Below are 55731 nucleotides of genomic sequence, written 5' to 3' on the forward strand. Positions count from 1 at the left end.
CGCTGTCGGAGCTCGCGCTCGAGACGTTCTTTCCCGCCGATGAGCTCACCGCCGGCAGGCTGAAGGAGATGGTTACCCCGCCGTGACTCCCGCTTGTCCTGGCCGCGTATGGCCTTATCTTGGGCGGACCGCACGCCAAACTCGGAGCGAGGCATGAGCACCTTGAAGCCACTGATCATCGACGTCGTGTCCGACGTCGTCTGTCCCTGGTGCTACATCGGCAAGCGCCGGATCGAGGAGGCGCTGGAGCTCGTGCCGGACGTTCCGGTCGCGCTGAACTACCGGCCGTTCTTCCTCAATCCCTGGGTGCCGCGCGAGGGCATCAGCCGCGAGCAGTATCTCACGACCAAGTTCGGTTCTGTCGAGGCCTACAAGGGCATCGCGGGCCGCGTGGTCGCGGCCGCCGAGCAGGAGGGGCTGAGCTACCGGCCGGATCTGGTCGCGCGCCAGCCCAACACGATCGATTGCCACCGGTTGATCCGCTGGGCCGGCGAGATCGGCAAGGCGCCGGAGATGAAGCAGCGGCTGATGGAATTGTACTTCCGCGACGGCGGCGATCTCACCGACACCGAGGTGCTGGTGCAGGCGGCCGCGGATATCGGGCTCAATCCTGATGTCGTCCGCAAGATGCTGGGGACCGACGAGGACGTCGAACTTGTGTCGGCCCAGGCCCAGGAGGCGGCGGAGAAGGGCATCTCCGGCGTGCCGACCTACGTCTTCGCGCAGAAATACGCGGTGTCCGGCGCGCAGGACCCGCAGATGCTGGCGCGCGCCATCCGGCAGGTGTCGGCCGAGGTCAATGCCGAGGCGGCCGAGTAGCGGCCCGGCCTTTTCGCAGGGCGCGGAGCAGATGGACGCTGCGACGCGCCAGCGCCAATCCTTCGCGGCGCGCGGCCAGCGCGGCGTGAACGAGTTCGACGGCGGCATCGCGCTGGTGGAGCGGGATCAGCACGTCACCGATCGCCAGGCGGCCGCGCCAGATCGGATTGATCATCGGATGATCGGGGCCGGCGGTGGAATCCGCCGAACGGATCGCGGGATCGCTGCAGAGATGGCGCGTCAGATCCAGCGTCAGCTGGACGCCCGGCGAGTATTTCGCGAAGCGCTCATCGACGCCGAGCTTGAAGAAGAACGCGCGGCTGCGATGGCGCAGCACGACGCCCGCGGCCACGGCGATGTCGCCAGCGTGCAGACGGATGATCTCGCAGGCACCCTCCTGCGCGAGCGCCGGCACCGCGCGGCGGATGAACGCCGCGTCGCCGTCGTGCTGGATCAGCGCCGTGCCGCGCTGTCCCTTCCAGCCGCCGGCCTCCAGCGCGAGAAATGTCTCGAGCGCAGCAGCGGCTTCATCGGGCGCGCGCGCGACCTCGAACCTGATCTCGCCATGCTCGGCCAGCCGATGACGCTGCCTGCGCAGCTCCTTCATCTTCTTGGCCCCCAGCGCCTCCTGCAGCACCGTCTCCCCATCTCCCGTCGCATCGAGCAACGCCCGCTCGTAGGATTGCAGGACTCGCGGGCGCAGGCCGTCGCGGCGCAGTACGGCGTCGAAGGCCTGCATGACCGGGCCGGCGATGGACATGTCGCGCAGCAGGAGGGCACGTGCGCCGGTGCGCCGGGCCGCGGCGAGCAGGTGCGCTGCCGCCACCTCCGCGCTGTCGGCGTCAAGCAGCGGCGTGCACAGGGTGCCATAGGGATGGCCGCTGGCGAGAGCGGGCAGCGGCAGCCGGTAGGCGCGCCACAACGAGGTGACCGGCATCAGGCCGATCAGGCGCGACGGCTCGTCCGTGTCGAAGGCGCACAGCGCCGAGGTGCCGGTGCGGCCGCGGGCCGAGGCATTCACCGCGCGTTCCCAGCCCGGCAGATAGTAGCCGTTGGGTTCGAGCGCGCGGTCGGCCAGATCGCGCCAGGCCTGCTCGGAGGCACTTTCGAGCGGCACCAGGCCGCGCACGAGCGGCTCCGTGTGCCGCTCCCTGATGTTGGTCGAAGCAGGCCCAATTGCGCGATCGATGATGTCTGCCACGTCCCGAAGTCCCCTGGCGGCGCGCGATTGCGCGCGCGGCGTGCGGCAGAGACTAGCGCAAAGCCCACAAGAGACGCTTGTCGCCGCCCGACAATTCGAGCCGTTGCGTTAACGGCCCGTTCAGCACGTCGGCATTCAGCGGATGAGCGCTACCTCGCGGAAGGCGCCGATCAACGGCTTTTCGAGCTTGCCCTCCATGCTCTGGAGAATCTCGTAGGCCTTCTCGCGCGCCATCACCGGCTTGTAGCTGCGATACTCGATCAGCGCCGAGAAGATGTCGGAGATGGTGAGGATGCGCGTCAGGTCGGGAATGTTGTTGGCCATCAACCCGTCCGGATAACCGCTGCCATCGAGAAATTCGTGATGATGGCGCACCGCCTTCAGCACTTCCTCGGTGATCGCGGTGTTGTCCTTCAGCGCTTCGTAGCCGGCCGCCGGATGGGTTTCGACGAGCGCGCGTTCCTTGCCATCGAGCTTGCCCGGCTTGTCGAGGACGGCGAGCGGAATCCTGGCCTTGCCGATGTCGTGAAACATCGCGGCCATGTAGAGCCGCTCGAGATCGGTGCTGTTGACACCGAGGCTCAGGCCGAAATCGACCGTGACGCCGGTGACCAGCAGGCAATGCTGATAGGTGCCTTCATGATGGCGGCGCACGGTGGCCAGCCAGTCGGACAGGCCGTTTTCCGCGATGCAATCGGCGATCCGCTTGCCGGCGCGGCGCGTCTCCTCGATGTCGATCTCCGCACCGCCCAGGACCGCCGCAAACATCGACGCGATGCAGCCCGCACCCGTAAACGCGGCCTGGCGGTCGTCCACGACGACGCTTTTGGCAGCCGGGCCCGGCCGCGCATCGAGCAGCTTGCCCAGCAACTGATTGCGACTCGGTGTGCTCGACAGCACGCTCGTGGCGCCGAGCGCATAGGCCTGTACGGTCGACAGGCGCGATTTGTTGTTGGTCAGGAAAATTCGACGCGGGATGCGCGACAGCCGGTCGGAGATTTCCTTCAATGCGGTGATGTTGTCGACGTCGCGCAAATCCGCGGCAACGACGATGGCATCGATATTGCCGCCTTTGAGATCGGCATCCGAGATCAACTCGGTTGTAAGCGAGCAGCGTTCAGCCAGCATGCCTCGCAGCAGCGCGAGCTTGGCCGAGTCATCGCCGACGAGATGAACGTTCATGAAAGAACCAAGTCCCAGGGCAATATGCACGTAGTCGGATAGATGATCCCCAGGAAACGTTAAATTTGACCCATTCGTTCGCTAGCCGGTTCCGTGTTTGCGTTAGCTAAGAACTAACAATGTCCACGTTGAAGGTACCAGGGTCCCTTAGTTCAAAGAGCCTGACGGGCGTGCGGTAAAATGCGACGGCGGTGCTCATTCCCCCGACGAAATGCGCGGCCATCGGCTGCCGTCCCGCTTGTTGTCAAGTGACGAACATCACATCCAGATTGGCGCATCTATCGGACAAGAGAGGTCCGATGGCCACCTCGTGACGCGGAGAGTTCGGACGAGGGCGTTGTTCGGCGGATCAGGCCGGGAACTCGCCCGGTTTCGTTTGCGCCGCTCGATGCTGGCCACGGGATGAGTGAACCGCGCCGTTGATCGTCTCGACCAATGGGCAATAGCATGAGCAGATTGGAGATCCCATGTTTCGGCACGCTCTCAGGGCCGCATTGCTGGCCGGCGGCCTGTTGGCCGGCTTCGCTTCAGCAGCATCCGCCGAAACCAGCAGATTGGCGCTGGTGATCGGCCAGTCGTCCTATCGCGCGGTGACGCCGCTGCCGAACCCTGCCAACGACGCCAAGGCCATGGCGAAACTGCTCGGCGATTCCGGTTTCGAGGTGACGACGGCCGCCGACCTGTCGCAGCGAGATCTGAATCGGGAGGTGGGGGATTTCGCCGCCAAGATCGCCGCCAAGGGACCGGACACGGTGGCGCTGGTCTTTTATGCCGGTCATGGCCTGCAGATCGACGGCGAGAACTATCTCGTGCCTGTCGATGTCGATCCGCGCCGGGAGGCCGACATCCCCCTGCAGGCCGTTCGCCTCAACGATGTCCTGAACACGCTGAATTCGGTGCCGAGCCGGATGCGCATCCTGATGCTCGATGCGTGCCGCAACAATCCGTTCCCGTCCATCAATCAGAACGCGGGCAGGGGCCTTGCGCTGGTCGACACCAAGACGGGCGCGCCGGGCACCTTCCTGTCCTACTCGACGTCGCCCGGCGCCGAGGCCGAGGACGGCAACGGCGCCAACAGCCCCTACACGACCGCGCTGCTGCAGGCAGCGCGCGAGCCGGGCGTGCCGATCGAACAGGCGTTCAAACGGGTCCGCGTGGCCGTCAACAAGGCGACCGAGGGCCGCCAGACGCCATGGGATTCGTCGTCGCTGACGGAAGATTTCCGTTTCGTGGTGTCGACGGATGCGAGCGCCGCCAATGCCGGGCCGCGCCCCACGGTCGCCAAGCTCAGCGTCGACGAGTGGAAGCGCAGCCTCCAGGGCAAGCCGATCGAGTCCGCCAACGAGATCATCGTCGGCGACGGCAGCGTCGAAGCCTATGAGGCTTTCGTGGCGCTCTACACCGCTCCGCCCTACGGCCCGCAGGCGCGGGAGTGGCTCGACCTTCACAACAGGATGGCGGCCTGGAACGAGGCCGTGCTGATCAACACGGTGGCGGCCTATCAGGGCTTTCTCGACCGCTATCCGAACAGCGATCTGACGCCGACCGCGCGCAAGCTGATCGAGCGGCTGCGCAATCGCCCGGTCGTGACGCCCGTGGTGGCCGCGGCTCCCGCGACCCCGCCGGTGGTGCCGGCCAACCTCGCGGCAGGGCCGACCTGTCCGTGCTCGCAGACTCCGCCGCCCCGGAAGACGGAAACCCCGAAGCGCGTCGAGGAGAAGCCGGCCCGCAAGCGCGAGGAAGATCCGCCGAAGCGTGCCAGCCGTCCAACCCGCCGTGATCCCGGCGACGACGTCGTGGTCTATGCGCCGCCGCCCCCGCCGCGGACCTACTATGCACCACCTCCGGTCCGGGTGGTGCCGCCGGTGAACCTCGGCGTCAGTGTTGGTGGTGGTTACGGTGGCGGTGGCTATGGCCGGGGGCCGTCGAACTACCCGCCGCGACGCGGCTACGGCTACTGACTGCTTCCATCGACCGGAGTTCCCGCAGCGGCCGCCCTGAGGGCGGCCGCCTTGCTTGGCGGTCGCGGCCTTTGGGCTCGTCTCCCCTGATCCGCCGGTCGTCATTGCGCCCGGCCGCTCGTCCCACCGGGCCCGCCGTCCATCCCATCCGCCTGGATCGGCTTGGGAACGCTGCGTTTCATGCCTTCGGTGCGTCGCTTGGGACGCGAACAGCCGAGGGGGAAAGAGGTCATGCCGCTGCTACCAAAACGGGTCCGGATCGCGGTCATCTGCAGCCAGCTCATGGTGGCGCCGGCCCAGTCCTGGCAGCATTGGGGTGGCGACGCCGGAGGGACACGGTTCGCTCCCTTGTCGGAGATCACGCCGGCCAATGTCGACCGGCTGCTGCGCGCCTGGGACTATCGCACGGGAGATCTCGAGAGCCGGACGCCGGCAGCTGCGTTCCGCACCAAGTTCGAGGCGACGCCGATCCTGGTTGAAGACAGCCTGGTGTTCTGCACGCCGTTCAACGAGGTGGTGGCGCTCGATCCCGGCACGGGGGCGCAGCGCTGGCGTTTCGATCCCAAGGTCAGCGACGGGCGGCGTCCGGCCAATCGTTATGCCTGCCGTGGCGTGACCTCCTGGGTCGACCGGACAGCGCCGGCCGATGCCGCCTGCCGCAGCAGGCTTTTCATGGGCACGGTCGATGCCCGGCTGATCGCGCTGGATGCGCGGACCGGACGTCCCTGTGCCGGCTTCGGCGACGGGGGCGAGGTCCGGATCGACATCGCCAAGGACTTGCTGTGGCCGGGCGAATTCCAGATCACCTCGGCACCGGTGGTCGGCCGCGACGTCGTGGTGGTCGGCTCGTCGATCGCCGACAATCAAAGGCTCGATGCACCGAAGGGGACGGTCCGCGGCTTCGACGCACGCACCGGCGTGCTGCGCTGGAGTTTCGATCCGCTGATCCATGATGGGATCCAGGCGGGGCACGCCAACGTATGGGCGCCGATGTCGGTCGACGACGAGCGCGGCCTGGTCTTCCTCCCGACGTCTTCGCCGAGCCCCGATTTCTTCGGCGGCGCGCGTCCCGGAGACAACAAGCATGCCGATTCCGTCGTCGCCCTTCGCGTCGACAGCGGGACCTTGGCGTGGTCGTTCCAGATTACCCATCACGACGTCTGGGACTACGACCTTCCCGCGCAGCCGACGTTGGCGCGGATCGAGACCGGGCAGGGCGCGCGCGACGTGGTGATGCAGCCGACCAAGCAGGGCTTCGTGTTCGTGCTCGACCGCGACACCGGACAGCCGGTCTGGCCGGTGGAAGAGCGCGCCGTGCCGCAGGGCGCCGCGGAGGGCGAAGCGTTGTCGCCGACGCAGCCGTTTCCGACCCACGTGCCGCCGCTGCTGGACCAGCGCTTCGCGCTCGACGAGATTTTCAGGGCCGTTCCGCGCGCGATCGATTCCTCCTGCGACGATCAGCTCGCGCCGTTGCGGAATGACGGCCTGTACACGCCGCCGAGCACCCAGGGCACGCTGTTCTTTCCGATGACCGGCGGCGGCGTGAACTGGGGCGGGGCGGCTTTCGATCCCGTGCACCAGATCCTCTACGCCAATGTCAGCCGCGCGCTTCAGATCGTCAGGCTGATCCCGCGGGCCCAGGCCGAGCGGATGACGCCGCATCGCGGCGTGGATCTCGGACTGCAGCGCGGCGCGCCGTTCGCCGTGACGCGGTCGGTAGCCATGTCGAAGCTCGGTCTGTTGTGCAACCGGCCGCCGTGGGGCGAGATGGTCGCCGTCGATCTCAAGGCCGGCAGGATCCTGTGGCGATCGACGGTCGGCACCACCGAGGATCGTGCGCCGCTCGGGCTGGCCTTCAAATGGGGCACGCCGCTCGTCAACGGTGTCGTCGTCACCGCCGGCGGTGTCGTCTTCACCGGAGCGATGGATGCCTATCTGCGGGCGTTCGATGCGGCCTCGGGACGGGAGCTATGGCAGGGCCGCCTGCCGGCGCCTGGCGTCGCGAATCCCATGACCTACCAATGGAAGGGTGAGCAATATGTCGTGATCGCCGCCGGCGGCCATTCCGAGGCGGGCACCTCATTGGGCGATGCGGTCGTGGCGTTCCGCCTGGCGCGGGACGGCGAAGCGCCCTCGCTGTGGTCGCGGACGATCGATCGTCCCGGCGGAAGGTTTGCGGGCGGTGCGCTCAGCGCAGGTTTCGTCGTCCTGGTGGCGTTGCTGCTGGCATGGTTGCGCTGGCGCCGGCGCCGCCAGGCCTAGTCGGCGCGTCCATCAATCGAAGGCGACGCCGATCCGCTTGTCGTGGCTCCAGACCGCGTGACACCGCCGCGTGAACTTGTCGGCGGGAATGACCAGGGTGAAGGCTCCGGGCAAGCCCACCGGATTGACCACCTCGACACGCGCACCGGTGTCCGACATGTTGCGGACCATGCAGTCCACGGCGCCGCCACCGTCGAAAGCCAGTCTGCCCTGCTTGAGCACACGATGCCTGGGGGCGATGCGTTTGTTGTCTGTCTCGATCATGGCCTGTAACCCGGTGCTGAATGCCGTCACCTTTCACGTCAAAAGCAGATAAAATAAATCAGGCCCGCGTTTCGTTGGAATGAATGCGATCTGTGAGACCAGAGCTGCCATCTTCACGCTCTGTTAACCCCCGCATTCACCGAAGCCCGCTCAGAGCATCGCGAAGGCGCTTGACACCATCGCGACAGGCTTGCCGTCGCCGGCGCTGGTCAGCGTCACCCGGCCGAAGCTCATGGTGCGGCCCATGCGGACGACGCGCGCATCCGCCAGCACGTCGGAGGACGCCGCTGCGCGCATGAAATGCGTGGTCTGATCGACGGTGGTCATCGGCCGGTAGCCGCCGCTCGCCGTCACCATCGCAATCACCATCGCGGTGTCGGCGAAGGCCATCAGTGCCTGGCCGCACACGACGCCGTTGTCGCGGCAGAGCCGTGGCGAAAACGGCAGGCGCAGGATGGCCCCGGCCTCGCCCTGAGCAGAAGGCGCAATGTCTTCGACGCGAAGGTCGAGATCCTTGATCCAGGGGGCGAACACGTCATCGAGGATGCGGCGCGCCGCATCGATGGTGAAGGTCGGGGTATCGCTCGGCACGGGCAGGCTCCTCCATCTTTTGATTCATGTTCTGGCCGGCCTGCTGTTCGCGCAGCGGCGCGGGTCATCGTGCGACAGGCCGGCGGCTTGAAAAGGCCGGAGTTGCGAACCTATGATGAATGCGCGCCGGGGGACAGGCGGCGCATGCGCGAGGTCAGGCGGCACGCCGATCGTGCGACATGGCGCCCGACCCGGCGGGAGTGGCCCGCCCTTGGCTCGCCGTGGAGCGATGGTATAAGGCGGCCCGATACCGGGGAGTAATCAATGAAGAAGCTGATCGTGACGATGACGGTCGCCTTGCTGACCGGCTGGGCCGTTCCCGCAGTGGCGCAGATGCCCAATATCAATCTGCTGGCCGACGCCCCCTCCAAGACCCCCGAGGAAAAGGAGGCCGAAGCGGCGCGCGACAAGGCCTACAGGGAGACGATGCGCAAGATTCCGGACGCCAAGTCCGCCGCGGATCCTTGGGGCAATGTCCGCACCGCGGAACCGCCGAAGGCGCCGCCGGTGAAGACCACGGCAGCCAAGAAGCCAAAGACCGGCGCCACCACCAACTAGGCCAGGAGCCTAGCACTTCGAATCGGGACCATCGGACTCGGATTCCGTGCCGCCTCGTCTATATTGACGGGGTGGCAACGCCGAGGAGTTCGTCGATGGGGTTGCGCCCGCGGGACCTTGCCAGCCGGATGGCAGCCCGGCGCCAAAGAGGCGACGGCTATGTGCGCGACACCTTCACGCTGCCGCGGGAAGAGGCGCGCGCCAAGGCGCGCGACTATCTGACCCGGTACCCGAAGGCGGGGTACATGAGCGCCGTCGAAAGCTGGCGCGAGCTTCCCGATGGGGCGATCGAGTTCACCATGCGGCGGCTGCCGAGCGCCGACTGAACCGCCAAGGCTCAGCGCGTCATTCCTTTTCGCCGAGCAGCTTGCGGGTATCGCGATTGATGAAGTGAAGCCGCGTACAGGCCTTGCAGACCACAGTCTCATACGCGCTCGTGGGATCGCCCGGCCTCGGCTCTTCCAGCCAATGCTGCACGTTCATCCCGGTCCGTGGACATTTGAAGATCAGATTACCCATACAGATTCAAGCTTCTGCCAGGACCGGGGCAGGCAATTTGATCTGAATCAAGACCACGCGGGAAATCACAGCCCGCCGCGAGGCGCGGCGCAATCCTCAATTGCGCTGCTCCGGAGGAGCTCTTCCAAGGTGTCACGCCCGGCGCAAAAGCCTCCCGCCGAACGACCTAATCGAGCGACTCGGCGACGATCCGGATCCGAAACACCGGCTGTCGCGTCTCATCGAGCAGTTCCATCTGCCACTCGGAGTTTTCGGCGAGCTTGCGCGAGATGCTGCTGGCCATATCGGCGCAGACCGTGGTCATCTCTTTCCAGGCTGCATTGCGATCGGCGCATTCTGTCCCATACTCGGACGCGCCGGAGAAGTGGCCATTGCGGATACGAAAGAAATAGAGCGGCATTGCCAAAACCGGTGAGCCCTGACCGCCCCAGGCCGCTGGGTTTGATGTACGCACCGCAAGTTCAAGCGCAAAACCCTCCTGGATCAATTCCGGTAGAATACGGTGGACGGCCGGCCGAGGCCCGGCCGCAACCCGGACGGGCAGCGAGGCTGTACAGTCGGGCCACCTGCCGCCAGCGGCAGCCGAAGGCGAGCAAAGAGCCTCGGACCGCCGCGGTCCGAGGCTCGGCGTCAACGTCGTAGCTTCCCGGCGAGGGCAGTTAGGCAATGACAGCTCATCTTAGCGCGCGACCTGGTTGCCCGCCTTGCGGCAAATCAAGGGTTGTATCGCCGCTCGCTCAGCGTCGTGTGCTCGTCGCATCGACATGCGCGCGCCGCAGTCGCTGCGGACAAGATGTTCTTGGGACACAGAGCATCACGTCAAAAGCCCCGGACATCGTCCGGGGCTTTCTTTCAGCGCTGATGGTTTCAGGGCCTGCGCCTACGGTGACGGCGCCTGCAAAGGAATGATGTTGCAGGCGGCAGGTCCGCAGCACATCGCCGATGGATGTGCTCCGACCATTATCGAAACGAACAAACAAATTCGGGGCTGGTGAAAATTTGCTCCGACGATCCGACAACCTGAACGCTATAACGCAACCCCAAGTTTATGACAATGGTGGTTGCTTGAATATCTCGGGAGCACCAAGGGATCAGTGAGGTCGATCACCTACATAAGACGAGCGCCGCATGCGGCATCTTCGGGAACGTGCGAGCGGCGGACGTCCTCGCCGTCTTGATGTCGCAGGCCCGCGGAGTTGCAGCGGCGACGATGGGAACTCATCGCACATAAGCGCTTCGGCCGCCGTGCACGCCGTCAATTGCATTCTGGACGTGCGTTTGCCTGCGAGATGAGCCGAACAAAAGCAGAAGAGGCGATGGAACTTCGTTCCCCTCAGGAGAACCACGGATGTGCGATCTGCGCACGCGTGTAGGAAGTTGATAGTTTCAGGGAAATGTTCTGACGAGCGTGATGGCGCCGACGATGGCTGCGTTGAAGTCATCGAGCTCCTCGCTCGGAATCCAATACTCGAGATGATCGCGTCCACCGGCCTGCTGCACCGGATAGCGATCGATGAACTCCCGCAGCACGTCGAAGCGTACAACATGGCCACTGCCGCTGGCGGGCACGTTCCAGTCACGCGCGATCTTCACCGCGTAGTCCTCGGTCAGTACCGGATAGAAGATGGGTTGCTCCGGCAGCCGCGGCGGAAACGCGCGCATGCCCGACGCCTCGATCAAGGCAAGTTCCTTGGGGCCGACAGGGCGCCACAGCGTGATGGTGTCGGGGGAGATGGTCATGCGGCTCGAAGCTGTCCGAGGGGCGAGCAGATGCCCCACGATAGGGCAGAATCTGGCAGGCGGCGCAAGTGTCTGGCGCCATCTCCAAACTCATCATCAAGGCGCGTGTTGTCGCAGTCCAGCTCCCGCGTGCCGGAACACGGTCTGGTTGTGGTCAGGGCCTCCTTGGCGCGTGCTCTGCCGGTTCGCGCGTGGCCAGGCTGGTGCCCGATCGGGAGCTCGCTGCGCATCAGCGCGTGCCAGATGGCTGCTTGGCGGCGCGTTTGCTGCGCATGGCTCGGCTCTTGAGCTGAGCCACTTTTTCCTGCGGCAATGTGGGCTGCCTCTGGCGGAAGCTGTGAAAGGCTGCAAACGCGCGAAAGAACATATTGCGAACAAAGAACAGATCGGGTACATTCATCTCAAGATTGCTGGCCGGCCTCGTTAACCGTTTGTCCATCCCGCGAATCCCCGCCATAAGGAGCGCCAATGTCCGCCACCGCCCTGCGTATCGTCGAAGGTTCTTCCATGGATAAGAGTAAGGCGCTCTCTGCTGCGCTGTCCCAGATCGAACGCCAGTTCGGCAAGGGCTCGGTGATGAAGCTGGGCAAGAACGACCGCTCGATGGATGTCGAGACGGTCTCGACCGGCTCCCTCGGGCTCGATATCGCGCTCGGCATCGGCGGCCTGCCGAAGGGACGCATCGTCGAGATCTACGGGCCGGAATCCTCGGGCAAGACGACGCTGGCGCTGCACACGGTGGCGGAAGCGCAGAAGAAGGGCGGCATCTGCGCCTTCATCGACGCCGAGCATGCGCTCGATCCGGTCTATGCGCGCAAGCTGGGCGTGAATATCGACGAGCTGCTGATCTCGCAGCCGGATACGGGCGAGCAGGCCCTGGAGATCTGCGACACCCTGGTGCGGTCGGGGGCGGTCGACGTGCTGGTCGTCGACTCCGTGGCGGCGCTGGTGCCGAAGGCCGAGCTCGAGGGCGAGATGGGCGAGTCGCTACCTGGCCTGCAGGCGCGCCTGATGAGTCAGGCGCTGCGCAAGCTGACGGCCTCGATCAACAAGTCCAACACGATGGTGATCTTCATCAACCAGATCCGCATGAAGATTGGTGTGATGTACGGCTCGCCCGAAACTACGACCGGCGGCAATGCGCTGAAATTCTATGCCTCGGTACGCCTCGACATCCGCCGCATCGGCGCGATCAAGGAGCGCGACGAGGTGATCGGAAACTCTACACGCGTCAAGGTCGTCAAGAATAAGTTGGCGCCGCCGTTCAAACAGGTCGAGTTCGACATCATGTATGGCGAGGGCGTGTCGAAGATGGGCGAGATCCTCGATCTCGGCGTCAAGGCCGGCATCGTCGAGAAATCCGGCGCCTGGTTCTCCTATGACAGCCAGCGGCTCGGGCAGGGGCGTGAGAACTCGAAGACCTTCCTCAAGGCCAACCCCGATATGACCGCGAAGATCGAGGCTGCGATCCGCCAGAACTCCGGTCTGATCGCCGAGCAGATCCTGGCCGGCAACGCCGAGCGCGATGCCGACGGCGACGGTGAGGAGCCGGCGGAGGAGTAGAGCGAGCATCGCGGGCGCCGCAGACGTCGGTTTGACGACGTTCCGGCGCCCGACGCTTCCCAATCTCGCGCTCTGGTGGATTGGCCTGGCTCCGGCGGAGGCAATCGACGTAGCGCGCATGCCTTGATGGATGTCCTTTCCTCCTGGGTTCAAGCAGGTGAAAGCGCGTGTGCCGGCCGCCGGACCGGGGTGGCCGATGGGGCACGAGGAGCCTGACGTCGACTTTTGGTTAGACCGATTGCAGGCGGCCAGACTGCGCCGTGCGCCGATCGCGCGATGACGGAGCCAAGCGGATGACGAGCCTCATTCTCACGGCCGATGACCCCGGCGCCGGTGCGCTGCGGAGAGGAGGCTTTGCCGATCTCGTGGTGCCGATTCTCCATCGTTTCGTGTGGGGGCCTTTGCCGTCCGATACGGAGCTGTCGAATTTTCTCGGCGCGCGCCCGCCGCGACAGAAGGCGGCGCATTGGTTGGATTTCGCCTCGCGTCGCGAACTGATGGCCGCCGGCGTGCGCGGCAAGGGTCTGCTCGAGATCGTCTATCGTTGCGATCGTGTCGAGCTCTGGATGGACACCCGACCGAACGACCAGTTGGTCCTGATCTGGTTGTTGGACTATCTCCGCCATCACGCGGAGATCGCGACCAAGATCGTGTTGCGGCATGTCGACACCCCCCTTCATGCGCCCGCCTGGCAAATCGCCGAGCAGACGATGGGCATCGCGGTGTCGCGTGAGCATCTCGAGCTTGGTCATCGCGCATGGCGGGCGTTTCGAGCTCCGACGCCGCAGGCTTGGTTCGACCTGTTGAAGCAGGATCTCAGCGCGCTGCCGCAGCTTCGGCGCTGCGTGCTGGAGTTGCTCGATGAGCTTCCTGGCGACACGAGCGGCCTCGGAGCCTCGGAATTGCGAATCCTCGAATTGCTGTCCGCGGGCTATGAGCACCCGCTCGATGTGCTTCCGCCCTTTCGGGAGCGCTTTCAACGCCGCGTCTTCGATTATTGGGAAGCGGGCGCGTTGCTCGACGGCCTGGCGCTGGCGCCGGTGCCCGTCATATCAGGCCTCGCCGAATGGCCATTCTCGATCGAGATGCACCACGGTCGTGAACGTCTCGACCGCTACAAGGCGAGCACGCTTTCGCTGACGCCGCTCGGCAAGGCCATCCTGGCCGGCGAGGACGATTTTACGGTCCACAATCCAATCCGGCGCTGGTGGGGCGGCACCGAATTGACCAACGCCAATCTCTGGCGCTGGCACGGCGTGCTGATCGCGCCGGACCCTGACACGCCTCACGTCATCGACTGTCGCGAACCGTGGCAGGTGGTCCATTGGCGCGATTGCGAGGCCGCTTACTCCGCTGCCTCCGCGTAGTCGCCGACGGGCGGGCAGGAGCACACCAGATTCCGGTCGCCATAGACGTTGTCGACGCGGCCGACCGGGCACCAGTATTTGTCGGTGCGCGAGGTGCCTTCCGGGAAGCAGCCTTCGCTGCGGCGATAGGCGCGGTTCCAATCGTCGTCGGCGATGTCGTGCACCGTGTGCGGCGCGTGGCGCAGCGGCGAGGCCTCGATCTTGAAATGGCCCTGTTCGACCGCGGCGATCTCCTTGCGGATCGCGATCATGGCGTCGCAGAACCGGTCCAGCTCGGCCTTGGATTCCGACTCGGTCGGCTCGATCATCAAGGTGCCGGCGACCGGGAAGCTCATCGTCGGCGCATGGAAGCCGTAGTCGATCAGCCGCTTGGCGATGTCGTCGACGGTGACGCCGCTGGTCTGCTTGAGCGGGCGCGGATCAATGATGCACTCATGCGCGACGCGGCCACGCTCGTTGCGGTAGAGCACCGGGAAGTGCGGATCGAGCCGGGCCGCGACGTAGTTGGCGTTGAGGATCGCGATCTCGGTGGCGCGCGTCAGGCCGTCGCCGCCCATCAGCAGCATGTAGATGTAGGAGATGGTCAGGATCGAGGCCGAGCCGTAGGGCGCCGCCGAGACCGGGCCGACCGGATGCGCGCTTGCGCCATCCGTGGTCGGATGAACCGGCAGGAACGGCGCCAGATGCGCCTTGACGCCGATCGGGCCCATGCCCGGGCCGCCGCCGCCATGCGGGATGCAGAACGTCTTGTGCAAATTGAAATGGCTGACATCGGCGCCGTAGTCGCCGGGACGGGCGAGGCCGACCTGGGCGTTGAGATTGGCGCCATCGAGATAGACCTGTCCGCCATGCGTATGGACGATGTCGCAGATGTCGCGGATGTGCTCCTCGAACACGCCGTGCGTCGAGGGATAGGTGATCATGATCGCCGCGAGCTTGGCGCTGTGCGCCTCCGCCTTGGCCTTGAGATCGGCGAGGTCGACATTGCCGCCGGTGTCGCAGCCGACCACGACCACTTCCATCCCGACCATGTGCGCCGACGCCGGATTGGTGCCGTGGGCGGAGGAGGGGATCAGGCAGATCGTGCGATGGCTGTCGCCGCGCGCGGCGTGGTAGCCGCGGATGGCCAGCAGTCCGGCATATTCGCCCTGCGCGCCGGAGTTCGGCTGCAGCGACACCGCGTCATAGCCGGAGATCCGGCACAGCCAGTCCTGGAGGTCGGCGAACATCGCGTGATAGCCGGCCGCCTGGGCGCGCGGCACGAACGGGTGCAGGCTGGCGAATTCCGGCCAGGTGAGCGGGATCATCTCCGTCGTCGCGTTCAGCTTCATCGTGCACGAGCCGAGCGGAATCATCGCGCGGTCGAGCGCGAGGTCGCGGTCGGCGAGCTTGCGCAGATAGCGCAGCATCTCGGTCTCCGAGCGGTGCGCGTGGAACACCGGATGAGTGAGGTAAGGCCGCTGCCGCTTCAACTCGGCCGGGACGGGGTCGCGCGCCCCAGCTTCGACGTCGGCGTAGGACAGCTCGCCGCCGAACGCGCGCCAGACGGCTTCGACGACCTCGGCCGTCGTGGTCTCGTCGAGCGCAATGCGTAGCTTGCCGCCGTCGCGGCCGAGATTGATCCGCTCGCCTTCCGCACGCGCGATGATCGAGGAGGCCTTTCCACCAGCCTCAACGGTGACGGTATCGAAGAAGGCGTCGCTGCTGGGCGCGAAGCCGAGCTTGCGCAGGCCGGCCGCGAGCACCGTCGTCCGGCGATGCACCATGCGCGCAATCGCCTTCAGCCCTTCGGGGCCGTGATAGACCGCGTACATCGCGGCGATCACCGCCAGCAGCACCTGCGCCGTGCAGATGTTCGAGGTCGCCTTCTCGCGCCGGATGTGCTGCTCACGGGTCTGCAGCGCCAGCCGATAGGCGGGGGCGCCACGCGAATCGACCGAGAGGCCGACGATGCGGCCCGGCAGCGAGCGCTTCAGCGCGTCGCGCACCGCCATGTAGGCGGCGTGCGGCCCGCCATAGCCCATCGGCACGCCGAACCGCTGCGCCGAACCGATCGCGATGTCGGCGCCGAGCTCGCCCGGCGAGGCGACGAGGGTCACCGCCAGCAGGTCGGCGGCGAGGATCGCCAGCGCGCCCTTGTCGTGCAGCTTGGCGATGGCGCCGCGCGGATCGCGCAAGGCGCCGGTCGTGTCGGGATATTGCAGCAGCCCGCCGAACACCTCGGCGCTGTCGAGATCCGTCGCGGGATCGCCGACGATCAGCTTCCAGCCCAGCGGCTCGGCGCGGGTGCGCAGCACGGCGAGCGTCTGCGGGTGAACGTTGTGATCGACGAAGAACGCCTTGGTCTTCGCGCGCGACGAACGTTCGGCGAGCGCCATCGCTTCCGCAGCCGCGGTGCCCTCGTCGAGCAGCGAGGCGTTGGCGACGTCGAGCCCGGTGAGGTCGCAGATCATGGTCTGGAAGTTGAACAGCGCCTCCAGCCGGCCCTGGCTGATCTCCGGCTGATAGGGCGTGTAGGCCGTGTACCAGGCCGGGTTCTCCAGGATGTTGCGCTGGATCACCGCCGGCATGACCGTGCCGGAATAGCCCTGGCCGATCAGCGAGGTGAAGACCTGGTTCTGCGCCGCCAGCGCGCGCATGTGGCCGATCGCCTCGACCTCGCTCAAGGCGGGCTCCAGCGTGAGCGGCGCGGTCTGTCGAATGGTGCCGGGCAGGGTCTGCGCCATCAGCTCGGCAACGCTCTTCGCGTCCACGGTCTCCAGCATCGCCGCGACATCGCGCGGGGAGGGACCGATATGGCGACGGGCGAAGTCGGTGGCGGCATCATCGAGCGGCTTGAGCGGCGTGGTCATAAGCAATCCTCTATGCCTCGTCATGCCCCGCGAAGGCGGAGCATCCAGTAATCGCTGCTGTCGAGATCAGGCGGAGGGGGCGCGGCGTACTGGATCGCCAGGTCGAGCCGGGCGATGACAGCGGTGGGTGTCGCCGCACCGCGGCTCTCACGCCGTGTGCGCCTTGTAGGCGGCCTCATCCATCAGGCCGCCGAGTTCGGCCTTGTCGGCGATCTTGAGCTTGAAGAACCAGGCCTTGCCGTCGGCATCGGTGTTGACCAGCGCCGGCTCGTCGACGATCGCCTGGTTGACCTCGACCACCTCGCCGGTGATCGGCGCGTAGACGTCGGAGGCGGCCTTGACCGATTCGACCACGGCGGCGGCTTCGGTCTTCTTCAGCGCGCGGCCGACCTGCGGCAGCTCGACGAACACGACGTCGCCGAGCTGGGCCTGCGCATAGTCGGTGATGCCGATGGTGGCGACATCGCCCTCGATGCTGAGCCATTCGTGGTCGGAGGTGTAGAGCGTGGTCATGGACGTCCTTCAGCGCTTGTAGGTGTTGGGGACAAAAGGCGTGGCGGCGACGCGCAGCGGCAGCCGCTGGCCGCGCACATCGGCGAATAATTGGGTGTCCAAAGCCGAGAGGGCGGTCGGCACGTAGCCCATCGCGACCGGCGCGTTCAGCGTCGGCCCGAAGCCGCCCGAGGTGACCTTGCCGACCGGTTCAGTCGAGTCGGCGGTCGCGAACAGCGTCGCGCCCTCGCGCACCGGCGCGCGGCCCTCGGGCCGCAGGCCGACCCGGCGACGCGCCGCGCCGCTGTCGAACTGCGCCAGGATCTTGTCGGCGCCCGGGAAGCCGCCGGCGCGGGCGCCGCCTGATCGGCGGACCTTCTGCACCGACCATTCCAGGGCCGCCTCGACCGGCGTCGTGCCGGTGTCGATGTCATGGCCATAGAGGCAGAGCCCGGCCTCAAGCCGCAGGCTGTCGCGGGCGCCGAGGCCGATCGGCAGCACGTCCTTGTCGGACAACAGCGCCTCGGCGAGCTGCTCGGCCTTGTCGGCCGGCACCGAAATCTCGTAGCCGTCCTCGCCGGTATAGCCCGAGCGCGAGACGAAGCAGGCGAGCCCGTCGACGCTGCGCGGCCCCGAATCCATGAACCGCATGGCGTCCGCGTCTGCACAGAATTTCGCCAGCACGCCTGCCGCCTTCGGCCCCTGCAGCGCCAGCAGCGCGCGGTCGGTCAGCGGCTGCACGTCGCAGACGTCAGACAGGCCGTCGCGCAGCAGCTGGATGTCGGCCTCCTTGCAGGCGGCGTTGACGACCAGCACCAGGTGCTCGCCGAAATTCGCCACCATCAGATCGTCGAGGATGCCGCCCTCGGCATTGGTGAACTGGGCATAACGCTGGCGGCCCGCGGGGATGCCGACGATATCCTGCGGCACCAGCCGCTCGAGCGCGGCCGCGGCGTCGGCCACCTTGCCGGATTTTGGCACCAGCGCGACCTGGCCCATGTGCGACACGTCGAACAGCCCGGCGGCAGCGCGGGTATGGAGGTGCTCCTTGAGCACGCCGGGCGCGTATTGCACGGGCATCTCGTAGCCCGCGAACGGCACCATCTTGCCGCCGAGGCTCACATGCAGCGCATAGAGCGGGGTTCGCTTGAGAGAGGAAGAAGAAGTTGCAGCAGCCGGTTCAGCCATCAGGGGTCCTCGCGCGGTTCCTCGGGACCAGTCCCGAAAAACGCCATCGAAGCCCCATCTGTCGCTGTGCCTGAGAGTATTATCCCGTCGGCGGACGCCTCCCGGGATCAGGCCCGGCCAGCGCCTCTTTCCAGATGCAGTTGAAGTCGCGAGGGTCCTTTTGCCTGAGAGTTTCCGGGGCGGTTGCTCCTTCGGCGCCGATCCCTTGAAGTTCAACCAGAACCTCAGAAGACCGATCTCTCCCGACGCGACTAACGTCAGTGCGGCGACAAAACACCAGCTCAACCGAGCTGTCAACGCGTCACCATGGCTTTCAACCAGCTTTAGGAGCCGTGCAGCAACCCCATGATGTTTCTGCACAGTTTCTGGACACGTGAGGGACGCTTGTCTAAAAGCAATGCCGCCGAATTCCCGGACTTCTTCGATTGGATTGCTATGAGCGGCGTCAACGAGATCAGGTCGACTTTCCTCAATTTCTTCGCTGCGAACGGCCACGAGATCGTGCCGTCCTCGCCGCTCGTGCCGCGCAACGACCCGACATTGATGTTCACGAACGCCGGCATGGTGCAGTTCAAGAACGTCTTCACCGGCGTCGAGAAGCGGCCCTACCACCGCGCCACCACGTCGCAGAAATGCGTGCGCGCCGGCGGCAAGCACAACGATCTCGACAATGTCGGCTACACCGCCCGACACCACACCTTCTTCGAGATGCTCGGCAACTTCTCGTTCGGCGACTACTTCAAGGAGAACGCGATCGAGCTCGCCTGGAAGCTCGTCACCAAGGAGTTCGGCCTCCCGAAGGACAAGCTGACCGCGACCGTCTATATCGACGACGACGAGGCGTTCGGGCTGTGGAAGAAGATCGCAGGGCTCCCTGAGTCGCGCATCATCCGAATCGCCGGCTCGGACAATTTCTGGCAGATGGGCGACACCGGCCCGTGCGGGCCGTGTTCGGAGATCTTCTACGACCACGGCGACAAGATCTGGGGCGGCCCTCCGGGATCGCCGGAGGCGGATGGCGACCGCTTCATCGAGATCTGGAACCTCGTGTTCATGCAGTACGAGCAGCTCGAGGGCGGGGTCCGCAATCCCCTGCCGAAGCCCTCGATCGACACCGGCGCCGGCCTGGAGCGCGTCGCCGCGGTGCTGCAGGGCAAGCACGACAATTACGACATCGACCTGTTCGTCGCGCTGATCCGGGCCATCGCCGACCTCACCAATGCCGACCCGCAGGGTCCGCAGAAGGCGAGCCTGCGCGTCATCGCCGACCATCTGCGCGCCTCGTCGTTCCTGATCTCCGACGGCGTGCTGCCGTCCAACGAAGGCCGCGGCTACGTGCTGCGCCGGATCATGCGCCGCGCGATGCGCCACGCCCAGCTGCTCGGCGCGCGCGAGCCGCTGATGCACAAGCTGGTCGGCGCGCTGACGCGCGAGATGGGCCAGGCCTATCCGGAGCTGATCCGCGCTGAGGGGCTGATCAAGGAGACCTTGCGGCTCGAAGAGACCCGCTTCCGCAAGACCCTGGAGCGCGGCCTTGCCATCCTCGACGAGAAGTCGGCCTCGCTCTCCAAGGGCGACATGTTCGACGGCGACGTCGCCTTCACGCTGTACGACACCTATGGCTTCCCGCTCGACCTCACCCAGGATGCGCTGAAGTCGCGCGGCATCAGCGTCGACCAGGCCTCCTTCACCGACGCCATGGAGCGGCAGAAGGCGAAGGCGCGGGCGGCCTGGGCCGGCTCCGGCGAGGCGGCCACCGAGACCGTCTGGTTCCCGCTGCGTGAGAAGCTCGGCGCCACCGAGTTCCTCGGCTACGAGACCGAGACCGCTGAGGGCGCCGTGACCGCGCTGGTCAAGGACGGCGCCGAGGTCGACAGCCTCAAGGCCGGCGAGAGCGGCGCGATCGTGCTGAACCAGACGCCGTTCTACGGCGAGTCCGGCGGTCAGGTCGGCGATACCGGCGTGCTGACCGGCGAGGGCGTCCGCGTCCGCATCACCGACACCCAGAAGAAGGCCGGCGATCTGTTCGCGCATATCGGCACCGTGGAGCAGGGCACGCTCAAGCTCGGCACCGCGCTGCAGCTCGACGTCGATCATTCGCGCCGCTCCGCGATCCGCGCCAACCATTCGGCCACCCACATCCTGCACGAGGCGCTGCGCCAGGTGCTCGGCGACCACATCGCCCAGCGCGGCTCGCTGGTCTCGCCCGACCGCCTGCGCTTCGACTTCGTGCATCCGAAGCCGATCACGGCGGAGGAGCTCGCCCGCGTCGAGGACATCGCCAATGACGTCGTGCTGGAGAATGCCGAGGTCACGACCCGGCTGATGGGGCTCGACGACGCCCGCGAGGCTGGCGCCCGCGCGCTGTTCGGCGAGAAATATGGCGACGAGGTCCGCGTCGTCTCGATGGGCAATGCCGCGCGCGAGCTGGGCTCGAACGCGATGGGCTGGTCGGTCGAGCTGTGCGGCGGCACGCATGTCAAGCGCACCGGCGACATCGGCCTGATCGCGGTCACCTCCGAGAGCGCGGTGGCCTCCGGCGTCCGCCGCATCGAGGCGCTGACCGCGCGCGGCGCCCGCGCCCATGCCAACCACAATCTCGCGCTCGCCAAGGCCGCCGCGGCCGAGCTGCGCACCACGGTGGACGAGGTGCCGGCGCGCATCACCGCGCTGATGGAGGAGCGCAAGAAGCTCGAGCGCGAGCTGTCGGACGCGCGCAAGAAGCTCGCGATGGGCGGCGGTGCGGCGGCGGGCGGAGCCGCCTCCGGCATCCGCGAGGTCGCCGGCATCAAGCTGATGGCCCGCGCGGTCGATGGCGTCGAGGTGAAGGATCTCAAGTCGCTGGTTGACGAGGCCAAGAAGCAGCTCGGCTCCGGTGTGGTCGCCATCGTCGGCCGCAGCGAGGACGGCAAGGCCGGCGTCGTCGTCGGCGTGACCGCCGATCTCACGGCGCGCTTCAACGCGGTCGAGCTGGTGCGCGCGGCGTCCGAGGCGCTGGGCGGCAAGGGCGGCGGCGGCCGTCCCGACATGGCCCAAGCCGGCGGTCCCGATGGATCCAAGGCGGAGGCTGCGCTGGCCGCGATCGAGAGCGCGATCAGCAAGGCCGGCTGATCGTGCCGCAGCCGGGGCCGGGCGACAGCGTTCGCGATCCCGATCGCATGCCCGATCCCGATTTGCGGGACCGGCTCTACGAGCTGCTCGAGCACGACCATCTGCCGCTCTCGGTCGGCTCGCGCTTCGTGCGCGCCGTCGTCATCGTGATCTTCGCCGACGTGCTGGCAACGGTGCTGGCCTCGGTGCCGCATCTCGACGAGCGGTTCGGCCCGACCTTCACCGCGGTGAAGGTCATGGCCGTGCTGGTGTTCGGCTTCGAATATGTAGCCCGGCTCTGGAGCGTCGCCGGCCACACGCCGCAACATGTCTCGCCACTGCGTGACCGCCTGCAATATGCGTTCTCCGCGCTCGGCATCATCGATCTCATGGCCTTCCTGCCGGCCGCTGTCGTGCTCGCGTTCGGCGACCACGCCACGCTCGCCGTGCTCGTGGTGCTGCCGTTCCTCAAGCTGGTGCGCTATTCGCCGGCGATGCGTTCGCTGCTGGCGGCGATCCAGGCCGAGCGCCGCACCTTGGTCGGCTGCCTCGCGATCCTCGCCGGCGCGGTGCTGCTGTTCGCTTCGCTGCTCTATGCGGTCGAGCGCGACGTGCAGCCCGACAAGTTCGGCACCATTCCCGACGCGATGTGGTGGGCGATCGTGACGCTCGGCACCGTCGGCTATGGCGATGTCGTGCCGGTGACCTCGCTCGGCAAGGCGATCTCAGTGTTCACCATTATTGGCGGCCTCGCGATGATCGCGTTGCCGGTCGCCATCATCTCCAACGCCTTTGCCGACGAGGTGAAGCGGCGCGACTTTGTGGTGACTTGGGGCATGCTGGCGCGGGTGCCGCTGTTCTCGCATCTCTCGGCGTCCGAGATCGCCGACATCATGCGGCTCTTGCGGGCGCGGACCATCGAGGCCGAGGAGATTCTCGTCCGTCGCGGCGACGTCGCCTCGTCGATGTATTTCATCACCGCAGGCGAGGTCGAGATTGAACTGCCGACGCAATGCGTGCGGCTCGCCGACGGCACCTTCTTCGGCGAGATCGCGCTGCTGCACCGGACCAAGCGCTCCGGCACCGTCAGGGCCACCCGCAAGACGCGGCTGCTGGTGCTCGACGCGCAGGACTTTCACGCCCTGATCGCCCGCATGCCGGCGCTCGCCGCCCACGTCACCACCACCGCGAAGGCCCGCATGGCCGACACCGGCGACCTCGCCATCGCCGAACTGTCGCAAGCCGAGCACGACGACCAGCCGGGCGGGTAGGGCGCGGCGCGTCGATTGGAGACGGCTGGGGCAAAGGCGCGCTCGCTATATTGCACGCCACGTCCTGGGCTCCCAGCGCGCGCCGTGCCCACCATTGCCACCTCTCGCGCAACAACCACCGCTGTCGTCCCGGCGCACGCCGGGATCCATACCCCCAGGGAGCGGTTTGAGGCAGGCTGGCCGTTGGCTTTTTGCCCATCACAACGACCGCGGCGTATGGGTCCCGGATCGGCGCCAAGCCGCGCTGGCGCGCGTCGTGGCTTGTCCGGGACGACGGCGGAGTTTGTAGTCCGTAGGGTGGGCAAAGCGGGCGCCCGCAGGGCGGTTGCGTGCCCACCGTGTATCCGCCTGCGCGGCAGCCACGGTGGGCACGGCGCGCGACAGCGTTGGGCTCGTGGCTCAAGCGGAGGCGCGCCTTTGCCCACCCTACGGCAGCATCGCTGTGGTCGATTTCACATTCTCAAACAGCACGGACATGCGGCTGCAGTCTCGCGGCACATCCTGCCCGAGGTCTGCTGTTAGTTCGTCCCTCACGAACAACGATGAGGGCGCAGGGAATGCCGGGTGATGGCCTCACCCATGGCCCGCCTGCGAACAAAAATGCAGGCGGCAGGTACCACAGGTGCAGCCGGATCGACCCGGCATTCCCTGCGCGGCGGTTTTAACGCTTATACGCGATCTCCTCGGTGCACCGGGCTTGTTGGCCACCGTGTCGCGACAACACGCTTTCGCGCATTGCGCGAGGGACACCAGCATCGGGGTGTCAGGACCACGCGACTTCACGTCCGCGAGCACATCATTCGTCCGCACCATCCGGCGCGCTGATGCCCTCACGTCCACCGCATTGCCGATCCAACGTGTCGTGACGACGCGTACGCCCCTCATCCGGACCGGAACGCGGACATAATAGGCATGGTTTGCTGATTTTCGGAAGTTTTTTATTTTGGAGGGGGCCTCTTGAAACAGACGATCTCATTGAGATCGACGATGAAATCGGGTGTTCGGCGCAGCCGATTTCGACACGGCGCAGCAGTGATTCAGACCCGTCGGAAGGCGCAACGGTGCTCGTCGGGCAAATCAGGACAGCCAGAGTAGGGCGCCTTGCTCCGCGCTGCGACTGGCGCGACTGCGGCAGGGCCGACCTCGCAAAGTCCGCCGATGGATGCTATATCTCTCGCCACAAATGCTACCGTGTTCCCTCTCGCTGGAACGACCGATGTCTGAAACAAAGATCCGCGCATTTCCTTCGGCGATGCCGCCGCGCCCGGCGGAGTTGGCAGAGTGGAATGCCCTGACACGCGAAGAGCAAATTGAGCGCTTCGCGGAATTCTTCGCTCATCCCGATTGCGAGACGTTTACCGACGAGACGGCCGAGGACATCATCGCCGCTGCCCGGCAGCGCGCCGCTGTGCGCCGTGGGTAGCTATCGCCTCACGATACGCACGCGAGATCAGCTCGCGCAGATTTACGACTACACAGAGGCGGAGTTCGGGGCCTATCAGGCGGAAGCGTATGCGTCCGGACTGATCCGAACCTTCGAATTGCTCGCGGATTTTCCCGCCATCGGCCAGTCGGCCGAGGATTTCCGGCGTGGTTTGCGGCGGTTTCGTTTCCAAGCGCACTTCATCTACTACACCGTGTCGAACGACGTGGTCGAGATTCGAGGCGTGCTGCATCACGCGCGCCAGATCAGATCCAGTCTGTTCGAGTAATGCGGTTGGGAGCAGCGGGCTCCTGCTCGTGATGGGCCGTCCGCGTTGACACCGCAGTGGCCACACGTTCGAGATATGGCGCCACTATTTACGGCTAATCTGCTGCCAGAGATTAAGGCGTAGCGCGTAGGGCGGATGAGCGCGGTCCGTAGGGCGGATTAGCGGAGCGTAATCCGCCGTCGAGGCGGCGGGTTACGCCTGCGGCTAACCCGCCCTACGAGACCACGCTCCCTCGCCTCCTTGTGCCTAAGAATTCCGCAATGCGGTATGTGACGCTGATGTCACAGTTACATTTATACCGACTCCCAAATATAATATGACTATTCAAAGGCATCTCTGCGCTTGCTAGGGTCTTCGTCCAATCTCAGGTTGACGAATTTGCTCAAGAAATGAGCGGCGGCCGGGGGTGAGCCGAGGGGAAGCGCGTGCCGGGACGAGGCTCCGGGCCGGACGCGTCAGACAACAGCCGGAGCCTGGGGACGCTGCGAGGAGCAGGAAAATGAGTGGGTTTGTGACGACCGCACGCGTGTGCGGCGTAGGGATTGCTTTGTCTTGTTTGCTGGGAGGCGGAGCCGTTGCCGCCGATCTGCCGGTGAAGGCGCAGCCGATTCCTTATGCCGGTGTCGATGATTTCTGGACGCGGCCGTATCTGTTCGGCGATCTCGGCCGGACCCGGTTGAAGGAGCAGGGCATCTCGCTCGCGCTCACGCTCGGCGACGAGGCCGTCACCAACCTGTCGGGCGGCTCGCGCAACACCTCGGCCAATGCCGGGCAATTGTGGTTCGAGGCCAAGTTCGACATGGCCAAGCTCGCCGGCATCCAGGGTGGCCTGATCGGCATCACCTTGGTCGACCGTTTCGGCAAGAACCTCAACAGCGAGGCCGGCATTCCGGCGCTGCAGCTGACCAACGAGGTGTTCGGCCGCGGCAACATCCTGCGCCTCACCGAATTCTACTATCAGCAGAAGCTGCTCGATGACCGCCTCGTGCTGAAGGGCGGCCGGCTGCCGGTCGGCTCGGACTTCTTCTTCGGCCAGTGCGAGTTCATCAACCTGACATTCTGCGGCGGCCAGCCCGGCAACATCCAGGGCGGCTATATCTACAACTGGCCGGTGAGCCAGTGGGCCGGCGTGGTGCACTACAACTTCACCAAGGAGTGGAAGTTGTCGGTCGGCGTCTACGACGCCAATCCGAACTACCTGACGACGTCGGATGCCGGCGTCTATCTCGCGCCGGGCATTCCGCGCTCCAATCCGGCCTCGGGCGTCCTGGTGCCGGTCGAGGTGGTGTATGAGCCGAGCGGTCCGCTCAACGGCACCTGGCGCTTCGGCGGCTGGTATGACAACGCATCGACCATCGACGGCGGTCTGCCCGGCGTCACCGGCGTCTACCTTGGCGGTCCTGGCGTGGGCGCTCAGAACCTCAGCGATTCGCGCGGCCGCTACGGCATCTACGAGTCGATCCTGCAGCGCCTGACCGTCGAGGGTCCGAAGGCGCAGGGCTGGTACACCTTCCTCAACACCAGCGTCGCCGATCACCGCACCGCCTATCAGGACTACCAGATCTCCTGGGGCATCAAGCACACCGGAACCTTCTCGTTCCGTCCCGAGGACGAGGTCGGCTTCGCGGTCGGAACCACCCACGTCAATTCGGCGGCGCTGACGCCGAATGCCGGCGGCAACGAGATTCCGCTGGAGGCCTGGTACGGCTGGCAGGCCACCGGCTGGATGAACCTGAAGTTCGACGCCCAGTACGTGATCAATCCGGGCGGCCGCGGCTTCAACGCTGCCGGCGTGAAGACCGGGAATGCGGTGGTCCTCGGCCTGCGCACGGTGGTGCACTTCTGAGTGGCGTGTCACGGGAGGGGCGGATGTCCAGCATCCGCCCCTTCCGGCCGGTTTGCTCCTGCCCATCCGGGTGGGGGCGCGATGCGTTGGTATCGGTTGACTCTTTTGCGCTGCGACACGACATCTCCCGGGCACTGCCGCGCCTGCCCAGGAGACCGCCATGACCGCAACCGACGTTCCTCTTGCCCCTGGCCAGCGCCTGGGCGACGAGGTCGTGGACTGGCTCACCAGCGGCACCCACGACGAACGCTTCATCGACAATATCTTCGCGCAGATGTGCATCCGCCTGCAGCGTGCGGGCGTGCCCGTCAAGCGGGCGTCGTTGCACGTGCGCATCAATCACCCGCAATGGCTCGGCGCGCGCATCGTGTGGAGCGACGGGATGGAGAGCTCCGAGATCGACCGCGTCGACTACGACGTCGGGTCGCGCTCCGAGTTCATCGGCAGCCCGGTGAGCGAGGTCTACCAAGGTGCCGACGAGATCCGCGAGGATCTGGCGCGCGATGCTGCGCTCGGCCGGCAGCATGGCGTCTATGACGACATGCGGGCGCTGGGCCTGACCGACTACGTCGCCTGGCCGATCCTGCACACGCTCGGCAAGCGCCACTGCGTCACCTTTTCGACTGACCAGCGCGGCGGCTTCAATGATGCCGAGATCGCTGCGCTGAAGCGGCTCCTGCCGGTGCTGGCGCTGGTCAGCGAGATCCGCATCAAGAACAGGCTGGCGCGCACCTTGCTCGAAACCTATGTCGGCACGCATGCCGGCGAGATGGTGCTGGCCGGCGCGACACGGCGCGGCAGCGGCGAGACTGTGAGCGCGGCGATCATGATCTGCGATCTGCGCGACTTCACCAAGATCTCCGACAACTGGCCGCGCGACGACGTGATCGATCTGCTCAACGGCTATTTCGACGCGATGGTCGAGCCGATCACCGACCACGGCGGCGAGATTTTGAAGTTCATCGGCGACGGCCTGCTGGCGATCTTTCCGCTGAGCCAACCCGGCGCCTGCGAGAACCTGCTGCACGCCGTCACCGGCGCCAAGCAGGCGATGGCTGACCTGAACGCGCGCAACGCCGAGAGCGGCCGCGCGCCGCTTCGCTTCGGCATCGGCATCCATGTCGGCGACGTCATGTACGGCAATATCGGCTCGCGCACGCGGCTGGACTTCACAGTGATCGGGCCGGCGGTGAACATGGCCTCGCGCATGGAGGCGCTGACCAAGCAGGTCGGACGTCCCGTGCTGATGTCGCGCGCGTTTGCCGAGCTGGTCGAAGGCCCGTTCGCGCTGGAGCGCGTCGGCGAATTCCCGGTGCGCGGCTTCAGCGACCCGATCGAGCTGTTTTCGTTCGAGGGGTAGAGACGTGTCGTGCAGCCCGGATGAGCGCAGCGATATCCGGGTTCACCACGACCGTCTGCGATGACCCCGGATGTCGCTGCGCTCATCCGGGCTCCGTGCTCGTGCTTGGCGCCTGAGCTAGCCAAACTCGCGATGGAGCCGCAGGAACGCCTCGGTCGGACGGTCATAGCTCACCAGCTTGACGTCGAGGTCGAAACCGGAGGCCAGCAGCAGCGCCCGGCGCAGCGCATCTTCGATCCAGGCGTCGTCGTTTCCGAACGCTCCGCCGCCCACGCTGGTGAGCAGCACGATGTTCGACCCGCGGGCCGCGTTGAGCACCGCGGCCCAGATCGTCGCCTCGTAGCTCGCCTCCAGGACAAGGCGCGCGAAGGATTCCCAATAGCGAGGCGCGGCTGAGCAATAGGCCACGGGAAGCGCGGAGCAGAACGCTTGCGACACCGTCGACATCGGCTCTATTGCGTCCGTCAGTTCGACATCGCTGTGAATGCCGATCCGAAGGTGTCCACGCAGCGCGTCGATCTCCTCAGGGCTGCTCGCCGCGAGCAGCGCGGTGATGGTATCGAGCCCGCTGCGGGTGCACAGCGCGTAGCCGTTGGTCATCGCCCAGAGCTCGCCGGTGTCGCGGGGCAGGCGGCTTCTCAGCGCCGCACCGAGATCTGCGAGCGCGTCGAGCTGCCGGTCGCGGGTCTGGCCTGATTGCTTCCCGACGGGAGCGAAGTAGTTCCGGTAGATGGTCGCTGCGCCGGCGGCGATCGCGCAGGCCGGCCCTTGTGTCGGATCGGACTGATAGATCGTCACGCCGTCTTCGGGTGTGGCGTGCGGTCCGACCATCTCCAGCAGGTTGAACTGCGACGCGACCTGGAACAGGGCGCCTGCGAACTCCGGAAGCAGATGCAGGGTGCGGACGTCACCGCTGACCAGGCCGACGCGAAGCTTCCCCGACCTGCACGGCGATTGCTGGGCTTGTCGCCGAAGCTCCGACAGGGTCGGAAGCTCGAGCCGTCCGGTCGTGTAGCTCCGGCCGTTGACGAGAGATGTGAGGCGTCCGTTCTCAACCTTCAGTCTGGCGCGCGTGGAGGCATAGTCGACCTCCTCGAATCCCGTGAGCCTTTCGAACCAGTTCACGATTGCTCCTGCCATGTTCACGCCGGATCGAGATACGACGCGACCAGCTCGCGCGTCTCGGCGCTGGTGACCTTAACTGCGGTGCCGAACGCCTGAACGAGTGATGAGTCGGGCGCAAGGCCAGTCAGAGCATCGACCAGGGCGGCCATTCCAGCACCTCCGGCGCGATGACAAGCAGGGTTGGTGCGACGAGGCCTCCTGCGACGCGGATTGCGGTCGTTGACCGTAGTGAGATCCCGCGTGCCTGGGCGAGCAGGGTCAGGCCTCGAATCAAGACACCCGTGACGAAGCCGATCTTCGTCGCAACCAGCAATGGGCCGCCGAGAAGGAACCCGGCGCACGGGGCGGAACAGCCAGCGAATATCTGCGGAAACAATAAGTCGCGAAGACTGTGAACCCTCGTCACCAGCAGCGCAACAAGGATCGCGATCAGCAGTGCGCGCCACGACGGAATCAGCGCAGCGATGGCGTAGCCGATGAGGCATGCGGCAAGCAATTCGGTTGCATAATCGAGCATCGATCGCGCTTCCTGCGATCACGCCCGATCGAGATACGGCGCCACCACCTCGCGCGTCTCGGCGCTGGTGACCACCGGCACGATCTCGAAGGTCATGCCGGAGTCGCGGGCATTGTCGAGGATCCATTGCTGCAACAGCCGAGCGTCGTCGCATTCCATCAGCTGGAAGCAGCGGTCGAAATTCGGCTCGATCCAGCTGCCGAGATATTTGAGGCCGTCGGGAAACTTGATCCCGGGGTCGCGCACGCGGCGATAGACCGGGATCGGATCGCGGTCCTTGAAACGTTCGATCACCATGAACAGCATGCGCGCCTCCGTGGCAGGTTCTGGCGCGCATTGTGAGCGGGTTTCGCCTCCTGTTCCAGATCGTTCCGGTTGTCTCGCGATCCGGCGCGGAGTCGCGCTCACCGTCCTCCCGCCATCATCCGGCTGAGGCAATTGTTAAACGCCATGGTGTCGCCGCCGGCGCCGTTGCGGCCATATTCCCAATGGCCGGTGGCGGGGTTGCAGCGGCCGCCGATCTGGATGGCGCAGCGCTGGCTGATGCTGGTGCAGCGGCCGCCGCCGCTGACGCGCTTCGGCTCCGGCTCGGAGCGCATCGCTACCGCCGGCTCCTTCTTGCGGGTGGGCTCCTCGCGCTTCGCAGGCTCGGTCTGCTTCCTGGCGACCGGCTCGTCCTTGCGCCGGACGCAATCGCCGTCATCGTCGCGGATCTGGCCCGCGGGGCAGGCGATCGCGACGCAGCTCTCGCCTTCGGCGCGCTGCCCCGTGGGACAGAGCAGCGGACAGACGCGGCCGGACCTCGCCTTGACCGCATCGAGCGCATCGATGCTGGCGATCTTGATGTCGAACGTGGTGCCGGCCTGCTTGTTGAAGCGCTCCAGCGCGCGGCGCGCATTGCCGTCCCAATTGCCGCCGCCGTCGGCGCTGCTGCAGCCGACGCGGCGCAGCTCGGTCGCGAGCAGACGTGGAAGGTCGGGAGGCGGTGTCGCGGCCGGCTTGTCCGCCGGCGTGGGCAGCGCTGCGACGACGACCGGATCAGGCGATGCGGCCGGCCTCTCGGCCTCGGCTCGCTGGGGCGGCTCGGGCGGGCTGCGTGTGACTTCGGGCGCCGCGGGGGGCGCCGCACCGGATGCGCCTGACGCGAGCTTGGCGCGCTGCGCCTTGGCGAGCGCCGCGTAGAAGCCGGAGGGATATTTTTCGATGAATGCATCGAACGCCGCGGCGCTGCCGATGCGCTCGGCGAGTTCGTAGTCGCGCCGCATCGCCGCGTCGGGATCGGCGGCTGCGCTCGGCGCGGATGCCGCGGGCACCAGCGCGACGTCATTGCCGCCGAGCGAACCGTAGACATAGGGCTCCTGGCGATAGCCGGTCGCCTTCAGCACGTCGTCTCGGACGAAGCCGAAGGCGCGGCGCAGATCGAGGCCGGGCTTCGGCAGATGCGCGACCAGCGCCTGTGCGAACGGGCTGTTGCTGGCGTCGCCATCGGCGGCGGTCGAGCCCGCCTTGGCCGAGAATGCGATCATCGTGTTCGGGCTCGCCGGCTCGACCTTGGCGAGGCCGCGGCCGATGCTGCGCGAGGCGACGCTGCGCTTCATCGTCTTCGCAAACGGATTGTCGCGGCAGGCGTCGAGCACCACGAGCCGAAGCTGCTTGGCGGGCTCGATCGCGAACAGCACGCGCTCGAGCGCGATCGCCTCGTCGAGCACGTCGCTGTCGGCTTCCAGCGAGGCGTCGGTCGGGATCAGATAGTTGACGCCGTCGAGCTCGATGCCGTGGCCCGCATAGTAGATCACCGCGACCTCGGCCTCGCGCGCCCGCGCGCCGAACTCGCGCAAGGCGCGGCGCATCTCCTGAACGCCGAGATCGAGTCTGGTATCGACCCGTTCGAAACCTGCAGCGCGGAACATGTCGCCGACGAGCTTGGCGTCATTCGCCGGATTGGAGAGCCGCGCCACCGTCTTGTAGGCGGAGTTTCCGATCACCAGCGCGATGCGCTTGTCGGCCCAGGCGGCCGAGCTGGAACTGATGAGGACGAGCGCAAGAAATAGGTAACGAAATGCCGCCATCCCAGCTCCCCGCAGTCGATGGAGCGCCAGACTATCCGGCCATGTCGCCAAAGCAAGCCGATGCGTCCCGAGCGAGCGATCGGGCTGCTTTGTTCAGCTACTGACCCGATGGCGTCCGCAGGCCGTGCCAGGCGTCGCGGACCTGGTGATAGTGAACCTCGGGCAGATAGTCCGGCGTGTTCAGATTGAGGTTCTTGACGTCGAGCCGGCCGACGGCGCTGAGCAGCGTGTAGGAGGCGATGACGCGGTCGCGCTGCGCGCCGATCAGCCGCGCCTTGGCCTGGATCAGGTCGGACTGTGAGTTGAGGACGTCCACCGTGGTGCGCTGGCCGCCCTGCGCTTCGCGCGAGACGCCCTGGAGCGCGACGGTGGCGGCCTTCACCTCGGCCTCGGAGGCGCTGACGGCGACCTTGGCGCCTTCATTGGCGACCCAGGCGCTGACCACGGCGGTGCGCGTCTGGTTGCGGATCTGGTCGAGCACGAGCCGGCTCTGCGCCGCGAGCTCCTTGCTCTGGCGCGTCTGCGAGGCCGCCGTGCCGCCGTCATAGATCGGCGCGGTGACGGCGCCGACGATCGAGGCCTGGTCGGTGCCGAAGGTGCCGAGCGTCTGGTCCGAATCGCGGCTGCGGCTGACGCTGCCCTGCAGGGTGACGCTGGGCAGCAGCGTGCCTTCGGCGATGCGGATCGAGGTCGAGGCGGCGTCGACGTCGAAGCTCGCCGCGGCGACCGCCGGGTTCTCCTTGTTGCCGAGCGCAATGGCGTCCTCGCGCGATCGTGGCAGCAGGCGGTCGACCGGATCGGCGGCGCGCAGCTGGCTCGGGGCCATGCCGATCACCTGCGCATAGGTGGCCTGGCTGATGGCGAGATTGACCTCGGCGGCGTTGAGGTCGGACAGGCCGCGCGACAGCCGCGCCTCGGCCTGCGCGGCGTCGGTCGGTGTGACGTCGCCGGCATTCAGCCGGCGCTGCGTCACCGCCAGCGTTTCGCGCAGGAAGGCGACGTTGGAGCGCTGCGCCTCGACCAGCGACTGGTTGGCGAGCACGTTGGTGTAGGCGGTGACGGCGTCGAGCAGCACGCCCTGGCCGACATTGCGCAGCGCCTCGCGGCCGGACTGCACCTGCAGCTCGGCCAAGCGCACGCTGTTGGCGGTGCGGAAGCCGTTGAACAGCGTCTGCGTGACCGTCACGCCGATGGTCCACGGCTTCAAGGTCGCGGTCTGAACGGTGTTGCCGGGCAGGAGATTGCGCACCGCCTGCAGGCCGCTGCTGAGGCTTGCGACCAGCTGCGGACGATAGCCGGCCAGCGCCTGCGGCACGTTCTCATCGGTGGCGCGCTGACGCGCGCGCTCGGCGTTGAGGGCAGGGTTGGTCTGATAGGCCTTCACCAGCGCGGCGGCGAGGTCCTCGGCCCGCGCGGGCGAGCACAGCGTGACGAGGCCGGCGACCAGGACCAGGCCGAGGCCGCTCCTTCGCGCACGTACCCTGCCGACGCCAAATTTCTTGGCCCGACCCACCATCCGACTCCGCCGCGTCCCACTGTCTTAACCAGTCGTTTACCTGTTTAAGCCGGAGGCCAGCCACACACAAACCGCGGATGTGGAATTTGGTTGGCTTTTCCATGGTTTGTTGTGGCGCTCTCGCCACAGGACGGCGGTCGCGCCGCCATGGGATGGCCCCATTTCGACGCGCTCGGTAAGCAGGTGAGGGGCGCATCGCCAGCGCGTCCGCGAGTCGATTCGCGGAGCTTTCGCGCGGTGGACGTCGGAGCTAGCGGTTCTTGTTCACCGGCTTGCGCTTCTCGATGAACGCGGCCATGCCCTCGGCGCGGTCCTCCAGCGCGAAGGTGGCGTGGAAGAGGTTGCGCTCGACGTTCATGCCTTCGGAGAGCGGGGTCTCGAAGGCGCGGTTGACGGCCTCCTTGGCCATGGCGGCTGCCGGGCGCGACATCGACGCGATCTTCTCGGCCGCGGCCATGACTTCCTCCAGCAGCTTGTCCGCCGGCACGACGCGGCTGACGAGGCCGGAGCGCTCGGCCTCGGCGGCATCCATCATGCGGCCGGTGAGGCAGAGGTCCATCGCCTTGGCCTTGCCGATCGCGCGCGTCAGGCGCTGCGTGCCGCCGATGCCGGGGATGGTGCCGAGCGTGATTTCCGGCTGGCCGAATTTCGCGGTGTCGGAGCAGATGATGAAGTCGCACATCATCGCGAGCTCGCAGCCGCCGCCGAGCGCGTAGCCGGAGACCGCCGCGATGGTCGGCTTGCGGCAGCGCGCGACGCGGTCGCCGCCGATCGCGGTGAAGTCGCTCGAGAACATGTCGATGAAGCTCTTCGGCTGCATCTCCTTGATGTCGGCGCCGGCCGCGAAGGCCTTCTCGCTGCCGGTGATCACGATGCAGCCGATGGCGTCGTCGGATTCGAGGTCGTCGACCGCCGCGGCGATCTCGCGGAAGACGCCGAACGACAGTGCGTTGAGCATCTTCGGCCGGTTCAAGGTGATGACGCCGACGGCGCCTTTGCCCTCGACGATGATGTGCTCGAAAACGCTCATGGCCCAACCCCCGCAAATCAAAACAGCGGGCAATGTGCCCGCTGGATCGATGCGCATCAAGTGTGGCGAGGCGCAGGCCTCAGATCATGCCCTCAGACCATGAACATCCGCGCCGCCGAGCCCAGAGTGAGCAGGGTGCCGCAGGCGATGAAGATCTTGCCGATGATCGAGGCCTTGTCCCAGCCCGAGCTGTCGTCATTGCTGACGGTGACGAGGTTCACGGTGGCGCTTTCCGTGCCCGCGGCAGGCTCGCTCGGCGCGGCATCGGCCGATTGCGCGGGCGGCGCGGCTTGCGCCTCGGCCGGCATCGGCGCCGGAAACCCGTCCTGTTTCAACCCGTCCTGCTTCGCAGCCGGCGCACTGTCGGAGCCCACCGGCAGGAACGGGCTGTAACCCTGTTGCTCGGCCGCAGGCGCCAATCCAGTGCCAACAAGGCCCAGAACGAACGCGGCGGCAATGATCAATGCTGAACGTCCACTGGCTTGGATCGTCATCGTCGGCCTTCTCCCCATCCCGCCAGCCCAAGTGGGAGTGAGACCCCGACAGATGTCGAGAACGGGGCAGAAAATGGGTATCTTCCTGCCGGTGACGGCAAAAGATGGGCGACGCCCGGCTGAGACATCAGCCTTGGCGGCGCAGCCAACAAACCTCGCCCCGCACCGGACGATTCGATGCTATGGAGCGGTCCCAGGGAACAGTCCAAGACTTGCCCGCTGGCGTGCTCTCGATGTGGCGTAACTCGGATGCTTCCGAGGCCAAGGCCGAAATCACGAATTCGTGATCAGTTGGGGTGCGCGTAACAACGGGGCCGTAGTGGCGAACTTCTGGGGGTGGGAGCCTAGGTGCGCGAGCGTGACGACGAGTGGACGGCCTGGATGCGCCAAGCCGTCGCCGGTGACGACCAAGCCTATCATCGTCTGCTGAAGGCGATCACGCCGGTGCTGCGCGCAGCATCGCGGCGCGGGCTTGCGCGCGCCGGACAACCGCCAGACCAAGCCGAGGACATTGTGCAGGAAATTCTGTTGGCGGTGCATCTCAAGCGGCATACCTGGGACGTCAACGCGCCGTTCGCCCCCTGGCTGTTCGCGATCGCGCGCAACAAGCTGATCGACACGCTGCGCCGACGCGGCCGCCGCGTGTTCGTCGACATCGACGATTTCTCGGAGACGCTGGCGGACGAGCCGCCGGCGCCGACGGTCTCGGCCACCGAGGTCGACGCGCAGTTGAAGACGCTGCCGCAGCGTCAGCGCGACGTGCTGCAGTCGATCGCGGTCGAGGCGGCCTCGATCAAGCAGACCGCCGCCAAATTCGCCATGAGCGAGGGGGCGGTGCGGGTGGCGCTGCACCGCGCGCTCTCCACTCTCACGGCCAAGCTACGGGATACATGATCATGGACACCGATCAGCTCATCCGCACCCTTGCAGCCGACAATGCGCAGCGCGCGCAGCCGGTCGGCATCATCATGGCGCTGGCCCTGATGGCGGCGACGCCGGTCTCGACCGCGATGCTGCTGATCGGCCTCGGCGTCCGTCCGGACATCTGGCTTGCGGTGCGCAATCCGTTCTTCGACCTGAAATTCGTGGTGACCTCGGCGCTGGCGATCCCGGCGCTGATCATCAGCCTGCATCTGTCGCGCCCCGAGGCGTCGCTGCAGGGCTGGAGCTGGCTCCTGATCGCACCCGTCGTCATCCTGGTCGGCGGGATCGCCGCCGAGATGATGCTGCCGCAGCGGTCGCCGATGCTGACGCGGATGGTCGGCCACAATTCGATGCTGTGTGTCAGCGCCATCCCGGTGCTGTCACTGCCGCTGCTGACGGCGGCGTTGTTCGGGCTGCGCCATGGCGCGCCGTCGCGTCCGGCGGCGGCAGGCGCGATCGCCGGGCTGGTCTCCGCCGGCATCGCGGCCACGCTCTACGCCGCGCATTGCACCGATGATTCCCCGCTGTTCGTGGCGACCTGGTACACCCTGGCCGCGTCGATCGTGGCCGGGCTCGGCGCCGTGATCGGCCCGAAGGTGCTGCGTTATTAGTTGCGGCTAGGCCTGCACGGGCACCGCGGCATCCTGCACGCGGTGGAAGCGCAGCACCTGCTGCGCGGTCGCGCGGCGGAGGCGCTGATAGGTGGCCTTGCACGCCTCGAGATCGGCGGGCGGGGCGCTTGTCGGCTCATCGCGCATCAGCTCGTGGCGCATCAGGATGATCGACTTGACCGTCGGCCAGGCGAGGCCCGCGACCTTGGCGAGGATCATCACGCCTTCGGCGCGGCTCTCGATCATGATGCTCTCGGCGACCGCGATCGGAACGTTGGCCATCGCGGCCACCGCGGCATTGGCCTCGTCGAATTTGCCCTGCCTGGTGAACTCGAGGACGAGCCCGTCGTCGAGACGGCCGTCGGCGTGCAGCGAGCGCACCAGCGCATGGGCGATCTCGGTCTGGCTGGTCAGCGCCACCGCGCTCGACCGCGCGCGCCGGCCAGCGGTGCGGACCGCCGATGAGACCTCCTGCGCGAGATTGGGGTTGGCGGCTTCGAGCCGCGCACGAACGGTGGCGGAGGCCTTCGCGACCAGCTTCAGATAGAGGTGCCGCGGCAGATTGGGGCGCATCGCCAGGCATGCCGCCAGGCCTTCGTCCAGGCTCGCGCGGTCGACGAGCGTGTCGAAGCTCGACTGCGACACGTCAGCGCCGGGATTGCTGACCGTGCTGTGAACGACCTCGTCGTTGCCGCGCCGGAGCAGAATGTCGGTCACGGCCCGGCTGATCACGCGACGGAGCGAAATGGCCAGGAGATGCGCCTGGCTCTTGGTTTCGGCGGTGCGGATCAGCGCGGCCTCGTCGAGCCGCTCGGACTTCGACAGCACCGGCCCCGCGACCTCGATCGCGTCATCGTCGGCGAGCCGGTGCAGCGTCCGCGGTGGCGCGGAGTCGAGCGGCGCCAGCCGCTGGGCGAGCAGGGCGCGCGCCGAGACCTCGATATGGTCGATCAGGCACTCGAAGACGTCGTCGAACAGCGCGACCTGGACGTCGGCGAAATCAGCGGCGCCGCTGACGAACAGGTCGGTGACCTTGCGCAGCGTCTCGACCCGCCGCACCACGGTGCCGTGGGCGAGCGTGTCCTCGAGCTCGTCAAGCAGACTATCACTCGGGTTCGATTTCGAACTCATCGCGGCACGATCATGCTTTCATGGTCACGCACTGGTCACGCGGTTGCGTCCGTCTGCCTTCGATTGGTAGAGCGCGCGGTCGGCTCGGGCGAGCAGCGAGTCCGCGGTCTCGTCGCCGCGTAGCGAGGCAACGCCGGCCGAGAAGGTGACCTGCACATCGGTCGAGAATGCGCTCCAATCCTGGTCGGCAATGATCCGGCGCAGACGTTCGGCCAGGCGCCCCGCCGCGTCCGCCGGAGCGCCGGGCAGCAGCAGAAGGAATTCCTCGCCGCCATAGCGGCCGAAGCGGTCGCCGCCGCGAATATTGGCGAACATCGTGATGGCAAAGGTGCGCAGCACCTCATCGCCGGTCGGATGGCCGCGCGTATCGTTGATGCGCTTGAACCAGTCGAGATCGATCAGCACGACCGAGCACGGCCTGCCGATCTGCCGCGCCCGCGACATCTCGTCCTCGAGCGCAAGCATGATCGCGCGCCGGTTCAGCGTGCCGGTGAGCTCGTCGAGCTCGGCGAGCTCCTCGATGCGGCGATTGGCTTCCTTGAGCGATTGTCCCCGCTGATACAGCGTCTGGCGCAATGTGCTGGAGATGAGGCCGAGGATCATGCAGCCCGCGATCGTGAGCAGGAACACCAGGAGAGTCGCGAGCCGTTCGAGACCGTTGCCGTGCGGCATGCCGAGCGGCTTGTCGGTGAGCAGGAACAGACCGGCCAGCCCGACCGCGAGAAAGGTCCAGCAGATCGCGCTCTGGCGCGGCGTCGACCGCAGGGACGCAAAGCTGACGACGATGTAGAGCGTGCAGAGGAACAGGATGCTGACATCAGGCGCGATGTAGCAGAACGCAACCGTGATCATCATGCTGACGAGCGATTGCGGCACGACGAGATAGTGATCGCGGAAGCGATCGTTGAAGCCGCTTTCCGACAACGCGGTCCACAGTGCGACGGTGAGCAGGCCGATCGCCGCATAGGCCGGAGCAATGGCGACCGGCACGGTGCCGGCTTGCGCGTAGATCAGCAGAATGACGGCGTCGATCACGTAGCATCCGGCGATCAACGCCAGCATCTGCCGCCGCCGCGCGGCACGACGCGCGCGCAGATCGCCGGCCAGGGGCGAGGGGACGCTCCCGGTCTCGGCCACGTTGGGCCTGGGAAAAGGCGGTGCCGTCGTGCCCATCTGCTCGCAATTCTTCGCCGTCGCAAAAAATCTACGTGGGAAGCATTTAACTTTGGTATCTATGGAACTGGGGTGGAGATCACGTCGCGCGCAGGCCGCGACAGGGAATCTACGGGCATTGGGCGCAGTTGGTGGACGGGACGTGAGATGACAGGTGGGAACCCGGTGGTCGCGATCGGCCCGGGCGCTGCAGCACAATTTTTTGATCTGTGCGCGGGCTCACAGTTGGGGACGTATCTTTCCGGTATTTTCAAGAATTTTGCGGTTGTATTCGAACCGCACCCACCTTCCTCCAGACCAATCTTGCGAGACGGCCATTGAGCGTGACAGCAGCGGCGTCAGACGAAACCCTGATTGCCCGGATCGCTCAAGGCGACCGGCTCGCCATGCAGGTGCTGTACGGACGGCACCATGTCAGGGTGTACCGTTTCGGGCTCCGGCTCGTGCGGGACGAACAGGTCGCGGAAGACCTCATCAGCGAGGTTTTTCTCGATGTATGGCGTCAGGCCGGCAAGTTCGAAGGCCGCTCTGCCGTCTCCACCTGGTTGCTGGCGATCACCCGGTTCAAGGCCCTGTCGGCACTACGGCGCCGCAAGGACGTTGAGTTGGAGGACGAAGCCGCCAACGCGATCGAGGATACGTCCGACGATCCGGAAGTGGCGGTACAGAAGAAGGATACCGGGGAAGCCCTGCGGAAGTGCCTGACGGCGCTCTCGCCCGACCACCGGGAGATCGTCGATCTCGTCTACTACCACGAGAAATCCGTGGAGGAGGTGGCCGAGATCGTCGGAATTCCCGAGAACACCGTGAAGACGCGCCTGTTCTATGCGCGTAAGAAATTGGCCGAACTCCTGAAGGCGGCCGGCATTGAGAGAGGCTGGCCATGATGGCTTTGAGCAAGAAGATGCTGGAGCAAGAGCCCGGTGACGTCGAACTGCTGCTGCCGTGGTACGCCGCCGGCACGCTGAGCGCGCGCGACATGCGCCGGGTCGAGGAGGCGCTGGCCGAGGACGCTGATCTCGCCAGGCAATATGCCGAAATCCAGAAGGAATATGCCGAGACCATCGCGCTGAACGAGAGCCTCGGCGCGCCGTCGATGCGCGCCATGCAGAAGCTGTTCGCGGCGATCGATGCGGATCCGGTGCAGAAGCCCGCGGTGCCGCGCGGCTTCGGCGCGCGGCTGATGGGGTTCTTCGACAGCCTCTCGCCGAAGACGCTGGCTTGGACCGTCAGCCTCGGTGCGCTGCTTGTGCTGGCGCAGGCCGGCGTGATCGGCGCCGTACTCATGCGCTCGCAGACCACCTATCAGACCGCTTCGGTCGCTCAGGACAATGTCGCCGCCGAGCCGCCTGCAAAGGCGAAGGTCGCGCCGCCGCCGCCCAGTGCTCCGGCGATGGCTCCGGCATCTGAGCCGGCCCGCGACAGCATGGCGCGGTCGCAGGTGGCGGAAGCTCCGGCTCCGGCGGCGCCGCTCATTCGCGGCCTCGGGCCGCAGGTCGCCGGATCGCCTGCGCCGGCCTACGCGCTGGTGCGGTTCGCGCCGGATGCGCGCATCGCCGACATCACGGCGCTGCTCGACAGCTATCAGGCTTCGATCGTCGAGGGCGCCAAGGGCGGCCTGTTCAAGCTGCAGCTCGGCGGCCGACCGCTGTCAAAGGCCGAAGCCGACGCCCTGATCGCGCGTCTCGCGCAGGAGAAGATCGTCGGTCTCGCGGTCGCCGCGCAATAATCTCTCTCACCGACGTGGGAGATCGACCGATGTCCTGCCAAGGCTCGCATCAAGGCCTTCCCCGAGGCGCTCGGCCGCGCGCGGGCATCGCCGCATGCGTCGTCGCGCTCGCGATGCTGATCGTTGGGGGAACGCTGTCCGCGCAGGCCCAGGCGATGATGCGGTCGCCCGCCATCAACATTCCGAGCCGTGTGCCGACGATCAATCCCAGCGCAGCGCTGCGGACGCCGCCGCCCAGTATTGCGCTCCGTCCGGCTCTGCCCAACGCGCGCTACGCGCCGAATCTGCAGGTCCGCTGCAGCCCGGCCGAACGCAGCGTCGCGGGCGAATGTCTGGACCGTCCGTCGGCCGAGGCCGGACAGGACAAATCGGCCAAGACGGCGGCGAACAAGCGCGGCTCGAACAGCGGCAGGTCGGACAAGGGGAGTTCAGCCAAGTCAGCCCAGCGCCGCGCGCCCAGCGCAGTGGCAGCCGCTGATGAGCAGACCATCGCCAACGAGCTGGTCGCCGAGATCGACGGCAGCCTCTCGGCCGAGCAGGCCGACGCGCTGGCGCGCCGCCATCGCCTGCAGCGCGTCAGCTCGCAGGCCTTTCCGCTGATCAATGCGACCATCGGCCTGTTTCGCATCATCGATCGCCGCTCGGTCGAAACGGTGCGCCGCGCGCTCTTAGCCGACACCAGCGTGCGCTCGGTGCAGCCGAACTACCGCTATCAGCTGCAGCAGCAGGCGCCTCCGGCCGAAGGCGATCCGGCCCAATACGCGCTGGCGAAGCTGCGGCTGCCCGAAGCCCACCAGCTGGCGCAGGGGGCGAACGTCACGATCGCCGTGATCGATTCCGGCGTCGATCTCAAGCACCCCGAATTCGTCGACGCCGCGTTCGATGCCTTCGACGCGCTCGGCGGCGACGCGGAGCCGCATGTGCACGGCACCGGCATCGCCGGCGTGATCGTCTCGCACAAGCGGCTGATGGGCAGCGCGCCCTATGCGCGCATCATCGCCATCCGGGCATTCGGCGTGACCAAGAAGGGCGGCGGCCCGGAGAGCAGCTCCTACGTCATCCTGAAGGCGTTGGACTACGCCGCCTTGCACGGCGCCCAGATCATCAACATGAGCTTTGCCGGCCCCAAGGATGCGGTGATCGAGCGGGCGATCGCGGCGGTGGCGGCGAAGGATCTCGTCATGGTCGCGGCCGCCGGCAATGCCGGCGCGAAGTCTCCGCCGCTCTATCCAGCCGCCAATCCGAACGTCATCGCCGTGAGCGCGACCGACACGAGGGATCAACTGCTGGCGGCGTCCAACCGCGGCAACTACGTCGCGCTCGCGGCGCCCGGCGCCGACATCTTCCTGCCGGCGCCGGACGGCAAGTATCAGGTCATTTCGGGCACCTCGTTCTCGGCGGCCTATGTCAGCGGGCTCGCGGCCCTGGTGCTGGAGCGCAATCCGGCGCTGAAGCCGGAAACGGTCCGCACAGTGCTGACCAAGACCGCGCGCGATCTCGGCTCGCCCGGTCAGGACGATCTGTTCGGGGCAGGGCAGGCGGACGCGCTGGCGGCGGTCCAGGCGGTGCTGTCTCCCCGGGATGCGCCGGCGATGTCAGCTGCTCCGGCGGCCAAGCCGCGCGACAGCGGACAGGACGGCGCACCTGCGCGCGACCTGCGTCCGGCCTCTGCTGCGACCATGGCGACCGGAGACACTCCGGCGGCCGGTGCCCTGCGTCCGGCGCAGCAGTAGCGTCAACGTTTTCGTGATCCAAAAATCCCGCCGTCGCTTTGAACGGGGGCCCGGGCGATCACGACAGAAGGTATGTGGGAGCGGTGATCCTCTCCCCAAGCTATATCAGGCGCGAGCGCCCATCCACCCCAAGCGCCCATATGGCTCTGAGCCGTCCGGTTGTCCCCCCGGACGGCTCTTTCATTTTTGGCCGCGCTTGAGCGGTGGCTCGGCGCCGGGTCCGGATCATCGGCGGTGGCCGGCCCGCGCGGCATCTCTCAGGTTGAGTTTTTGGATCGCGGATCGCGCGGGCGTTGCCGAGCGGAGCAAAAGCCCGAAAACTTGCGGTCAAAATTTCCGCGCAACTACGGTTTGGCTGCCAAACAAGATGGCGATAGCTAGACTTTGTTAACCTTTTCCACAAAATATTCACGTCACGTTGCGTTGATTCGTGCCGAGTGCGTCCGTCCCCTTATTTCACGGGCTCCCCTATGACACATCGACCGGACGTGGCTTGCAGCCGCGAACTGGCTGCACGCTGGTGCGCGCTCGCCGAACGGCGCCTCGACCATCTGAGCGAGCTGTTTCAGAGCGGCCGCTGGCGGCGCTACTACACCGAGCAGTCTCTCATCGAGGACATCCGCCATGCCAAGGCGGCCGTCGCCACCTGGAAATCGCTGTCCGCGGAGCCCCAGCCGGTGATGCCCGAACGGGCGATGCCCAATCTGGCGAGGCCCAATCCGGTGAGGCCGGAGGTGGTGAGGCCGGAGGTGGTGAGCATCGTGCCGAGCCCGGCACCGTCCATGATCATGGCCGCGGCACCCGTGGTGGCACGGCACGTGGAGCCTGAGCCGACGCTGCAACGTCCGATCGAGCTGCCGCGTACGCTCGAAGCCATTCTTTCGGAATCCGAGATCATCGTGGACAGCGAGATCGAGGTGGTCGGATTCGACCTGGCCGAGGATCTGCCCGAAGATGGCTTGGATGGTAGCCCGGAGGGTTACTTCGAGGATCGCCTGGAGGATGACCCGGAGCCGGATTACGCGACCGACGAAGAGGTCGAGCCGGAGCTGACGGTCGCGCCTACCCGCATTGACATGGCCGCGCTCGAGCAGGCTCTGAGCATCGGGATGGGCTCCGGCGCCGATGATGAGGATCCGGTGGTGGATCTCGACGCCATCGAACGCCGCTATCCGGCCCTGGCGGTCGCCTATTGATCCGTCATCGCGTGACGGCGTTGCCGGTCACGGTGAGCTGCGCATAGCGTTGCGCGGTGTCTTGCGTCAGGTCGGGGGTGACCGGCTTGATGTGATCGAGCCCGATCACCGCGCCGCGCGGCGCGCCCGAGATGATGTTGTTGGTGACGAGCGCCGTTCCTGCTCCCGGAAAGACGGACAGGCCGACGCCCGCCAGCGCGTTGCGGATGACGTTGCCGGAAATGACGACGTCGCGGAGATAGCGGCCCCAGCCGGCGACGATGCCATAGGACGGGGCATTCTCCACGACGTTGCCGGTCACCGACGAATCCGCCTCGACATAGATGCCGATGCCGGCATCGTCGTCGGGCGCGGTGCCGATCGGGCGCTTCGGAATCAGGTTGCGGATGATGTTGCCCTGGACGACGGCGATGCGGCCGCCCTCGTTGAAGTTGCAGACGGAGACCCCGAAGGCGGCGCCGTCGACCGTATTGCCCGATATGACGGCGCCTTCGAACGAGAACTCCGAATACAGCGCGACCTCGCGGACGTCGGTCACGCTGTTGCCGACGATCTGGATGGCGGAGGCGGAATTGCCGCGCACCGCGGAGTAGTCGCAGTTCCTGATGCGGTTGCCTCTGATGATGACGTTGCCGGCGCGGAAGGCGTTGATCGCGTTGCCGTACTGGCCGGAGCCGCCGGGTCCGGCCTTGATGTCCTCGATGCGGTTATCGAGCACCATCGTGCCGTCGTCGCCGATCGCCGTGCGCAGGATCTCGATGCCGTTGTCGCGGGTGCCCTTGATGGTGTTGCGCGAGACGATCAGCCCGAGCGCATCGAAGGAGACGATGGCAGTGACCGCGATATCGGTGATGACGTTGCCGCTGACGTCGCCGGAGACCTGCTCGAGCCAGATGCCGCTGCCGCCGGAGCGGATGATCTCGCAGTCGACGATCCTGACATCGCGGCCCGCCGCAACGTGAAGCAGGCCGCGGCGCTGGGGCAAAGCAATGCCGCTGCCGTCGAGCGAGATGCCGCTGATGCCGAGACCGTCGGCACCTTCGGCCGCGAGCAGCGAGGGGCCGCCGCCGGTGAATACAAGCTTCGTCGCACCGCGGACGCCGATGAGCTGGCTGCCTCTGCCGAGGCGCAGCATCGAGCTGCGATAGATTCCGGGCGGCAGCGCCAGCGGCGCCTGCGCGCGCGCGGCTTCGTCGATCGCGCGCTGCAAGGCGCGAGTCTGGTCGTCGGGACTGTTCGGCTTGACGCCGTACTGGGTGGCGTCGCGGCCGAGCGCGGCGATCAGCGGGGTGGCCTGCGCCGGCTCGCTCGGCAGCGCCAGGGCGCCGGCGGCACCGGCCACCGTGGCGCCGATCAGGTTGCGGCGTTTGACGTCCATGAGGTCAGGCTCGCGTGGGTCAGCTCTGGTTTGCTTGAGATAACGCGAAAGCGCTGACAGCCGGCTTTTGAGCAGCGTCGCAGGCCCTGTTTGTTGCGAGTAGGGTTAAATCTTTATCCGCGGGGACGGCCGTCTGAGGCACCAAGGCGGATCGTTTCTTGAGCTGATATTCGGCGGCTTGTGCGCACCTCTCCCCGCGTGCGGGGAGAGGTCGGATTGCATCGAAGATGCAATCCGGGTGAGGGGGGCTTTCCGCGGGGCCCTTGCGTGTGGCTGCCCCTCACCCCAACCCTCTCCCCGTGAAGGACGGGGAGAGGGGGCGCACCGGCGGTGATGCGCGAGCTCGGCTTCAACTCGCAAGCTCTGTCAATTCGATCGCATTGAAGCGATTGATGCTGATGAGTTCGATTAAGCTTTCATCCGCGCGAGCTTCACCAGCTCCATCAGCATCGCCTCGCCGGCATCGACGAGCGCTTCCAGGGTGATGCGCGGGCTGCCGTGCGGCAGCGCCGTTCCCGCGCGCGGCAGTGGGGGAATGTGGATGAAGGCGGCGAGCCGTGGGCCGTCTGGCACCCTCGTCGCCTCGATCGCGCGCCAGCTCAGATAGTTGCAGAGATAGCTGCCGGCATCACGCGAGGCTCTCGCATCGATGCCGGTGGCGCGGGCGGCGCGCAGCAGCCGCGCCATGCGCGGGCCGAACGACGTCGGATGCGCACCGGGCACGATGACGCCCTTGCGCGCGACAGCGCGGTCGGCATCGGGGAAAGTCGTCGTCACAGCGTTGCGGGCGCGGGTCTCGATGCGGAGATAGGAGGTTCGCCCGGCAAGGCCGAACATCAGCAGCGCGTGCGGCCGCCGCTCGGCGATCAGCTGTGGCAGCTCACGATCGACCGCGCTGTAGGTGACGTGAAAGATGTGGCTGCTGATCTCGACGTGATCGAGCGCGGGCCGGCGCAGTGCCGCGAGACGCTTCACCAGCGGCATGGTCGGGTTGAACGGCGCGCCGGGGAACGGGCCGAAGCCGGTGATGAGAATGCGGACCCGACCGCTCACTTCAGCAGGTCCGCAAGCTGCTCGGCCGCAAGCGCCGGCGCGATGCGGCCTTCGGCGACCTCCGCTTCGAGCTTCTTCACCTTGGCACGGATCGACGTATCGGTGCGCAGCCGCGCCATCAGCCGCTGCTCCAGCATGGTCCACATCCATTTCACCTGCTGGTCGCGGCGGCGCGCGGCGAACTCGCCGGAGGCAACCATCGCCCTGCGATGATCGACGACCTTCTGCCACAGCTCGGCGATGCCCGAGCCGGCCATCGCCGAATAGGTCACGACCGGCGGATGCCAATGCTCGGAGCGGGGCGCGAGCAGATGCAGCGCGCCGCGATAGTCGGCGGCGGTGATGTTGGCGCGCTTGATGTTGTCGCCATCGGCCTTGTTGATCGCGATCATGTCGGCGAGCTCGACCAGGCCCTTCTTGATGCCCTGCAGCTCGTCACCGCCGCCGGGCAGCATCAAGGCGAGGAAGAAGTCGGTCATGTCGCAGACCGCGGTCTCGGATTGGCCGATGCCGACCGTCTCCACCAGGATCACGTCGAAGCCCGCGGCCTCGCACAACAGCATCGCCTCGCGCGTCTTGGCGGCGACGCCGCCGAGCGTGCCGGAGGACGGCGAAGGGCGGATGAAGGCGTTGGTGTCATGCGACAGCCGCGCCATGCGCGTCTTGTCGCCGAGGATGGAACCGCCGGTGCGCGCCGAGGAGGGGTCGACCGCGAGCACCGCGACCTTGTGGCCTTGCGCGATCAGATACATCCCGAGCGCGTCGATCGTGGTGGACTTGCCGACCCCCGGCGAGCCGGTGATGCCGACCCGGAACGCGTTCCCCGTCTGCGGCAGCAGCGCCTGCACCAGCTCGCGCGCGGATGCCTGATGATCGGCCCGGCGGCTCTCGACCAGGGTGATCGCGCGCGCCAGCGCCGCGCGGCTGCCGGAGCGGATATCGTCGGCCAAAACCGTGATGTCAGGCGAAGACGGGGAGCGAGGGGACATGCGCCCGTTATACCGGATGCGCGGCGCGCGGCCAGCTAGTTGTCGTCCGCATCCTTCTTCGGCCTGGCGCCGGCGAAGATCGCCTGGCCCTCGGGCGAGAGATACGGTTTCAGGGTCTCCCACGGCACGAAGGCGACGTACTGGCCTTCGGCGTAGGGGCCGACCGCGTAGGGCGGATAGTGGAAGGTGAGGCCGGAGCTCTTGCCGGCCTCGGTGGAGGGCGCGAGCGTCACCGCGCCGATCTTCAGGAGCTTCGGCTCCAGACCTTTGAACCATTCGGCGGTCGCGGTCTCCGTCGCATCGCGCTTCTTTTTCTCGGCCTTGAGCGAGGTGATAACGCCCGCGAGCATCGCCTTCATCGCGGGACCATTGTCGGCGGTCTCGGTGAAGAAGGGGCGGATGCTGATCGGCTTGGCGACGGTCTTGTCCCACAGGATGGTGTTGACATCGCTGTTCGGATGCGCGCCGCCGGTGTCCATGTAGTCGTCCCTGAGCACGCTGACGTAGCGGCCGGCGACGACCGAGCGGAGCGAATATTTGCGCTCATACGACCATTTGCGGTCACGGAACGCTTGCGGGTCCTCCTTGCGCTCCTTGGCGGCGTCGGCGGCGTTCCGGTCGATCCACTTCCTGCCATCGGCAAGACAATAGGCGGCGAGCGGCCCGTCGGCCTTGATCTGCGCATCGAGCGTGACGTTGGCCTCGACCGCCTTGGTGTTGATGGTGGCGTCCGGCTTGGGTTCGGCGGCGAAAACGGGAGACGCGGCAAGGAGGCCGAGGAGGGCGGCAATGCAGAGCGAGGAACGGGTCATGGCAATTCAAATCCGGTGGATCAAGATGCGTATCGCTGGGGATCGCGGAGGTTCATGGCCGCATATGCAACGGCGCGCGATCGCATGACCGCGCGCCGGCAGATGATGCAGCAAACTCTAAAAGACTACTCCGCCGCCTCGCTGTGGCCGAGCCGCGCGTTGAGCTTATGAATCAGTTCCTCGGCGGCGTCAGCGATGACCGTGCCCGGCGGGAAGATCGCCTCGGCGCCGGACTTGTACAGCGCGTCGTAATCCTGCGGCGGCACCACGCCGCCGACGATGATCATGATGTCCTCGCGGCCCTGCTTCTTGAGCGCGGCCTTGAGCTCCGGCACCGCGGTGAGGTGCGCGGCCGCGAGCGAGGAGACGCCGAGAATGTGGACGTCGTTCTCGACCGCCTGCCGCGCGGCCTCGTCGGCGGTGGCGAACAGCGGCCCGATGTCGACGTCGAAGCCGATGTCGGCGAAGGCCGACGCGATCACCTTCTGGCCGCGGTCGTGGCCGTCCTGGCCGATCTTGGCGACCAGGATGCGCGGACGGCGGCCCTCGGCCTCCTCGAACGCCTCGATCAGGGTCTGCAGCTTCTCGGCCTTGCCGGACATGGCGGCGATCTCCCGCTTGTAGACGCCGGTGATGGACTTGATCTCGGCGCGATGGCGGCCGAACACTTTCTCCAGCGCGTCGGAGATCTCGCCGACGGTGGCCTTGGCCCGCGCGGCCTCGATCGCCAGCGCCAGCAGATTGCCGTTGCCGTCGCCGGCCGAGCGCGTCAACGCGGCGAGCGCCGCGTCGACGTCGGCCTGCTTGCGCTCGGATTTCAGCCGCGAGAGCTTGTCGATCTGCAGCCGACGCACGGTGGAATTGTCGACCTTGAGCACGTCGAGCGGCGGCTCGTCGGTCGGCTTGTACTTGTTGACGCCGATCACCGACTGCCGGCCGGTGTCGATGCGCGCCTGGGTCTTGGCCGAGGCCTCCTCGATGCGCAGCTTGGGCACGCCGGCCTCGATGGCCTTGGCCATGCCGCCGAGCTCCTCGATCTCCTGGATGTGGCCCCAGGCCTTGGCGGCGAGATCGCGGGTGAGGCGCTCGACGTAATACGAGCCGCCCCAGGGATCGATGATCCGGGTGGTGCCGCTCTCCTGTTGCAGGAACAATTGCGTGTTGCGGGCGATGCGCGCGGAGAAGTCGGTCGGCAGCGCCAGCGCTTCGTCGAGCGCGTTGGTGTGCAGCGACTGGGTATGGCCTTGCGTTGCCGCCATCGCCTCGACCGCGGTGCGGACCACGTTGTTGTAGACGTCCTGCGCGGTCAGCGACCAACCCGAGGTCTGGCTGTGCGTGCGCAAGGACAGCGAGCGCGGGTCCTTCGGATTGAATGGCTTCAGCAGCTTCGCCCACAACAGCCGCGCGGCGCGGAGCTTCGCGACCTCCATGAAGAAGTTCATGCCGATCGCCCAGAAGAACGACAGCCGCGGCGCGAAGCGGTCGACGTCGAGGCCCGCGGCGATGCCGGCGCGTAAGTATTCGACGCCGTCGGCGAGCGTATAGGCGAGCTCCAGGTCCTGCGTCGCGCCGGCCTCCTGCATGTGATAACCGGAGATCGAGATCGAATTGAACTTCGGCATCCGCTGCGAGGTGAAGGCGAAGATGTCGGAGATGATCCGCATCGAGGGCGACGGCGGATAGATGTAGGTGTTGCGCACCATGAACTCTTTCAGAATGTCGTTCTGAATGGTGCCCGACAGTTTTTCAGGCGGCACGCCTTGCTCTTCTGCCGCGACGACGAACAAAGCGAGGATCGGCAGCACCGCGCCGTTCATGGTCATCGACACGCTCATCTGGTCGAGCGGGATGCCGGCGAACAAGGTGCGCATGTCGTAGATCGAGTCGATCGCCACGCCCGCCATGCCGACATCGCCGCCGACGCGCGGATGATCGGAATCATAGCCGCGATGGGTGGCGAGATCGAACGCGACCGACAGGCCCTTCTGCCCCGCGGCGAGGTTGCGGCGATAAAACGCGTTGGAATCCTCGGCCGTGGAGAAGCCGGCATATTGCCGGACGGTCCAGGGCTGGTTGACATACATGGTCGGGTAGGGGCCGCGCAGATAGGGCGCGGTGCCCGGCCATGTCTCGAGGAAGTCTATGCCGGCGAGATCGGCCTCGCCATAGGCCGGCTTCACCGGAATGCCCTCTGGTGTCAGCCATGGCTCGGCGGCGCCCGTAGGCGCGGGGGCAGCGGTCGGTTCAAAGGCGATGTCGGCGAAATTCGGAATGCGGGTCATTCCCGGGCGTCCTCAAACCTGCGGTTTCTCTCGATGAGCTCTTTCAGCTTCGTCTTGTAGACCGGATCATTGCGTGGATCCGCCGTCACGCTGCGGGTCCAGACCGTGTGGATCGCGGTTTCGATGAGTGCGGCCAGCCAGCTGAACATGGTCGATCCTGATGCATCGGTCAGCGCTCAGTCATGATCCGGATGCTGATGGCTGACGATGCGGGCCATCTTCTCCGGTCCGTAGTTCTGCTGCGTGGTCTGGCTCGGCAGATTGGCGATCGCGACGACCCAGCCGAGCCGGGATTCCGAGCCGAACTGCCGCGTCGGAACCACGCGGTCGGGCCGGTCGAAGCTGCCGGTCATGATCTCGATCCGCGGCCCGTCGATGGCGCCGAAGCCGAGCGGCGTGCCGCAGGCGGCGCAGAAATAGCGGTTCGCGATCGACGAGGAGCGGAATGTTCCCGGCGTGCCGCGCGTCCAGGCAAAGCTTTCGTGGTTGATGTCGGCGAGCGACGCGAACGGCGAGCCCGTCGCCTTCTGGCACATCCGGCAATGGCAGATGCTGACGCGCGTCGGCGCCGCCATCAGCGCGTAGCGGATGGCGCCGCATTGGCAGCCGCCGGTGAGGACGGGTTTGCTGGCCTCGGTCATGCTCACTCCAGATGCGTATAGGCGTCTTCGAGCGTCTTCAGCGCATCGCCGCCGGCGAACACGAAGCTGCCGATGCCGGCCTCGCGAAGAGGAGCCTCCTGCTCGCCGCCGCGGCCTGCGAGATAGATATGTCGCGCGCCGGCCGCTTGCAGGGCCTTGGCCGCGGGAACTGCGGTATCGCCATAAACCTTGTCTGACGAGCAGAGACACACGATCGTTGCGCCGGAGGCGCGATAGGCCTCCGCGAGCGCGGCCGGATCGGAGCCGCCCGGGCCGTCGATGGCGGCAATGCCGCCGGCTTCGAAGAAGCTGCGGGCGAATGTCGCGCGCGCCGTGAAGTCGGCGGCGGTGCCGAGATTGGCGAGGAACACGGAAGGACGCTGGCCCTTGCTCTTGAGCAGGCTGTCGGAGCGATCGCGCAGCCGCTCGAAGGCGTCGGCAAGACGGATCGGCGTCAGCGGCGCGAAGCTGAGCGCGGCCTTGGCAGGCGAGGGCGAAGCCAGCGGCGCGACCGGTTCGACCGCGACCTCGGCCTCGTTGAGGTTCGGAAACTCGCTAGCCCCGGTCAGCACGTCGCGGCGCTTGGCGATGTTGGCATCGCGCGCCTGCTTCACCGCGGCGACCTTGGACTGGATCAGCCCAGCCTGCAGCGCGGCCACGACTCGGCCGGCCTTCTCGATTTCCTGGAACAGCGCCCAGGCGGTGGTGCAAAGCTCGGCCGTCAGCGCCTCGATGCCGCCGGCACCGGCGGCGGGATCGGCGACGCGGGCGAGATTGCTCTCCTCCAGCAGCACCAGTTGCGTGTTGCGCGCGACGCGGCGTGCGAACGCATCGGGCAGGCCGAGTGCTGCAGTGTGCGGAAGGACGGTCAGGGCGTTGGCGCCGCCGAGGCCGGCCGCGAAGGTGGCGATCGTGGCGCGCAGCATGTTCACATAGGGATCGCGCCGCGTGAGCATGCGCCACGCCGTCTCGCCGGAGATGAACAGCGGCTTCGGCTGCAGGCCACAGGCCTGCTCGATGCGCGCCCACAGCCGGCGCAGGCTGCGGAATTTCGCCAGCGAGAGGAACTGATCAGTGTCGGCCGCGAGCCGCGCGTAAATCATGTTGCGCGCGGTCTCGAGCGCGATGCCGCCGGCCTCGAGCGCGCGCAGATAGGCGACGCCGGAGGCGAGCACGAAGGCCAGCTCCTGCGCCTCCGATCCGCCGGCGTCGTGGACGACCCGGCCATCGGCAGCGAGAAAGGGCCCGTTGAATCCGGCACCGTGCAGTTGCTTGACGACGTCGACGGCGCTGGATGCGAGGTGAGCCGCGTCATGGGCGCTCGCGCCGCGGCTCGCTGCATCGCCGATCGGGTCGAGGCCGAAGCGGATGTCACAGGCCTCGGGCTTGAAGCCGCGCTGCTTGACGTAGTCCGCGAGAACCGAGGCAGGCGCGGACGATTCACCAAGCTGCAATTCGATGGCAATCGCAGCGTCGATATGTACGCCGTCGAGCGCGCGGGCGAGCGCGTCGGCGGTCGCGGCGAGGCCGTAGCCATGCGCCGCATTCGATCCCGCAAACACCAGCGTCAGCCCGGTGGCGCCGTTTTCGAGGTCGACCAGCGCCTGCGCATTGGCCTTCGCGGCGTCCGGATGATCCACGCGCTGCATGATCTGCCAGGGCGCGGCCGGCGCGCGGCCGGCCACGGGGGCAGCATCCTTGGCGCGCGGATAGATCGGCTGGATCTTGAGCCCGTCATAGGTCTTGCCGACCAGCTTCTCGAAGGCGGCGCCTTTCAGCACGCCATCGACCAGCTTGCGCCAGTCCGCTTCGCTGGCCGGCGCGAAGTCGGCGGCCAGGCGCAGATTGTCGGTGTCGGTCGTCATGCGGCTCGCATCTCCCGGGCGTCTGTTATGGCGATTATTGTGGCGCAAAATGCCACGTCGGGAACGCGAAGCCAAACGGTTGTTTGGCCGGGAATGTCAGCTATTCGGCTGAGGGCAGCGGCCGGATTCCGTCGCGCGAAACCGCCCGCAGCGCCTCGTCGACCCGGCGGCCGGAGATCCGGCGATCCCCGGCGATCTCCGCCAGCGGCACCAGCACGAAGCCGCGTTCGAACAGTCGCGGATGCGGCAGCGTGAGATCGGGCGTGTCGAGGCTCACATCGTCGTAGGCGATCAGGTCGAGATCGAGCGTGCGCGGCCCCCATCGTGTCTCCTGTGCGCGATTGCGGCCGAACATCCGCTCGACCTCGTGCAGGACGGAGAGAAGTGCGCGAGGCGCGATGGCGGTCTCGATCGCGATGCAGGCATTGATGAAGGGCGGCTGCTGCTCCTCGCCCCAGGGCGGTGTGATGTAGTCGGCCGAACGCGCGGCGAGCGTGGCGTGGGCGCGCGTGATGATCTCGGGAATGGCGTGCCGAAATGTCGACCTGACATCGCCGACATTGCCGCCGAGAGCGATCAGCGCGCTGGCCATGGGATCACGGATGGCGCGAGCGCGTCAGCACCACGCCGACATCCTCGAAGATCGCGGCGATCGGCGCGTGCGGCTTGTGCACGGTGACCTTGACCGCGCGAATGCGGGCGAATGTCGCGAGGATCGCGTCGGCCACCGCGCCCGCGGCGCGTTCGAGCAGCCGGTAGTTGACGTCCTTGAACGCGGCCGTCGCCGTCTCGACCACATCGGAGTAGGAGACCGTGTCCGCGAGACGGTCACTGCGTGAGGAGTCCGAGAGGTCTGTATAAAGTTCGAGATCGATGACGAAGCGCTGGCCGACCTCGCTCTCATGCTCCATCACGCCGTGACGGGCGTGAATAAGGACGCCTTTGATGAAAATGGTATCGGTCATCTCTGTGCCTCGATTGCCGCTGCCACGCGCACGGCCTGAACCGTCTCGGCGACGTCATGCGCCCGGATGATCGCAGCCCCGCGCTGGACCGCGATCAGATGCGCCGCGATCGATCCGCCCAGCCGTTCCTGCGGCTCCGAGGCCACGACGGTGCTGATGAAGCGCTTGCGTGACGCGCCGACCAAGAGCGGCAGTCCGAAACGCTTGAATTCGTCGAGGCGTGCCAGCGCCGTCATGCTCTGCGGCGCGGTCTTGCCGAAGCCGATGCCGGGATCGAGCACGATATGGCCTGCGGGAATGCCGGCCTTCGCGGCGATGTCCAGCGAACGCGCGAAGAAGCGGACCATGTCGTCGATGATGTCGATCTCAGGATCGACTTCGGCGCGATTGTGCATCACCACCACCGGAGCCCCGTGGGCCGCGACGATCTCGGCCATGGCCGGATCGCGCTGCAGGCCCCAGACGTCGTTGGCAATCTGAGCGCCCTGGTCGAGCGCGTAGGCGGCGACGCTGGCCTTCATGCTGTCGATCGACACGGGGACCCCCAGTGCCACGATTGCAGGCAGGATCGGTTTCAGGCGCGCCAGTTCCGCGTCGGCCGTGACCGGCTCCGCGCCCTTGTAGGGCCGGGTCGACTCGGCGCCGATGTCGATGATGTCGGCCCCCGCCGCGATCATCCGTGTGGCTTGCGCCAGCGCGCGTTCCGGCGCATCGAAATGGCCGCCGTCGGAGAAGGAATCCGGTGTCACGTTGAGGATGCCCATGACCGCGGCAAAAGGACGGGCCAGCCACGTCCGCAGCAGCGGGTGGCTCGACGCGAGGTCCGGGGCGGAAGAGGGCAGAACGGCGCTCATGGGCGCCGCTTTGCGCGGTTGCCACGGGCGAGTCAAGACGTTGCACCGCCGAAGCCGCACGAAGCGGCGAGCCTGTCCGTCAATAGCTGATCTTCGGCTCCAACTGCCGCGCTTTTTCGATCAGCCGGCCGACTGATTTCTCCGACGGCAGGATGCGAACCAGCTTCCGCTTGGTATTCACTTCCTTGATGTTCTGCGCCAGTCGGGCGGGGTTGCGGTGTGCCAGTTCGCGCACCGTGGTGACACCGGCTGCGCGGACCAGGCAGACCTTGGCCTTGCCCATGCCGGGGATGCGCATGTAGTCGGCGGCATTCGCCCAGTCGAGCAGTTGCTGCTCATTGATGCCGGTCTTGGCGGCGAGAGACTTGCGTCCCTTCACGGTACGGGCGGCTTCGAGAAAGGCGTCGGTCGTCCGGATGCCCAATGTTTTCAGCTTGGAGGCATAGAACGTCGTCATGCCTTCGAGTTCGGTGATTGGATATGTCATGATACTCGGCGCGCGCGAAGGTGCTTCAGGTGATGTGGCCCCTGTGAGGGGCCTCAAGGCGGCCGGCTCAGGCCGGGTGAGCCTGTCGGGATCGCGCCGTCTGATCCGCGTCGGTCCGGTTGCGGTCGAGGTCGAAGAGTTCATCGGGCAGGGAAGGCGGCGCCAGTCGCGGCTGTCGGTCGTTGCGGCGGAGGTCAGGCTCGATACCGATGAATTCAGCCACGACTCCATCGAAGCCGGCCATTCTGGCCAGCGGCTCAATCAACTCGTTCATGTGAACCCCGTCTTCATCCGATCCCCCAAGACCGGATGTCCTCTCGCTGAATTCATCTTGATCGGACGATCCGTGAATTACAAGCGACGACCCAGCCTCGCTCGCGAATCGATTCGCGATCGACGATGAACTGTTGCAACGATGCAAGACCGAATGTTGAATCGACCGGCCAAATGTGCGCGCCGCGCAGCACCATCGCTCAACAATGCGCGCGCGTTGCGAAGAGGTGAGGCACCCTGACGCTGGTTCCAACCTGCGAAACTAAAGTATGTTACCGCACGAGACGCCCCGCCGCCGTGCGATGCGAAACAAGCACTCTGGAAAGATGGATCAACATGGCACCATCCGGAAAATCTCTGGCTGATACCGACGAAAAAATTCTCGTGGGTGCCGGCGAGCAGCCGGCCTGGTTGACGCTCGCGCTCGCCAATCGCCACGGATTAGTCACCGGTGCGACCGGCACCGGCAAGACCGTGTCGCTGCAGGTCATGGCCGAAGGGTTTGCGCGCGCAGGCGTTCCGGTCTTTGCCTCCGACATCAAGGGAGACCTGTCCGGCATCTCCCAGACCGGGGAAGCCAAGGACTTCCTCGTCAAGCGCGCGGGCGAGCTCGGCCTGACCTATCAGCCCGATCAGTTCTCGACGGTATTTTGGGATGTGTTCGGCGAGCAGGGGCATCCGGTGCGCGCCACCGTCACCGAGATGGGACCGCTGCTGCTCGCGCGGATGCTCGACCTCAACGATGTCCAGGAAGGCGTGCTCAACGTTGCGTTTCGTGTCGCGGATGAGAACGGGCTCGCGCTGATCGACATGAAGGATCTGCGCGCGCTGCTCGACGCGATCATTCCCGACACCAAGAAGGGCGCGGATGCGGAGGCCGATCCGCTGGCGCCGATCCGGAAGGCTGCGCAGTCGTTCGGCAATGTCACCCGCGCCACCGTCGGCACCATCCAGCGCCAGCTGCTCGTGCTGGAGAACCAGGGCGGCACCAAGTTCTTCGGCGAGCCGGCGCTGACCTTGACGGACTTCATGAAGACCGACCGCGA

54 protein-coding genes and 1 riboswitch (2 of these 55 only partly in view) are annotated in these 55731 nt (G+C 66.6%); of the genes, 22 read left to right on the forward strand and 32 right to left on the reverse strand.

The genetic code is table 11. The annotated features are described in order from the left end of the window. Positions 1-86: the final stretch of a helix-turn-helix domain-containing protein gene (locus ACQR1L_RS27075; RefSeq protein ID WP_434860970.1), read on the forward strand. 730 nt of this gene lie to the left of the window's left edge; 86 of the gene's 816 nt are visible here — the last part of the coding sequence; its start codon lies off the left edge, out of view; its stop codon occupies positions 84-86. Positions 87-153: 67 nt separating this feature from the next. Further along, complete coding sequence (locus ACQR1L_RS27080) at positions 154-819, forward strand: DsbA family oxidoreductase (RefSeq protein WP_434860971.1); 666 nt, start codon at positions 154-156, stop codon at positions 817-819. Here ACQR1L_RS27080 and ACQR1L_RS27085 read toward each other — a convergent pair. Then, on the reverse strand, positions 797-2020 hold the full coding sequence (locus ACQR1L_RS27085; RefSeq protein ID WP_434860972.1) for a GNAT family N-acetyltransferase: 1224 nt from the start codon (positions 2018-2020) through the stop codon (positions 797-799). The genes ACQR1L_RS27080 and ACQR1L_RS27085 overlap by 23 nt on opposite strands. 135 nt (positions 2021-2155) lie before the next feature. Continuing rightward, entirely contained in the window at positions 2156-3202 is a 1047-nt protein-coding gene (locus ACQR1L_RS27090) for an HD-GYP domain-containing protein (RefSeq protein WP_434860973.1), read from the reverse strand. A 467-nt stretch (positions 3203-3669) separates the two neighbouring features. Here ACQR1L_RS27090 and ACQR1L_RS27095 point away from each other — a divergent pair, with 467 nt between their 5' ends. Further along, complete coding sequence (locus ACQR1L_RS27095) at positions 3670-5163, forward strand: caspase family protein (protein ID WP_434860974.1); 1494 nt, start codon at positions 3670-3672, stop codon at positions 5161-5163. 282 nt (positions 5164-5445) lie between these two features. Next, positions 5446-7425, forward strand: coding sequence for a pyrroloquinoline quinone-dependent dehydrogenase (locus ACQR1L_RS27100; protein ID WP_434861066.1), 1980 nt, complete (start codon positions 5446-5448; stop codon positions 7423-7425). Between the two features lie 12 nt (positions 7426-7437). On the opposite strand, the gene ACQR1L_RS27105 is transcribed toward ACQR1L_RS27100, so the two are convergent. Together ACQR1L_RS27105 and ACQR1L_RS27110 are read right to left on the reverse strand one after the other, a co-directional pair. Beyond that, complete coding sequence (locus tag ACQR1L_RS27105; RefSeq protein ID WP_434861067.1) at positions 7438-7689, reverse strand: PilZ domain-containing protein; 252 nt, start codon at positions 7687-7689, stop codon at positions 7438-7440. Positions 7690-7839: 150 nt separating this feature from the next. Continuing rightward, the gene (locus ACQR1L_RS27110; RefSeq protein WP_434860975.1) at positions 7840-8280 is read right to left on the reverse strand and encodes a PaaI family thioesterase; all 441 of its coding nucleotides are present in this window, start codon (positions 8278-8280) and stop codon (positions 7840-7842) included. 264 nt (positions 8281-8544) lie between these two features. Between ACQR1L_RS27110 and ACQR1L_RS27115 the strand changes: the two genes are divergently transcribed. Together ACQR1L_RS27115 and ACQR1L_RS27120 are read left to right on the forward strand one after the other, a co-directional pair. Then, entirely contained in the window at positions 8545-8838 is a 294-nt protein-coding gene (locus ACQR1L_RS27115; protein ID WP_434860976.1) for a hypothetical protein, read from the forward strand. Positions 8839-8933: 95 nt separating this feature from the next. Beyond that, on the forward strand, positions 8934-9164 hold the full coding sequence (locus tag ACQR1L_RS27120) for a hypothetical protein (RefSeq protein ID WP_434860977.1): 231 nt from the start codon (positions 8934-8936) through the stop codon (positions 9162-9164). Positions 9165-9523: 359 nt separating this feature from the next. Here ACQR1L_RS27120 and ACQR1L_RS27125 read toward each other — a convergent pair whose 3' ends face one another. From ACQR1L_RS27125 to ACQR1L_RS27135, 3 genes are all read right to left on the reverse strand, one after another. Then, entirely contained in the window at positions 9524-9757 is a 234-nt protein-coding gene (locus ACQR1L_RS27125) for a DUF6894 family protein (protein ID WP_434861068.1), read from the reverse strand. Between the two features lie 986 nt (positions 9758-10743). Continuing rightward, positions 10744-11097, reverse strand: coding sequence for an ADP-ribosylation/crystallin J1 (locus ACQR1L_RS27130; protein WP_434860978.1), 354 nt, complete (start codon positions 11095-11097; stop codon positions 10744-10746). Positions 11098-11326: 229 nt separating this feature from the next. Next, the gene (locus ACQR1L_RS27135; RefSeq protein ID WP_434860979.1) at positions 11327-11536 is read right to left on the reverse strand and encodes a hypothetical protein; all 210 of its coding nucleotides are present in this window, start codon (positions 11534-11536) and stop codon (positions 11327-11329) included. Positions 11537-11565: 29 nt separating this feature from the next. Here ACQR1L_RS27135 and recA point away from each other — a divergent pair, with 29 nt between their 5' ends. Continuing rightward, complete coding sequence (gene recA / locus ACQR1L_RS27140; RefSeq protein ID WP_315720995.1) at positions 11566-12660, forward strand: recombinase RecA; 1095 nt, start codon at positions 11566-11568, stop codon at positions 12658-12660. A 293-nt stretch (positions 12661-12953) separates the two neighbouring features. Further along, a complete protein-coding gene (locus ACQR1L_RS27145) occupies positions 12954-14027 on the forward strand; it encodes a DUF1835 domain-containing protein (RefSeq protein WP_434860980.1) in 1074 nt (357 codons plus the stop codon). Here ACQR1L_RS27145 and gcvP read toward each other — a convergent pair. From gcvP to gcvT, 3 genes are all read right to left on the reverse strand, one after another. Further along, on the reverse strand, positions 14006-16879 hold the full coding sequence (gcvP, locus tag ACQR1L_RS27150) for an aminomethyl-transferring glycine dehydrogenase (RefSeq protein WP_434860981.1): 2874 nt from the start codon (positions 16877-16879) through the stop codon (positions 14006-14008). The genes ACQR1L_RS27145 and gcvP overlap by 22 nt on opposite strands. 147 nt (positions 16880-17026) lie before the next feature. Beyond that, positions 17027-17392: a glycine cleavage system protein GcvH gene (gene gcvH / locus ACQR1L_RS27155; RefSeq protein WP_172134542.1), complete on the reverse strand. Its 366-nt coding sequence runs from the start codon at positions 17390-17392 to the stop codon at positions 17027-17029. A gap of 9 nt (positions 17393-17401) precedes the next feature. After that, positions 17402-18559: a glycine cleavage system aminomethyltransferase GcvT gene (gcvT, locus tag ACQR1L_RS27160; protein ID WP_434860982.1), complete on the reverse strand. Its 1158-nt coding sequence runs from the start codon at positions 18557-18559 to the stop codon at positions 17402-17404. A 142-nt stretch (positions 18560-18701) separates the two neighbouring features. After that, positions 18702-18814: riboswitch (glycine riboswitch) on the reverse strand. A gap of 180 nt (positions 18815-18994) precedes the next feature. On the opposite strand from gcvT, the gene alaS reads away from it, so the two are divergent. From alaS to ACQR1L_RS27190, 6 genes are all read left to right on the forward strand, one after another. Beyond that, positions 18995-21670, forward strand: a complete 2676-nt coding sequence (alaS, locus tag ACQR1L_RS27165) for an alanine--tRNA ligase (RefSeq protein WP_434861069.1) — start codon at positions 18995-18997, stop codon at positions 21668-21670. Positions 21671-21717: 47 nt separating this feature from the next. After that, the gene (locus ACQR1L_RS27170) at positions 21718-22920 is read left to right on the forward strand and encodes a cyclic nucleotide-gated ion channel (RefSeq protein ID WP_434860983.1); all 1203 of its coding nucleotides are present in this window, start codon (positions 21718-21720) and stop codon (positions 22918-22920) included. A 1216-nt stretch (positions 22921-24136) separates the two neighbouring features. Beyond that, the gene (locus tag ACQR1L_RS27175; RefSeq protein WP_434860984.1) at positions 24137-24343 is read left to right on the forward strand and encodes a hypothetical protein; all 207 of its coding nucleotides are present in this window, start codon (positions 24137-24139) and stop codon (positions 24341-24343) included. Further along, positions 24336-24632: a type II toxin-antitoxin system RelE/ParE family toxin gene (locus ACQR1L_RS27180; protein ID WP_434860985.1), complete on the forward strand. Its 297-nt coding sequence runs from the start codon at positions 24336-24338 to the stop codon at positions 24630-24632. Before ACQR1L_RS27175 ends, ACQR1L_RS27180 begins: the two co-directional genes overlap by 8 nt. Before the next feature lie 499 nt (positions 24633-25131). Next, positions 25132-26478, forward strand: a complete 1347-nt coding sequence (locus ACQR1L_RS27185) for a carbohydrate porin (RefSeq protein ID WP_434860986.1) — start codon at positions 25132-25134, stop codon at positions 26476-26478. A 160-nt stretch (positions 26479-26638) separates the two neighbouring features. Continuing rightward, positions 26639-27838: an adenylate/guanylate cyclase domain-containing protein gene (locus ACQR1L_RS27190; RefSeq protein ID WP_434860987.1), complete on the forward strand. Its 1200-nt coding sequence runs from the start codon at positions 26639-26641 to the stop codon at positions 27836-27838. A gap of 117 nt (positions 27839-27955) precedes the next feature. Here the strand turns inward: ACQR1L_RS27190 and ACQR1L_RS27195 are convergent, their stop codons facing one another. From ACQR1L_RS27195 to ACQR1L_RS27230, 8 genes are all read right to left on the reverse strand, one after another. Continuing rightward, a complete protein-coding gene (locus tag ACQR1L_RS27195) occupies positions 27956-28963 on the reverse strand; it encodes a hypothetical protein (protein ID WP_434860988.1) in 1008 nt (335 codons plus the stop codon). A 17-nt stretch (positions 28964-28980) separates the two neighbouring features. Further along, positions 28981-29112, reverse strand: a complete 132-nt coding sequence (locus ACQR1L_RS27200) for a hypothetical protein (RefSeq protein ID WP_434860989.1) — start codon at positions 29110-29112, stop codon at positions 28981-28983. Further along, positions 29088-29480, reverse strand: coding sequence for a hypothetical protein (locus tag ACQR1L_RS27205; protein WP_434860990.1), 393 nt, complete (start codon positions 29478-29480; stop codon positions 29088-29090). The genes ACQR1L_RS27200 and ACQR1L_RS27205 overlap by 25 nt, the downstream gene beginning before the upstream one ends. 18 nt (positions 29481-29498) lie before the next feature. Next, positions 29499-29786, reverse strand: coding sequence for a DUF3303 domain-containing protein (locus tag ACQR1L_RS27210; RefSeq protein ID WP_434860991.1), 288 nt, complete (start codon positions 29784-29786; stop codon positions 29499-29501). 98 nt (positions 29787-29884) lie between these two features. Beyond that, positions 29885-31549 (reverse strand): caspase family protein, encoded by a 1665-nt coding sequence (locus ACQR1L_RS27215; RefSeq protein ID WP_434860992.1) that lies wholly within the window; start codon positions 31547-31549, stop codon positions 29885-29887. Positions 31550-31646: 97 nt separating this feature from the next. After that, positions 31647-33065 (reverse strand): TolC family outer membrane protein, encoded by a 1419-nt coding sequence (locus ACQR1L_RS27220; RefSeq protein ID WP_434860993.1) that lies wholly within the window; start codon positions 33063-33065, stop codon positions 31647-31649. A 250-nt stretch (positions 33066-33315) separates the two neighbouring features. Further along, complete coding sequence (locus ACQR1L_RS27225; RefSeq protein WP_434860994.1) at positions 33316-34095, reverse strand: enoyl-CoA hydratase; 780 nt, start codon at positions 34093-34095, stop codon at positions 33316-33318. 92 nt (positions 34096-34187) lie between these two features. Beyond that, the gene (locus tag ACQR1L_RS27230) at positions 34188-34589 is read right to left on the reverse strand and encodes a hypothetical protein (protein ID WP_434860995.1); all 402 of its coding nucleotides are present in this window, start codon (positions 34587-34589) and stop codon (positions 34188-34190) included. A 348-nt stretch (positions 34590-34937) separates the two neighbouring features. Here ACQR1L_RS27230 and ACQR1L_RS27235 point away from each other — a divergent pair, with 348 nt between their 5' ends. Both ACQR1L_RS27235 and ACQR1L_RS27240 read left to right on the forward strand, forming a co-directional pair. After that, entirely contained in the window at positions 34938-35483 is a 546-nt protein-coding gene (locus ACQR1L_RS27235; RefSeq protein ID WP_434860996.1) for a sigma-70 family RNA polymerase sigma factor, read from the forward strand. A gap of 2 nt (positions 35484-35485) precedes the next feature. Then, positions 35486-36124, forward strand: coding sequence for an NrsF family protein (locus ACQR1L_RS27240; RefSeq protein WP_434860997.1), 639 nt, complete (start codon positions 35486-35488; stop codon positions 36122-36124). 6 nt (positions 36125-36130) lie between these two features. Here the strand turns inward: ACQR1L_RS27240 and ACQR1L_RS27245 are convergent, their stop codons facing one another. Continuing rightward, complete coding sequence (locus ACQR1L_RS27245) at positions 36131-37255, reverse strand: DUF2336 domain-containing protein (protein ID WP_434860998.1); 1125 nt, start codon at positions 37253-37255, stop codon at positions 36131-36133. Between the two features lie 24 nt (positions 37256-37279). After that, the gene (locus ACQR1L_RS27250; protein WP_434860999.1) at positions 37280-38428 is read right to left on the reverse strand and encodes a GGDEF domain-containing protein; all 1149 of its coding nucleotides are present in this window, start codon (positions 38426-38428) and stop codon (positions 37280-37282) included. Positions 38429-38745: 317 nt separating this feature from the next. Here ACQR1L_RS27250 and ACQR1L_RS27255 point away from each other — a divergent pair, with 317 nt between their 5' ends. The 4 genes from ACQR1L_RS27255 to ACQR1L_RS27270 all read left to right on the forward strand — a co-directional run bounded on the left by ACQR1L_RS27255 (position 38746) and on the right by ACQR1L_RS27270 (position 43086). Continuing rightward, the gene (locus tag ACQR1L_RS27255) at positions 38746-39315 is read left to right on the forward strand and encodes a sigma-70 family RNA polymerase sigma factor (RefSeq protein ID WP_434861000.1); all 570 of its coding nucleotides are present in this window, start codon (positions 38746-38748) and stop codon (positions 39313-39315) included. After that, entirely contained in the window at positions 39312-40157 is an 846-nt protein-coding gene (locus ACQR1L_RS27260) for a hypothetical protein (RefSeq protein WP_434861001.1), read from the forward strand. Before ACQR1L_RS27255 ends, ACQR1L_RS27260 begins: the two co-directional genes overlap by 4 nt. A 29-nt stretch (positions 40158-40186) precedes the next feature. Further along, positions 40187-41890: a S8 family serine peptidase gene (locus tag ACQR1L_RS27265; protein ID WP_434861002.1), complete on the forward strand. Its 1704-nt coding sequence runs from the start codon at positions 40187-40189 to the stop codon at positions 41888-41890. A 488-nt stretch (positions 41891-42378) separates the two neighbouring features. Next, positions 42379-43086 (forward strand): TIGR03809 family protein, encoded by a 708-nt coding sequence (locus ACQR1L_RS27270; RefSeq protein WP_434861003.1) that lies wholly within the window; start codon positions 42379-42381, stop codon positions 43084-43086. Between the two features lie 4 nt (positions 43087-43090). On the opposite strand, the gene ACQR1L_RS27275 is transcribed toward ACQR1L_RS27270, so the two are convergent. The 12 genes from ACQR1L_RS27275 to ACQR1L_RS27330 all read right to left on the reverse strand — a co-directional run bounded on the left by ACQR1L_RS27275 (position 43091) and on the right by ACQR1L_RS27330 (position 54412). Next, complete coding sequence (locus ACQR1L_RS27275) at positions 43091-44464, reverse strand: TIGR03808 family TAT-translocated repetitive protein (protein WP_434861004.1); 1374 nt, start codon at positions 44462-44464, stop codon at positions 43091-43093. A 408-nt stretch (positions 44465-44872) separates the two neighbouring features. After that, a complete protein-coding gene (locus ACQR1L_RS27280; RefSeq protein WP_434861005.1) occupies positions 44873-45517 on the reverse strand; it encodes a pyroglutamyl-peptidase I in 645 nt (214 codons plus the stop codon). Continuing rightward, positions 45514-46506, reverse strand: a complete 993-nt coding sequence (gene meaB / locus ACQR1L_RS27285; RefSeq protein WP_434861006.1) for a methylmalonyl Co-A mutase-associated GTPase MeaB — start codon at positions 46504-46506, stop codon at positions 45514-45516. Before meaB ends, ACQR1L_RS27280 begins: the two co-directional genes overlap by 4 nt. A gap of 35 nt (positions 46507-46541) precedes the next feature. Continuing rightward, entirely contained in the window at positions 46542-47318 is a 777-nt protein-coding gene (locus ACQR1L_RS27290; RefSeq protein WP_434861007.1) for a DUF3298 domain-containing protein, read from the reverse strand. Positions 47319-47443: 125 nt separating this feature from the next. Further along, on the reverse strand, positions 47444-49600 hold the full coding sequence (gene scpA / locus ACQR1L_RS27295; RefSeq protein ID WP_434861008.1) for a methylmalonyl-CoA mutase: 2157 nt from the start codon (positions 49598-49600) through the stop codon (positions 47444-47446). Next, a complete protein-coding gene (locus ACQR1L_RS27300) occupies positions 49597-49749 on the reverse strand; it encodes a hypothetical protein (protein WP_434861009.1) in 153 nt (50 codons plus the stop codon). Before ACQR1L_RS27300 ends, scpA begins: the two co-directional genes overlap by 4 nt. Before the next feature lie 27 nt (positions 49750-49776). Continuing rightward, positions 49777-50241: a GFA family protein gene (locus tag ACQR1L_RS27305; RefSeq protein WP_434861010.1), complete on the reverse strand. Its 465-nt coding sequence runs from the start codon at positions 50239-50241 to the stop codon at positions 49777-49779. Positions 50242-50243: 2 nt separating this feature from the next. Next, the gene (locus ACQR1L_RS27310; RefSeq protein ID WP_434861011.1) at positions 50244-52106 is read right to left on the reverse strand and encodes a methylmalonyl-CoA mutase family protein; all 1863 of its coding nucleotides are present in this window, start codon (positions 52104-52106) and stop codon (positions 50244-50246) included. A gap of 100 nt (positions 52107-52206) precedes the next feature. Continuing rightward, positions 52207-52698, reverse strand: a complete 492-nt coding sequence (folK, locus tag ACQR1L_RS27315) for a 2-amino-4-hydroxy-6-hydroxymethyldihydropteridine diphosphokinase (RefSeq protein WP_434861012.1) — start codon at positions 52696-52698, stop codon at positions 52207-52209. 4 nt (positions 52699-52702) lie between these two features. Next, positions 52703-53071, reverse strand: coding sequence for a dihydroneopterin aldolase (gene folB / locus ACQR1L_RS27320; protein WP_434861013.1), 369 nt, complete (start codon positions 53069-53071; stop codon positions 52703-52705). Then, positions 53068-53925: a dihydropteroate synthase gene (gene folP, locus ACQR1L_RS27325; protein ID WP_434861014.1), complete on the reverse strand. Its 858-nt coding sequence runs from the start codon at positions 53923-53925 to the stop codon at positions 53068-53070. The genes folB and folP overlap by 4 nt, the downstream gene beginning before the upstream one ends. Before the next feature lie 79 nt (positions 53926-54004). Beyond that, positions 54005-54412, reverse strand: coding sequence for a DUF4332 domain-containing protein (locus ACQR1L_RS27330; RefSeq protein WP_434861015.1), 408 nt, complete (start codon positions 54410-54412; stop codon positions 54005-54007). Between ACQR1L_RS27330 and ACQR1L_RS27335 the strand changes: the two genes are divergently transcribed. Further along, positions 54411-54815, forward strand: a complete 405-nt coding sequence (locus tag ACQR1L_RS27335; RefSeq protein ID WP_434861016.1) for a hypothetical protein — start codon at positions 54411-54413, stop codon at positions 54813-54815. The genes ACQR1L_RS27330 and ACQR1L_RS27335 overlap by 2 nt on opposite strands. Positions 54816-55021: 206 nt before the next feature. After that, positions 55022-55731, forward strand: partial view of a helicase HerA-like domain-containing protein gene (locus ACQR1L_RS27340; protein ID WP_434861017.1) — the beginning only. Its footprint extends 895 nt past the window's final position; only the first 710 of its 1605 coding nucleotides appear in the window; the start codon lies at positions 55022-55024; its stop codon lies off the right edge, out of view.

This window comes from Bradyrhizobium sp. HKCCYLR20261, assembly GCF_051168435.1.
Lineage (GTDB): Bacteria > Pseudomonadota > Alphaproteobacteria > Rhizobiales > Xanthobacteraceae > Bradyrhizobium.

Excerpts from the sequence above, each read along its gene's own strand:
- ACQR1L_RS27105 (WP_434861067.1), bottom strand. The coding sequence starts at position 7,689 with ATGATCGAGACAGACAACAAACGCATCGCCCCCAGGCATCGTGTGCTC.
- ACQR1L_RS27305 (WP_434861010.1), bottom strand. The coding sequence starts at position 50,241 with ATGACCGAGGCCAGCAAACCCGTCCTCACCGGCGGCTGCCAATGCGGC.
- ACQR1L_RS27210 (WP_434860991.1), bottom strand. The coding sequence starts at position 29,786 with ATGCTGTTCATGGTGATCGAACGTTTCAAGGACCGCGATCCGATCCCG.
- ACQR1L_RS27205 (WP_434860990.1), bottom strand. The coding sequence starts at position 29,480 with ATGCTCGATTATGCAACCGAATTGCTTGCCGCATGCCTCATCGGCTAC.
- ACQR1L_RS27200 (WP_434860989.1), bottom strand. The coding sequence starts at position 29,112 with ATGGCCGCCCTGGTCGATGCTCTGACTGGCCTTGCGCCCGACTCATCA.
- meaB (WP_434861006.1), bottom strand. The coding sequence starts at position 46,506 with ATGTCCCCTCGCTCCCCGTCTTCGCCTGACATCACGGTTTTGGCCGAC.
- ACQR1L_RS27170 (WP_434860983.1), top strand. The coding sequence starts at position 21,718 with ATGCCCGATCCCGATTTGCGGGACCGGCTCTACGAGCTGCTCGAGCAC.
- ACQR1L_RS27185 (WP_434860986.1), top strand. The coding sequence starts at position 25,132 with ATGAGTGGGTTTGTGACGACCGCACGCGTGTGCGGCGTAGGGATTGCT.
- ACQR1L_RS27330 (WP_434861015.1), bottom strand. The coding sequence starts at position 54,412 with ATGACATATCCAATCACCGAACTCGAAGGCATGACGACGTTCTATGCC.
- alaS (WP_434861069.1), top strand. The coding sequence starts at position 18,995 with ATGAGCGGCGTCAACGAGATCAGGTCGACTTTCCTCAATTTCTTCGCT.
- ACQR1L_RS27190 (WP_434860987.1), top strand. The coding sequence starts at position 26,639 with ATGACCGCAACCGACGTTCCTCTTGCCCCTGGCCAGCGCCTGGGCGAC.
- ACQR1L_RS27215 (WP_434860992.1), bottom strand. The coding sequence starts at position 31,549 with ATGGCGGCATTTCGTTACCTATTTCTTGCGCTCGTCCTCATCAGTTCC.
- ACQR1L_RS27095 (WP_434860974.1), top strand. The coding sequence starts at position 3,670 with ATGTTTCGGCACGCTCTCAGGGCCGCATTGCTGGCCGGCGGCCTGTTG.
- ACQR1L_RS27120 (WP_434860977.1), top strand. The coding sequence starts at position 8,934 with ATGGGGTTGCGCCCGCGGGACCTTGCCAGCCGGATGGCAGCCCGGCGC.
- ACQR1L_RS27300 (WP_434861009.1), bottom strand. The coding sequence starts at position 49,749 with ATGTTCAGCTGGCTGGCCGCACTCATCGAAACCGCGATCCACACGGTC.
- gcvH (WP_172134542.1), bottom strand. The coding sequence starts at position 17,392 with ATGACCACGCTCTACACCTCCGACCACGAATGGCTCAGCATCGAGGGC.
- ACQR1L_RS27145 (WP_434860980.1), top strand. The coding sequence starts at position 12,954 with ATGACGAGCCTCATTCTCACGGCCGATGACCCCGGCGCCGGTGCGCTG.
- ACQR1L_RS27130 (WP_434860978.1), bottom strand. The coding sequence starts at position 11,097 with ATGACCATCTCCCCCGACACCATCACGCTGTGGCGCCCTGTCGGCCCC.
- ACQR1L_RS27100 (WP_434861066.1), top strand. The coding sequence starts at position 5,446 with ATGGTGGCGCCGGCCCAGTCCTGGCAGCATTGGGGTGGCGACGCCGGA.
- scpA (WP_434861008.1), bottom strand. The coding sequence starts at position 49,600 with ATGACCCGCATTCCGAATTTCGCCGACATCGCCTTTGAACCGACCGCT.
- ACQR1L_RS27135 (WP_434860979.1), bottom strand. The coding sequence starts at position 11,536 with ATGGACAAACGGTTAACGAGGCCGGCCAGCAATCTTGAGATGAATGTA.
- folP (WP_434861014.1), bottom strand. The coding sequence starts at position 53,925 with ATGAGCGCCGTTCTGCCCTCTTCCGCCCCGGACCTCGCGTCGAGCCAC.
- ACQR1L_RS27290 (WP_434861007.1), bottom strand. The coding sequence starts at position 47,318 with ATGACCCGTTCCTCGCTCTGCATTGCCGCCCTCCTCGGCCTCCTTGCC.
- gcvT (WP_434860982.1), bottom strand. The coding sequence starts at position 18,559 with ATGGCTGAACCGGCTGCTGCAACTTCTTCTTCCTCTCTCAAGCGAACC.
- ACQR1L_RS27220 (WP_434860993.1), bottom strand. The coding sequence starts at position 33,065 with ATGGTGGGTCGGGCCAAGAAATTTGGCGTCGGCAGGGTACGTGCGCGA.
- ACQR1L_RS27230 (WP_434860995.1), bottom strand. The coding sequence starts at position 34,589 with ATGACGATCCAAGCCAGTGGACGTTCAGCATTGATCATTGCCGCCGCG.
- ACQR1L_RS27115 (WP_434860976.1), top strand. The coding sequence starts at position 8,545 with ATGAAGAAGCTGATCGTGACGATGACGGTCGCCTTGCTGACCGGCTGG.
- gcvP (WP_434860981.1), bottom strand. The coding sequence starts at position 16,879 with ATGACCACGCCGCTCAAGCCGCTCGATGATGCCGCCACCGACTTCGCC.
- ACQR1L_RS27125 (WP_434861068.1), bottom strand. The coding sequence starts at position 9,757 with ATGCCGCTCTATTTCTTTCGTATCCGCAATGGCCACTTCTCCGGCGCG.
- ACQR1L_RS27335 (WP_434861016.1), top strand. The coding sequence starts at position 54,411 with ATGATACTCGGCGCGCGCGAAGGTGCTTCAGGTGATGTGGCCCCTGTG.
- ACQR1L_RS27225 (WP_434860994.1), bottom strand. The coding sequence starts at position 34,095 with ATGAGCGTTTTCGAGCACATCATCGTCGAGGGCAAAGGCGCCGTCGGC.
- ACQR1L_RS27250 (WP_434860999.1), bottom strand. The coding sequence starts at position 38,428 with ATGGGCACGACGGCACCGCCTTTTCCCAGGCCCAACGTGGCCGAGACC.
- ACQR1L_RS27245 (WP_434860998.1), bottom strand. The coding sequence starts at position 37,255 with ATGAGTTCGAAATCGAACCCGAGTGATAGTCTGCTTGACGAGCTCGAG.
- ACQR1L_RS27265 (WP_434861002.1), top strand. The coding sequence starts at position 40,187 with ATGTCCTGCCAAGGCTCGCATCAAGGCCTTCCCCGAGGCGCTCGGCCG.
- folB (WP_434861013.1), bottom strand. The coding sequence starts at position 53,071 with ATGACCGATACCATTTTCATCAAAGGCGTCCTTATTCACGCCCGTCAC.
- ACQR1L_RS27080 (WP_434860971.1), top strand. The coding sequence starts at position 154 with ATGAGCACCTTGAAGCCACTGATCATCGACGTCGTGTCCGACGTCGTC.
- ACQR1L_RS27275 (WP_434861004.1), bottom strand. The coding sequence starts at position 44,464 with ATGGACGTCAAACGCCGCAACCTGATCGGCGCCACGGTGGCCGGTGCC.
- ACQR1L_RS27090 (WP_434860973.1), bottom strand. The coding sequence starts at position 3,202 with ATGAACGTTCATCTCGTCGGCGATGACTCGGCCAAGCTCGCGCTGCTG.
- folK (WP_434861012.1), bottom strand. The coding sequence starts at position 52,698 with ATGGCCAGCGCGCTGATCGCTCTCGGCGGCAATGTCGGCGATGTCAGG.
- ACQR1L_RS27260 (WP_434861001.1), top strand. The coding sequence starts at position 39,312 with ATGATGGCTTTGAGCAAGAAGATGCTGGAGCAAGAGCCCGGTGACGTC.
- ACQR1L_RS27310 (WP_434861011.1), bottom strand. The coding sequence starts at position 52,106 with ATGACGACCGACACCGACAATCTGCGCCTGGCCGCCGACTTCGCGCCG.
- recA (WP_315720995.1), top strand. The coding sequence starts at position 11,566 with ATGTCCGCCACCGCCCTGCGTATCGTCGAAGGTTCTTCCATGGATAAG.
- ACQR1L_RS27175 (WP_434860984.1), top strand. The coding sequence starts at position 24,137 with ATGTCTGAAACAAAGATCCGCGCATTTCCTTCGGCGATGCCGCCGCGC.
- ACQR1L_RS27240 (WP_434860997.1), top strand. The coding sequence starts at position 35,486 with ATGGACACCGATCAGCTCATCCGCACCCTTGCAGCCGACAATGCGCAG.